This window comes from Knoellia aerolata DSM 18566, from assembly GCF_000768695.1.
GTDB lineage: Bacteria > Actinomycetota > Actinomycetes > Actinomycetales > Dermatophilaceae > Knoellia > Knoellia aerolata.
The window spans coordinates 1-45,876 of the sequence record NZ_AVPL01000027.1; the positions used below are offsets into that span (position 1 = coordinate 1).

The following is a 45,876-nucleotide window of genomic DNA, read 5'->3' on the forward strand; positions in this document are numbered from 1 at the left end:
GGCCCACCCCGCCCCGCCTCCGTTCTGACTCGCCGCCCGGGGCCACCACCCGCTCAGCGGCCGGGCAGCTCTGGCCCGTCGATGTCGTAACCGCCGAGCAGCTTGGCCATCGCGAGGTGCGGCTTGGCCTCCTCATGGCGACTCTGGCGCTGCAGGGTCCGCCCGAGGAGCAGCAGGGCGTAGTGGTCGTCCGGGTTGTCGACGAGCATCGCCCGGAGGATCTCCTCGCTCCGGCCGAGCTGCGCCGAGTGGTAGTACGACCGGGCGAGGTACAACCGCAGCTCGGTCGTCCCGTGCAGAGGCGGCTCCAGGGCGCTGCGGTCGACGAGCTCCAGGAACAGGGCACCGGCCTCGCGGTACTCCCCCTTGTCGAACCGCTCCCGCGCCGCGTCGTAGTCGCTGGCGAACGAGCTCTCCGTCATGACTCTCCCTCGATGTGTCCTGCTAGGCCTGTCTAGGCCAAACCTGATAATCCACTATCCGGCCGGATCATTCCCTCAGCGGAACGCCGGCAGGCCGGTGAGCGCCTGGCCGATGACGAGCTGGTGCACCTCGGAGGTGCCCTCGTAGGTGAGCACCGACTCGAGGTTGTTGGCGTGGCGCAGCGGCGAGTACTCCAGGGCGATCCCGTTGGCGCCGAGCAGCGTCCGGCACTCCCGCGCGATGGCGATCGCCTCCCGGCACGAGTTGAGCTTGCCCAGGCTCACCTGCTCGGGCCGCAGCGTCCCGGCGTCCTTGAGCGCGCCGAGGTGCAGGGCGAGCAGCATGCCCTTGCCCAGCTCGAGGGTCATGTCGGCGAGCTTGGTCTGGGTGATCTGGTAGCCGGCGAGCGGCTTGTCGAAGATCTCGCGGTCCTGCGTGTAGGCGATGGCCACCTCGAGCGAGTCCCGCGCCGCCCCCAGGGCACCGAAGATGATCCCGAAGCGCGCCTCCGACAGGCACGACAGCGGCCCGGACAGCCCCCGCGCCTCTGGCAGCATCGCCGACGAGGGCAGCCGCACCCCCTCGAGCACGAGCTCCGAGGTCACCGAGGCCCGCAGCGACAGCTTCCCGGTGATCTCCGGCGCCGAGAACCCGGCCGAGTCGGTCGGCACGACGAACCCGCGGATGGTCGAGCCGTCGGTGTCGTCGGTGCGCGCCCACACGACGGCGACGTCGGCGACGGACCCGTTGGTGATCCACATCTTCGTGCCGTCGAGCACCCAGTCGTCACCGTCGCGACGGGCGCGCGTCTGCATGCCCGCGGGGTTCGACCCGAAGTCCGGCTCGGTCAGGCCGAAGCACCCGATCGCCTCCCCCGCCGCCATCCGCGGCAGCCACTCCTGCTTCTGCTCCTCGCTGCCGTGCTTCCAGATCGCGAACATCGCGAGCGAGCCCTGCACCGACACGAGGCTGCGCACCCCGGAGTCGACCGCCTCCAGCTCCGCACAGGCCAGTCCGTATGCCGTGGCGCTCGTCCCCGCGCACCCGTACCCCTCGAGGTGCATGCCGAGCAGGCCGAGCCCACCGAACTGCCGCGCGAGCTCCCGCACCGGCACGGAACCAGCCTCGAACCACCCCGATACGTGGGGGCGAACCTCCGCGGCGAGGAAGGACCGCACGACGTCCCTCAGATCCCGGTCCTCGGCGCTGATGAGGGCGTCGATGCCGAACAGGTCGAGCGGGTGCTGCGTGTCCGTGGCCATGGCGCCAACCTACCTGCGGGGATCGAGGCCGCGGCCGTCCGGAAATCGCGTGACGGCGCGACCTGCGACGGGGGAGACTCGACTCCCGTGGCACATCTCGAGGTTAACCAGGTCGGGTTCACGCTCCCCGACGGACGCCCCCTGCTCGACGGCGTCCAGTTCCGCGTCGGCGACGGGCAGCGGGTCGCGCTGATCGGCCCCAACGGCACGGGCAAGACCACGCTGACCCGGATCGTCTCCGGAGGCCTCACGGCGCACGAGGGGGCGATCACCCTCTCCGGGACCCTGGCCGTGATGAACCAGTTCATCGGCAAGGTGCGCGACGACTCCACCGTCCGCGACCTGCTCGTCTCCGTCGCGCCCGAGCGGATCCGCACGGCGGCACGTGCCGTCGACGCCGCCGAGCTGCGGATCATGGAGGTCGACGACGAGCCGTCGCAGATGGCCTACGCGCAGGCGCTGGCCGACTGGGGCGACGCCGGTGGCTACGAGTTCGAGACGACCGTCTGGGACACGGTGACGATCCAAGCGCTGGGTATGCCGTTCGAGCGGGCCCAGTGGCGCCCCGTCACCTCCCTCTCGGGCGGGGAGCAGAAGCGCGTGGTGCTCGAGGCGTTGCTGGGCGGGCCCGCGGACCTGCTGCTGCTCGACGAGCCGGACAACTACCTCGACGTGCCGGCCAAGCGGTGGCTCGAGGACCGGCTCATCGCCTCGAACAAGACGGTCCTCTTCATCAGCCACGACCGGGAGCTGCTGTCGCGGGTCGCGACGGCCGTCGTCACCCTCGAGCCGGGCGCCAACGGTGCGACCGCGTGGACCCACCCCGGGTCGTTCGCGACGTGGCACCAGGCGAGGGTCGACCGCAACGACCGCCTCGAGGAGCAGCTCCGCCGCTGGGACGAGGAGCACGCCAAGCTCAAGGCGCTCGTCATCATGTACCGGCAGAAGGCGGCCTACAACTCGGACATGGCCTCCCGCCTCCAGGCGGCCGTCACCAAGCTCGACCGGTTCGAGAAGGCCGGCCCGCCCGAGAAGGTCGCGATCAGCCAGAACGTCCGGATGCGCCTCACGGGCGGCCGGACGGCCAAGCGGGCCGTCGTCTGCACAGGCCTCGAGCTGCTCGCACCTGACCCGACCTCGGGTGCCGCGGATCTCATGCGGCCGTTCGACCTCGAGGTCTGGTTCGGCGAACGCGTCGCGGTTCTGGGGTCGAACGGTTCCGGCAAGTCGCACTTCCTCCGGCTCCTGGCCGCGGGCGGGAGCGACCCGGACGTCGAGCACCAGCCGGTGGGCGACATCGCCCCGGAGCCGGTGCGCCACCGCGGCAACGCCAGGCTCGGCTCACGCGTCCGACCCGGCTGGTTCGCGCAGACGCACGACTCACCCGCCCTGGGCGGGCGCACGCTGCTCGACATCCTGCACCGCGGCGACGACCACCGGACCGGCCGCGGGCGCGAGGAGGCGTCACGAGTCCTCGACCGCTACGAGCTGGCCCGGCAGGGCGAGCAGACCTTCGACTCGCTCTCGGGTGGACAGCAGGCGCGCTTCCAGATCCTCCTGCTCGAGCTGAGCGGGGCGACGCTGCTGCTGCTCGACGAGCCCACCGACAACCTGGACCTGCACTCGGCCGAGGCACTCGAACAGGCGCTCACCGCGTTCGAGGGCACGGTGCTCGCCGTGACCCACGACCGGTGGTTCGCGCGCAGCTTCGAGCGCTTCCTCGTCTTCGGCAGCGACGGCCGCGTCGTCGAGACGCCGGAGCCGGTGTGGGACGAGGCCCGGGTCAGCCGCGCCCGCTGACTCACCCCTCCCCGGGTGCCGGGACCTCGTCGAACGGCTTCGACGTCATGAGCGAGAACTCCTCGCCGTCCAGTCCCTTGACGGTGGCGACGCGCCCGTACTCGAAGTCCCACGGCTCGGTGGGTGCGGCGCCACCGGCGTCGACGACGCGCTGCCGGGCCGCGTCGACGTCGTCCACCTCGAAGGTCACGCACCAACGAGGCCCCAGCGCGTCGTCGGGCTGGGCCAGGCCCATGCCACCCGCCGGCCGGTCCGCCCCCGGCGGGGTGAACATCGTGTACTCGAAGCCCTCCACGGGAGTGTCCTCGTAGGTGAAGCCGAAGACCGTGCCGTAGAACGACTTCGAGTCCTCCAGGGCACCGGAGACGAGGTCGATCCAGGCGACGGCCCCGTGCTCGTTGTGCGCGTCGAAACCGGTGTGCTCGCGCGACTCCCACGCCCCGAACGGGACACCGCCCGCGTCGGTCCACATCGCCATCCGCCCGAACGCGCCGACGTCCATGGGCGCGAAGATCTGCTGCGCCCCGGCCCCCGTCGCCGCCGCGGCGGTCGCCTCCACGTCGTCGGTCGCGAAGTAGGTCGACCACACCGTTGGCCAGTCCATCCCCTCCATCGGGGGCGACATCCCGGCGACCCTGCGACCGCCGAGGTGGGCGTTGGTGTAGCCGCCGTACTCGGCGCTGCTCTCCTCGAACTCCCAGCCGAGCACGGAGGTGTAGAACGCCTGGCTGCTGGCCAGGTCGCTCACGCTGACGTCCACCCAGCAGGGCGTCCCTGCCGGCCACTTCTCCTCGTGAGTTGCCATGGACCGACGCTAGACCCGGCCGGTGACGGCCAGGCCCGAAACGGCGTGCGGGGGTCAGGAAGGATGGCGTCATGACGCCCCGCCCACCGGTGCTGGTGCGCGACGCGACGAGCGCCGACGCCGCGCCCTGCGCCGCCATCTACGCGCACTACGTCGAGCACTCGACGGCGACCTTCGAGGAGGTCGCGCCCACGGTCGCAGCGATCGCCGGGCGGATCGCCGCCGCCCAGGAGCGCCACGCCTGGCTCGTCGCCGAGCGGGACGGTGTCGTGGTCGGCTACGCCTACGGCGGACCGTTCAAGGCGCGGGCGGCATACCGCTTCTCGTGCGAGGTCAGCGTCTACGTCGACACCACCGAGCGCGGCGGCGGGACCGGACTCACCCTGTACGCCGCCCTGCTCGACCGCATGGAGGAGCTCGGCATGCGGATGGCGTGCGGCGGCATCACCCTGCCCAACGACGCGAGCCTCGCGCTGCCCGCGCGCTCGGGTTCGAGACGGTCGGGACGTACCGCCGGATCGGCTGGAAGCACGGCCGGTGGCGTGACGTCACGTGGGTGCAGAAGCCGCTCGGCGGCGACGGGCCACCCACGGCCGAGAGCCAGGGCCAGGGCCAGGGCCTGGGCTAGGGCTCGACCTCCCCGTCCGGGGCGACGTGCACGAGCGACCGGTAGTCGGGGTGGCGCGCGATCCAGGCCTTAATGAACGGGCAGAGCGGCAGCACCTCCCGCTCGCCGGTGTCGCGCACGTCGTCGAGGGCGAACCTCGCGAGCGCCGACCCCACGCCGCGGCCCTCGAAGCGGTCCTCGACCTCGGTGTGCGTGAACGCGATGAGCCCGGACGACAGCCGGTAGGCCGCGAAGCCGGCCACCTCGTCACCGAGGCGGGCCTCGTAGCGGTTCCGGTCCGGGTTGTTCGTCACGACGACGTCATCAGCCATGCTGGTCATGAGACCACGACACCACACCACCGAGGAACGCCATGACCGAGGTCCACGTCCTGACTCCGCGAGAGGTGCCGCTGGGGGGCCCCCGCTCGATGACGGTGCGGCGCACCCTCCCCCACCGGGACCGCTCCTTCGTCGGTGCGTGGTGCTTCGTCGACCACTACGGCCCCGACGACGTCGCGACGACGAGCGGCATGGACGTCCCGCCGCACCCGCACACCGGGCTCCAGACGGTGAGCTGGCTGTTCGAGGGCGAGGTCGAGCACCGTGACAGCGGCGGTGTGCACGCCATGGTCCGGCCGGGCGAGGTGAACCTCATGACGAGCGGCCACGGCATCGCCCACTCGGAGGTGTCGACGCCCGACACGACGACCCTGCACGGCGTCCAGCTGTGGGTGGTCCTGCCCGAGGCCGACCGTGACCTCGAGCGCGAGTTCCAGCACCACGCCGCCCCGGTCGTCTCCGTGGCCGAGGGTGTCGACGCCCGCGTGTTCATCGGCACCCTCGGCGGCCACGGCTCCCCCGTCCGGACGCGAACCCCGCTCCTCGGGGCCGAGGTGACCCTCGCGGCGGGTGCGTCGTGGACGGTTCCGGCGGATCCGGCATACGAGCACGCCCTGCTCGTCGACACCGGAAGTGCCACGTTCTTCGGGACCTGGCTCGGGCACGGCGACCTCGGCGTCGTCGACGCCGGTCCCACCGAGCTCACCCTCGTCGCCGAGGAGCCCACCCGCGCGGTGCTGCTCGGCGGCACGCCCTACGACGAGCCGATCGTCATGTGGTGGAACTTCATCGGGCGCGACCACGACGAGATCGTCGCGTTCCGGGAGCAGTGGCAGGCGCGGGCCGGACGCTTCGGCGAGGTCGAGGGGTATGCCGGCCGGCTGGCCTGGCTGCCCGCGCCCGAGCTCCCGGCCGGTCGCCTGCGCAGCCGGGACCGCCACGGGCGGCGCTGACGCCCCCACCCCCTTGTCCGGCATACCCAAGGGGGGTATAGTATGGTGACATGACGGAGCAGGACGGCCACGAGCACGGCTACATCGCCCACCACCACAAGGACGACTACCTCAAACGGCTGCGCCGCATCGAGGGCCAGGCGCGCGGGATCCAGAAGATGGTCGACGAGGAGAAGTACTGCATCGACATCCTCACCCAGATCTCGGCGATGACGAAGGCCCTCCAGTCCGTCGCGCTCGGCCTGCTCGACGAGCACATGAGCCACTGCGTCGCCGACGCGGCGCGCCAGGGCGGGCCCGAGGCCGACGCCAAGCTCAAGGAGGCGAGCGACGCGATCGCCCGCCTCGTCCGGTCCTGAACCACCCCACCCCGACGAGAGTGAGACACCCATGAGCAGCACGAACACCTGGACCGTCACCGGCATGACCTGCGGCCACTGCGTCGCGTCGGTCACCGAGGAGGTCAGCGAGATCGCCGGCGTCGAGTCGGTCGACGTCGACCTCGCCACCGGGGCCGTCACCGTCACGAGCACGACGCCGCTCGAGGACGACGCCGTGCGCGCCGCCGTCGAGGAAGCCGGCTACCAGCTGGCATGAGCACCCCCGTGCGCGTCGTCGCGTTCCTCGCCGCCCTCGCGGCCGTCTTCGGCATCACGCTCGCGGCCGGCCGGGTCATCGGGCCGGTCGGCTCGGCGTCGGCGAGCGCCAGCGACGACCGCCACGGCCACGCCGGCGAGCCGCAGCCCGAGCCCGAGCCCACCCGGGCCGGCTCGCTCCCCCGCGGGCTGCAGGTGTCCCAGGACGGGTACGCCCTTCGGCTGGACCCCGACGCCTTCGCCGCCGCCCCCCGGGGTGAGCTCGAGCTCGTCATCGAGGGTCCCGACGGGAAGCCGGTCACGGAGTTCACGACGCAGCACGAGAAGGAGCTCCACCTCATCGTCGTGCGCCGGGACTTTTCCGGCTTCCGGCACGTCCACCCGACCCGCGCCGACGACGGCACGTGGAGCACCCCGCTCGACCTCGCGCCCGGGGCGTGGCGCGTCTTCGCCGACATGGCGCCCGCCGGCGCGGAGCCGATGACCCTCGGCGCCGACCTCTTCGTCCACGGCAGCTACACACCGATGACGGCGCCGCAGAAGGACGTCCGCACGGCCACGGTCGACGGCTACACGGTGACGCTCGAGGGCGACCTCGTCCCCGGCACCGACTCCGACGTCACCCTCTCGGTGAGCCGGGACGGCGCACCGGTCACCGACCTCCAGCCCTACCTCGGCGCGTACGGGCACCTCGTCGCGCTCCGTGGCGGCGACCTCGCCTACCTCCACGTCCACCCGGAGGGTGAGCCCGGCGACGGCAGCACCGCCCCCGGTCCGGACATCACCTTCGGCACGAGCGTCCCGACCTCGGGCACGTACCGGCTCTTCCTCGACTTCCGGCACGGCGGGGTCGTGCGGACGGCGGCGTTCACCGTCACCGCCGGCACCCCCCTCGAACCGTGGAAGGAGGACCGGTTCCAGTGACGAACACCGTCGACCTCGACATCACCGGGATGACCTGCGCCTCGTGCGCCAACCGGATCGAGCGCAAGCTCAACAAGCTCGACGGTGTCACCGCGACCGTCAACTACTCCACGGAGAAGGCGCGGGTCGAGTTCCCCGAGACCATCTCGCCCGCCGACCTGCTCACCACCGTCGAACAGGCCGGGTATGCCGCGACCCTGCCTCCCGCGCCCGACGCACCGCGCGGCTCGGCGGACGACACGGCCACCGCGGACCCGACCCGGCCCCTGCGCGACCGGCTGCTCATCTCGACCGCCCTCTCGGTGCCGGTCGTCGCGATGGCGATGGTCCCCGCCCTGCAGGTCACCTACTGGCAGTGGCTCTCGCTCGTGCTCGCCGCGCCCGTCGTCGTCTGGGGCGCCCTGCCCTTCCACCGGGCCGCGTGGGTCAACCTGCGGCACGGCGCGACGACGATGGACACCCTCATCTCGGTCGGGACCCTGGCCGCGTTCGGGTGGTCGCTCTACGCGCTCTTCCTCGGCACGGCCGGGACGCCGGGGATGACCCACCCCTTCGAGATCACCATCGAGCGCACCGACGGCGCCGGCAACATCTACCTCGAGGCCGCGGCGGGCGTGACGACCTTCCTCCTCGCCGGGCGCTACGCCGAGGCCCGGGCCAAGCGCCGCTCGGGGGCGGCCCTGCGCGCCCTCCTCGAGATGGGCGCCAAGGACGTCGCCGTCCTGCGCGACGGCCGGGAGCAGCGCATCCCCGTCGAGCAGCTCGCTGTCGGTGACGAGTTCGTCGTCCGGCCCGGCGAGAAGGTCGCTACCGACGGCACCGTGACCGACGGCGCCTCGGCGCTCGACACCTCGATGCTCACCGGCGAGTCCGTCCCCGTCGAGGTCGGGGTCGGTGACGCCGTCGTGGGCGCCACCGTCAACTCGGGCGGCCGCCTCGTCGTGCGCGCGACCCGCGTTGGCGGCGACACCCAGCTCGCCCAGATGGCCCGGCTCGTCGAGGACGCCCAGAACGGCAAGGCCGAGGTGCAGCGCCTCGCCGACCGCATCTCCGGGGTCTTCGTCCCGGTGGTCATCGCCCTGGCCGTCGGCACCCTCGGCTTCTGGCTCGGCACCGGGGGTGGGTGGACGCCCGCGTTCACCGCCGCCGTCGCGGTGCTTATCATCGCCTGCCCCTGCGCGCTGGGGCTGGCGACGCCGACCGCCCTCATGGTCGGCACCGGCCGGGGCGCGCAGCTCGGCATCCTCATCAAGGGTCCCGAGGTCCTCGAGTCCACCCGCCGGGTCGACACCGTCATCCTCGACAAGACCGGCACGGTGACCACGGGGAGAATGACCCTGCGCGACGTCGTCGCCGCTCCCGGGGAGGACCGCGACGAGGTCCTCGGGGTCGCCGCCTCGATCGAGCACGGCTCGGAGCACCCGATCGCCCGCGCGATCGTCGACGCCGGTGACGCCGCCGGGCTGGACCGCTCACCCGTCGAGGGGTTCACGAGCACCGACGGTCTCGGCGTCCACGGGGTCGTCGACGGCCGGGCGGTCGTCGTCGGCCGCCCGCAGCTCCTCGCGGACTGGTCGATCGAGCTCGGGCCCGAGCTCGAGTCGGCCCTGTCCGGCGCCCGCAGCACCGGCGCGACCCCGGTCGTCATCGGCTGGGACGGGCAGGCGCGCGGCGTCCTCACCGTCGCCGATACCGTGAAACCGACGTCGGCAGAAGCGATCTCGCGGCTGCGCGACCTCGGACTGACACCCCACCTCGTCACCGGTGACAATGCCCAGGCGGCGCGTGCGGTCGCCGCGGAGGTCGGGATCCACCCGGAGCACGTCGTCGCCGACGTGCTGCCCGCCGACAAGGTCGAGGTCGTGCGACGGCTCCAGCGCGAGGGGCGGGTCGTCGCCATGGTCGGGGACGGCGTCAACGACGCGGCCGCGCTCGCCGCCGCGGACCTCGGCATGGCGATGGGCACGGGCACCGACGTCGCCATCGAGGCGAGCGACCTCACCCTCGTGCGCGGCGACCTGCGCGTCGCCCCCGACGCGATCCGCCTGGCCCGGCGCACCCTGTCGACGATCAAGGGGAACCTGTTCTGGGCGTTCGGCTACAACGTCGCCGCCATCCCGCTGGCCGCCGCCGGACTGCTCAACCCGATGCTCGCCGGGGCGGCGATGGCGCTCTCGTCGGTGTTCGTCGTGACCAACAGCCTGCGGCTCAGGAGTTTTCGCCCGACCGGCTGATTCCTCGCACGCGGCGGCCCCGAGCGGGCAGGATCGGGGCATGAACCCGTCGGAGCCGGACATGCGCGTTGTCCTGCGCACGCACCTGACCCGCGCCATCAAGCACCGTGACGCGCTCGCTGCCGGCGCGCTTCGGTCGACCCTCGGCGCCATCGACAACGCCGAGGCCCTGACGGCGCAGGAGGTTACCCCGACCGCCGGCGACGGGCCCATCGCCGGTGCCACGACCGGCCTGGGCTCGAGCGAGACGCAGCGTCGCGTCCTCAGCCCGCAGGACGTCGTGGCGCTGGTCGAGGCCGAGATCGCGGAACGCCGTGCCGCCTCCGAGGAGATCGAGGAGGCGGGCCGCCCGGACCGCGCTGCGGACCTGCGTCGCGAGGCGGACGTCATCGAGGCGGCGCTCCGCTTCCCCTGACCCGGGTCGAGGTCCGCGCTTTCGTGGGGTCACAGCCGGCCCTCCACCGGGCAACACTCCAGTGGGGCCGGCCAGGTGGCCGGACATCGACGAACTCGGGGAGACCTTTCCATGCGCACACGACTCATCGCCGCAGCAGCAGCAGCCGCCATCTCGGCCGGCATCGCGGTGACCTCCGCAGCACCCGCCCACGCCGCCGGCTGGGGCACCATCTCGTCGTCCGCCGTCGGCACGTACCTCTCGAAGAGCTCATGGACCTACTTGGGCCGGTCGTTCTCGACGGCGAGCAACGTCAGCTACCGCTACTGCGTCGTCGGACGCGGCAGCGGGTCGGCGAACCTCCAGCCCACCGCGTTCGGCACCACCGTCTCCTTCTCCCACTACGGCTACGACGTCACGCGTTGCACCAAGAGCTTCTCGGGCGCCGCCAACACGTTCCAGCCGGTCGCGCTCCTCGGCTCCGGCACGGTCCTCATCACCAAGGTCTACGTCCAGCGCTACTACACCGGTCCCATCCCCGTCTGAGGTGACACGATCGAGGCGTGACCTCGATCCTCTGGCTGCGCCGCGACCTGCGCCGCAGCGACCACCCCGCCCTGCTCGCGGCGCTTGACGCCTGCGGCGACGACCTCGTCGTCGCCTACGTCATCGACCCGGTCCTGTGGTCCGGCGGCGGGCCGGCACGTCGTGCCTGGCTCGCCGCCACCCTCGAGTGGGCCCGCGCGGAGTTCGACGACGCCCTGACCCTGCTCTGGGGGGACCCGCGCACCGTCGTGCCGGAGCTCGCCGAGCGGGTCGGGGCGTCGTCGGTCCACGTCACCCGCGAGAGCACCCCCTTCGGGCGCCGCCGGGACGAGGCGGTCGCCACGGCGCTGTCGACCGCCGGTGTCGAGTGGGTCGAGACCGGGACGCCGTATGCCGTCGGGCCCGGTCTCGTGACCAACGGGAGTGGGACGGCATACAAGGTCTTCACGCCGTTCGCGAAGGCGTGGCGCGCCCACGGGTGGCCGGACCCGGCGCCTCGCCCGGCGAGCCTTCCGCTGCGGACGGTGCGGGGCGACGCCGAGGCGACCAAGGCGGTCGCCGACGCCCTCGCCGAGCCGGACCTGCCCGACCTGCCCGTCCCCGGCGAGCAGGGCGCGTCGGCGCGGTGGCGGGCGTTCCTCGACGACGCGCTCACGGCATACGCCCACGACCGGGACCGCCCGGCGACGGACGGGACGTCCCGGATGTCGCCGTACCTCAAGCTCGGGGTGGTGCACCCGCGCACGCTGCTCGCCGACCTGGCCAGCCGGCGCGGGGAGGGCAAGGAGACGTTCGTCGACGAGCTGGGATGGCGCGAGTTCTACGCGGACGTGCTGTGGCACAACCCGACCAGCGCGTGGACCGACCTGCGCGACTCGCTCGCCGGGATGACCTACGACGAGCCGGCGGACGCGATCGAGGCGTGGCGCACCGGGACGACCGGCTACCCGATCGTCGACGCCGGGATGCGCCAGCTGCTCGCCGAGGGCTGGATGCACAACCGGGTGCGGATGATCACCGCGAGCTTCCTCACCAAGGACCTGCACGTGTGGTGGCCCGTCGGCGCGCGCCACTTCCTCGACCACCTCGTCGACGGTGACATCGCCTCCAACAACCACGGGTGGCAGTGGGTGGCGGGCACGGGGACGGACGCCTCGCCCTACTTCCGCGTCTTCAACCCGGTGACGCAGGGCGAGAAGTTCGACCCCGACGGCGAGTACGTGCGGCGCTGGGTGCCGGAGCTGGCGCACCTGCGGGGCAAGGCCGCGCACCAGCCGTGGGAGCACGAGGACGGGTACGTCCACGACTACCCGCGGCGGATCGTCGACCACGCCGAGGAGCGGCGCGAGGCGCTGCGCCGGCTGGAGGCCACGAAACGCTGACCCGTTTCCCGCCTTCCCCGGAAAAGAGGTCCCGAGCAACGGAACTGTTCCCTTGCTCGGGCACTGCTTCCCATGCCCGGACAACGGCGGGTGCGATGACGCGCTGACGTGCCCGGCTCATCGCCTCACGCCAAGGCGCGGAGGAACGACTCGAGCAGCGGGCCAGCCGTGGTCGCGCCGCCCTCGCTCTCCTCGACGAAGACCGCGACGGCGAGGTCGCCCCGGATGGCGATCATCCAGGCGTGCTCCTTGAGCGCGTTCGCGTCGCCGAACTCGGCGGTGCCGGACTTGGCGAGGACCGACTCCCCGGGGACGTCGGCGAGGAAGGAGCCACTGCCCTGCTCGACGACACCGCGCATGAGCTCGCGCAGGGTCGCGGCCTCGGCTGCCGTCACGGGTGCCTGCGGCGGAGGGGGCGGAGGGCTCGAGGCGGTCGGACGAAAGGTGGGCGTGGCCGACGCGGACGGGCTCGCCGTGGCGTCGTCACCATCGTCCTCCGCCACGACCAGCTGCGGGGTGACCGGCTCGCCCGCCGCGATCGAGGCGGCCACCGTCGCCATGCCGAGCGGCGAGGCGAGCACCTTGGACTGCCCGATCATCGAGGCCGCCTCGTCCGTTCCGGGCTTCGGCTCGGGAACCGACCCGAGGAACGACGGCACGCCGAGGGGGGGCGCTGCGGTCAGGCCCAGGCCGGCGGCGGCCGCCGGCAGTGCGTCCGGGTCGAGGGTCTCTCCGCCCCTGATGAAGGCGGTGTTGCACGAGTTGGCGAACGCCGAGCGGAACGGCACCGTCCCGAGCGCCGAGGCCGGGTAGCCGTCGACGTTCTTGAAGGAGCGCCCGTCGACGGTGACCGTGGGCGTGCACTCGACGGGGGAGTCAGGAGTCGTCCCGGCCCGCAGCAGGGCGAGCGTCGACACCGTCTTGAAGGTCGACCCCGGCGCGTAGCGGCCCTGGGTCGCGGTCGACACACCCTTGCTCCCCGGCCCGCTGGCCGCGGCGACCACGGCGCCGGTCGACGGGCGGATGGCGACGACCGCCGAGGCAGGGGCGACGCCAGCGAGGACCTTCTCGGCGGCCTCCTGCGCGGCGATGTCGAGGGTCACGGTGACGGGCGCCCACGCCTTCGGAGTCGTCTCGAACAGCACGCGCGGGTCCGCGCCGGCCTTGACGGCGGACACCGTGACCCCGGGCTGACCGGCGAGCCGGTCGTTGAGGCTCTCCTGGAGCCCGCCGATGCCCACCTGGTCGCCGGCTGCGACGGTGCCCAGGGAGTTCTCGATGATCTCCGCGGTCGCCTCGCCGACGATGCCGAGGATCGGCCGGGCGAAGGTGGCGGTCGGAGCGAGCGCCTGCTTCGCCGGGACGATGAGGATCCCCGGCGCCGAGGACTGCCGGGCGGCATCGGCCTGCGGGCTGCCGGTGCGCACGGTGAGGGCCGGGACGAACGCCCGGGCCCCGGCGTTCCTCACCGCCGCGACGTAGTTGGCACCGTCGATGTCGAGGGCCTCGGCCAGGGCCGCGGCGGAGGTGAGTGCCTCCTGCGCGCTCACCTTCGTCTTGTCGATGCCGATCCGCTCGACGTCGCGCAGGGTGACGATCGGGGTGCCGTCCTCGGCGAGGATGTCGGCCCGCTCGGCCTGCACGCGGGTCAGGCGCAGGGCCTCGTCGGCCCCGAGCCCGGGGGCGAGCACGCCCGGCTCCCAGACGCCCGCCCACTCGCCGTCGGTCTCGCGCAGGTCGAGCCGGGTCTCGTAGGTCCACGGCGCATCGGTCCCGGTCAGGGTCCACTCGTGAGTCAGGGTCGCCGTGGCCCGACCGCCCTCCGGCTCGGTCACGGAGGCGACCCGCACGGTGTGCGTGGCGGCGCCCAACCCCCTGACGAGCGGCTCGAGGTCGGGCACCCGGCCGGCCGCGTCCACGGCGACCGGGTCACCGGCGAACCCACCCTGCGACAGCCCTTCTGCCACCCTCCCGGCGGCAGTGCGGGCCGCGTCACCGTCACGGCCGAGGAGCCGCAGCCCGCCCCAGACGCCGAGTCCCAGCACCGCCGCCACCACCACGGCGACGGCGACCTTCACACCCCACCCACGCGAATCCACGACTACCCCTCGGCTCGATCGAATCGACGCAGCAACCGTGCCACAGGGTCAGCTGTCGGCGAGGCACCGCAGCGCCCAGGGTCGGACCTCGAGGCGCTCCGCCCCGATCGGCTCCCCGCACACCTCGCAGGTGCCGTACGACCCGTCCTCCGTCTTCGCGAGCGCCACCCGGACCTGGGCCAGCGTGGCGAGCAGCCCCTCCTGCACCGTGACGGAGGTCAGCCGGTCGACGGCGAGCGACGTGCCCTCGCCGATGCGCTTGCCGAACGAGATCGACCCCGCGTCCCCCAGGGGCCGCGTGACCATCGCGAGCTCGTCGAGCAGGTCCTGCTCCTTGGCGCGCAACACGGCGGCCGCTTCGGTGGTGTCCATCGACCGACCATACGGGGGTTGACCGACAGGTCAGCGGTCGATGACGGCGAGACCGAGACCGAGCGGGGTCGCCGCGGTCAGCCGACGAACAGGCAGAAGGGGTGCCCGGCGGGGTCGGCGAGGACGTACAGCGGTTCGTCCTCGTCGTCGGTGCGGTCGAGCCGCAGCTCGGCGCCCAGGCGCAGCGCCGTGTCCTTGTGCCGTTCGAGCTCCTCGACGTCGTCGACCACGTAGTCGACGTGGAGCTGCTGCGGCACCGTCTGGTCGGGCCACGTCGTTCGGGCCTGCTCGACCACCTGCTGGAAGGCGAGCTGACGGGTGCCGTCCGGTCGCGTGAGGACGAGCCAGTCGGCGTCGTCGGGGGTGCCGTCCGCCGGCGGCTCGTCACCGGCCCGGTAGACCAGTCCGAGGAGCTGCCGGTAGAACTCGGCGAGCTCGCGCGGACGCTCGCAGTCGAGGACGGTGTGGACGTATGCCGGGTGCTCAGCCATCGTGCTCACCTCTCGGTCGTGGATCAGGCCTCCCCACCAGCATCGGGCACCAGCCGGAACATGGGGGGCACCTTGCCGAGACGGCGCTCGTACTTGGCGTAGTCCGGCGCGGTGCGGAGCACGACCTCGCGCCACCGGCGATCGCGCTCCTCCTCGGGGACGAGCTCGGCCACGAGACGGTGCCGCACCCCGTCGACCTCGCCGACGACGTGCGGGTGCGCGAGGAGGTTGAAGTACCAGCCGGGGTGGTTCGCGAGGCCGCTGTTGGCCGCGACGACGAAGAGGTCCGGCCCGTCCCGGAAGACCTGGACCAGGACCGTCCTCGGCCGGCCGGAGCGCCGCCCCGTCGTCGTGAGCACGATGACGCGGCGGTGCCACAGCCGCGTGGCGCGCCCTCTCGTCCGACGCACCAGCCAGACACCGAAGCCCACCGACCTCGTGTCGATCGCGTGCTCGATCCGTGTCTTCGTCGTCTCGTTGAGCATCAGGACTGCCTTCTCGTGAGGGCCCTTCCGTGGTCCAGTTCACTCCAGGCCCCGGCGCAGCGTCAGGGCCCTTCGTCCCGCCGGGGCGCAGCAGGTCCCCGCTTGTCCCAACCCGCGTGACCGTCGGTGCGGATGGGTAGCGTCGGTCCATGGACATGCTCACGAACCAGGAGATCGCGGACGCCGGTCTGCCCGACTGGCGCAAGCTCGCCCAAGGCCTCCACGCACGCTTCGCCGTGGACTCCTTCGCGCAAGGGGCCGCTGTCGTCGCGGCCGTCGCCGAGGTGGGTGAGGCGGTCGGCCACCATCCCCGCGTGACCCTCGGTGAGCGGTCCGTCGACCTCGCGCTGATCAGCGGCGACGCGGTGTACCGCGACACGGAGGGCGACGTGCACGTCGTCGAGTGGGTCACGCAGCGCGACGTCGACCTCGCCCGCCGGATCTCCGCGCTCGCCGCGGAGCGGGGTCTCGTCGCCGACCCCGGCGGGATCACGACGATCGAGCTCGCGCTCGACACCGCCCACTCCGCCACGATCGCACCGGTGTGGGCGGCGCTGCTCACCGGGACCACCGAGGCCAGCGGTCACGGCAACATCAGCGACGACGTGAGCGACCCGCTCCGGCGGGTGCCGCTCCTCTGGTTCCAGGAGACCGACGAGCACGAGACGCCCCGACAGCGTTTCCACGTGGACGTCTGGGTCGCACCGGAGGTAGGCGAGCAGCGCATCGCGTCCGCCGTCGCCGCGGGCGCCGTCGTCGTCGACGACTCCCAGGCGCCCGCCTTCACGGTGCTCGCCGACCAGGACGGCAACCGGGCCTGCGTCTGCACCTCATTGGGCCGGACGGTCGGCTGAGCTCAGTCGTCGAAGACGTCCCAGCAGATGGCGCTGCGGCGACGCTGGTCGTCGAGGACGAGCTCACGCACCTCGTCCGGGAGCCGGTCGCGCTGCCACTGCCGTTCCCGCGCGCGGCCCGATGCCGCGTCCTCGGGTGGGAGGCTCGCTCCCACCGCCCGGATGGCGTATGCCGCAGCGCCGAGGTCGTGCGCCGCGACGTGTGCCACCGCCACCGCCTGACCCGCGGACAGCGCAGCGAACTTCGCCGCGTCGGGAAGGCCGCGGGCCGCGGCGTTCGCCCGAAAGGCCGACTGGTGCGCGACCTTCATCGGCACCTCGCCACGGATCCAGGCGCGGCCGACCTCGATGGACTCGCGGGGCCGGGCATCACCCGGCACGTGGTCCTCGAACAGGGGCAGCACGTGCTCGGCGCACTGCAGGGCCCATTCGGCCAGCAGCCGGTGGTCGTCGTCGGACAGCGTTCCGCCGCGGCGCACAGTGACCAGCCGAGGGTCGCGCTCCTTCGGGAGGATCGGCACGCGTCCTTTCCTACCAGTCGGCCGGTTGACATGATGACGCGCATGGCGAGCCTCGAAGACCACGACAGCACGCGCTGACGCCCTGATGCCCCCACCCCGCCCGGCTGACGAGGACCACGCCACGCAGACCCGCGCCCTCCTCGCCCACCTCGGCACCGCCATGATCGCGACCGGGCAGCCGGTGCAGGAGATCGAGGAGGAGCTCACCGAGGTCGGCGTCCACCTCGGCTACCCCGACGTCCAGACCGCGGTGGGTCCCACCGGTCTCATCGTCACCCTGACCGAGGGAGGTCCCGCCACGCAGCGGTCGGCACCGCGCGGTCTGCGGCTGCACCAGTCGGCCAGTGTCCGCCGGATCCGCCACCAGCTGGTCCACGGCGACCTCGCGCCCGCCGCCGCCAGGGAACAGCTCGCCGCGGTCGCACGGCGTCCGGTCCGCTCCCCGCTGTGGATGGTCGCGCTGGCCTGGCCGGTGCTCGCCGTCGGGATCGGCCTGATCCTGCAACCCGGGTGGGCCAACCTCATCGCGGCCGCCGTCGGCGGGGTCGTCGTCTTCGGGCTCGTCCAGCTGGCCGAGCGGTACCAGGTGGTGAACGCGCTGCTGCCCACCCTGGCCGCCTTCGTCGTGTCCTCGGCCGTGTTCGCGGCCGCGGACGCGGGCCTGCTCGAGGGACCGCTGCGCACCGTCCTGCCACCCCTGGCGGTCCTCCTGCCCGGCGCGCTGCTCGTCAACGGCGTGTCGGAGCTGGCCGCCGGCCACATGCAGGCCGGGTCGGCGCGGCTCACCTACGGCCTGGTGCAGCTGGGGTTGTTCGCGCTGGGCCTGCTCATGGCCACCGCCCTGCTCCGCGTGCCGGCCTCGACGCTGGCCAACCTCCGCGTCGACGACATCGGGTGGGTCGGCGCTCCGGTCGGCCTGCTGCTCATCGGGGTGAGCATCTGCCTCATGGAGGGGGTGCCGCTGCGGATGCAGGGGTGGGTGCTGCTCGTGCTGAGCCTGGCGTTCGGCGCCCAGGTCGCAGGGCAGCAGCTCGGCTCGATCGGCCTCGGGGGCTTCCTCGGTGCGATCGCGGCCAGTCTCGGAGCGAGCGTGGTCGAGCTCCGGCGGCCCGAGCTTCCCCGTCTCGTACTCTTCCTGCCGGCCTTCTGGCTGCTCGTGCCCGGGAGCCTGGGCCTCGTCGGGGTGAGCGAGCTCGCGGCGGGCCGGGCGTCGGCGACCGACGTGACCCTGGGAGCGCTCGGGGTCGCCATCGCGATCTCGCTCGGCCTGCTGGTGGGCTCCGCCCTGGGGCGCTCCGTTCGCGGACGGCTGGCCGCGCCACCCCCGTGAGACACCGGCCCTCGCGGACGGCTCCTGCGACCGCTAGAAGGTTTCGACCCACTGGGCCCGCCACGCGGGCGCCTCGAAGGGCTCGCTCCAGTAGGCCGTCTCCTTGCGGATCCTGCCGTCGCTGAGCTCGAAGATGAAGACGGTCTCGTAGACGGGTCCGCCGTAGTCCAGGGTGGCCTCCGCCACGACGAGGTCACCGGCGCTCGTCAGGCGCCTCGGCGTGATCGTCGGCAGCTGGGGGAAGGCGCCATAGATGGCCCGCCGGTTGGCTGCGCCGTTGACCCGCTCCCGCGACTGCGGCCAGTCCATCGTCGCGTCGTCGTGGAACAACTCGTCCATGACCTCGATCTGCCGGTCGTTGATGCAGGCGATGAGACGTTCGATCACTGCTTTGTTGGGCTGTGACATGTGCACCCCTCTCGACCCTCCCAGAGTAGGCCCGTCGTGGTGATCAGGAAGCGCCGACCGAGCGCCAGTAGTCGTTGAGCGCCCCGTTGGTCTTGACGAACCAGACGATGCCGCCGACGAAGGGAAGGAGGATCCAGCACCCGGTCGCGGCGCTGACCGGCGACTGCTGGCCCCGTGCCGTGTACAGGCCACCGACCTCGGACGGGGTGATGAACAGCAGGGTGAACGGGAGGAAGAAGCCCAGGAGCAGCGCCACGCCACCGCCGACACCCGAGCCCCGGTGACGCTGCATCTCCGAGTGCGTCCCGTGGTACCAGAACAGCGAGTAGAACCCGAGGGTGAGGACCATGAGGAGGACGCACGTCCCCGTCGAGCGCACCTTCCCCACCTGGTGCACCGGCGGTCGGGTCGGCACGACGTGGGTCGGCGGCGCGGGGACGAGGTGCTGGCCGTAGGTCGGATGGGCTGCAGGGACTGCCGGGTGGGCCACCCGAGCGTCATGGTTGTGGGTCATGCGCGGACGGTATGCGGTCGAACCCTCGCGCGTCCGCCCGTTGGCCGAAGTCGTCACGGCGTCGCCCGACGCCGACCTCGTGACCGGTCAGGCCGTCTGCTCGCGCAGGTAGCGCCCGAAGTGCGGGACCGTGAAGGCGATGCGACCACGCTCGCCGGAGTAGATGAGCCCCTTCTTGAGCAGGGCGTCGCGCGCCGGCGAGAGCGACTGCGTCTTGCGTCCGAGGTGGGCGGCGACGTCCGAGGTCGGCACCGACTCGATGTCGTCGAGCTCCTCGTGGCCACCCTCGCTGATCGCGAGCGCGACGTCCGCCATGGCCCGCAAGTACTCCCGCTCCCCCGGCGTCGCCCGCTCGAAGCGGGACCCGAAGAAGCCCACGGCCAGCTCGGACTCCGCCTCCGGCGCGGCCACCCGCACGTCGTCGGCGGTCACCGGCGACGAGGGCGCCCGGTCCCAGGCCGCCTTGCCGTAGGCCTGGATGAAGTACGGGTACCCGCCCGTCGCGGCATACATCGCCTCGAGGGCGGCCGGCTCGTAGGCCGCGTTCTCCTCACGCGCGGGCACGACGAGCGCCGCGTCCGCCGCCGCGCGAGGCAGCCGGTCGATGCGGGAGTAGCGAAACAGCCTCTCCGAGTACGACTTCGACGCCGACAGCACCGCCGGCAGGTGCGGGAGCCCCGCACCGACGACGATGACCGGCAGGCCGGACTGCGAGATCTCGTGGCAGGCCGCGCACAGCGCCGAGACGTCATCGGACCCGAGGTCCTGCATCTCGTCGATGAACACGGCGATGCCGCGTCCGGTGTCGGAGGCGAGGCCCCCGACGTCGGTGAGGAGCTCGACGAGGTCGATCTCGATGTCGCCGGAGTCCGCGCGACCCGACGCCGCCGGGGCGTCGATCCCCGGGTTCCACTTCTCGCGGAGCTTCGCGCCGGCCGGCGCGTCCCGCTGCGCGAACGCCTTGATGACGCCGAGCACGTGCTGCACCTCGTCGTCGCTGGGGTGCCCGAGCTCGCGCACCGCCTGGTGCAGCGCCGACGACAGCGGCCGCCGCAGCGACTGGTCCGGGCGGGCCTCGAGCTTGCCGGTCCCCCACCGGGCGCGCACCGCCGCCGACCGCAGGGCGTTGAGCAGCACCGTCTTGCCCACCCCGCGCAGGCCGGTGAGGACGATCGAGCGTTCCGGGCGTCCGCGCGAGACCCGTTCGAGGACGACCTCGAAGGCGTCGAGCTGCTCGTCCCGGCCGGCGAGCTCGGGAGGGCGCTGGCCGGCGCCGGGGGCGTAGGGGTTACGGATGGGGTCCACGATCGCACCGTATCCGCTCGTCTAGGGCGGACGGCATACATCCTGATAAGGGCGTATGCCGTGTCGCGCGCCGCCGTGGAACCGCCGGGGGGTCCCGGCGCGTCCAATCCGCGAAGGAGGCGCCATGCGCATCGTCTCGACCCTCACCCTGGGGCTGCTCGCCACGCTCGCAGCCGGCTGCGGGACGTCCGCACCCCGCCCCCCGGTGGGCACACCGGCGAGCCCCTCGGTGAGCACGACCGTCGTCCGCGCCGACGACGAGGTCGTCGCCCACGGGATGCTCATGCAGGACAGCCCGACCGCCGACGTCGAGCTGTGCCTGGGCGGGGTGGCGGAGTCCTACCCGCCCCAGTGCGGCGGTCCGACGTTCGTCGGCGAGGTCGACTGGGACGCGGTCCGGCCCGAGCGGGCGAACGGTGTGACGTGGAGCAGTGGCGAGGTGTGGGTGGTCGGCCGGTACGACCGGGGCACCGGGAGCTCCGGCGCCCTCACCCTCACCCGGCCGGTGAGCCCGACACCACCGCCCGGGGTGGACGTGCCGACCGAGGCACCGGCGACGTTCCCCCAGCTGTGCGACGACCCGTACGCGGACGGCGGGCGCCGGGGCGCGGGGTCGGAGGACGAGAGGAACGCCCTGGGCGAGCTGCTGCCGACGCTCGACGGATACGTCGGGTCATGGGTCTCCGACGGGTCCTCGCTGTTCAACGTGCTCGTCAACGATGACCCCGAGGCGGCGCGGGCGCGGCTGCGCGAGGCCTGGCCCGGCGGGTTGTGCGTCGAGCAGCGCGACCTGCCCACGGAGCGGGACGTCCTCGCCGCCCAGTCCGCGCTCGGCTCCCGGTTCGGGCTCCTCACCAGCAGTGGTCAGGCGATGACCGGCGGGCTGGACGTCCACGTGACGATGCTCGACCAGGCCACGCTGGACGGCATCCTCGCTGCGGTGCGGCCCTGGCTGGCCCCTGAGCACGTTCGCGTGACGAGCGCCTTCCAGCCGCTGTCCCGGTGACGGCGGTGAGTGCCCGGCTCGGTCAGGGGACCTGCGCCGCACCTCCGTCGGCGGTCTCCAGCGGCTTGCCCGCGAAGTGCCACGCCCGCATCCCGCCGTCGAGGTTGGCGACCTCGTAGCCCTGCTGCTCGAGCCACGGCAGCACCCGGGTCACCCGCCCGCCGCTGCGGCAGGCGACGACCAGCGGCTCGTCGCGGTCGAGGAACGGCGCGAGCTCGTCGACCCGCGCGGGCAGGTCGCCCATGGGGATGTGCACGGCGCCCGGGGCGTGTCCGCGGTCCCACTCGTCCTGCTCGCGGATGTCGAGGATCGCCGCGTCGTCGGCGAGGTCGGCCACCTGGACCTGGGGGAAGTCGCTCATGGCCTCGAGCGTAACCTCCGCGGCTCCGGCGTCTACTTGAGGAACTTGCTCGTGCGGCGGTCGGCGAGCGGCTTGCCGCCGGTCTGGCACGTCGCGCAGTACTGCAGGGACGAGTCGGCGAACGACACCTCGCGCACCGTGTCGCCGCACTCGGGGCAGACCTCACCGGTGCGCCCGTGGACCCGCATCCCTGAGCGCTTGGCGTCCTTGAGCTCGGCGGCGGGCTTGCCCGACGCGGCGAGGACCGCCGCCGACAGCGTCTCGCGCAGCGCGGCATACAGGCGTTCGGTCTCGTCGTCGTCGAGCTTCGCGGCGATCGCGAACGGGGACAGCTTCGCGACGTGGAGGATCTCGTCGGAGTACGCGTTGCCGACCCCGGCGATGATCGACTGGTCGCGCAGGACGCCCTTGAGCTGGTGCTTGCGTTCGCCGAGGATCTCGCGGAACGCGCTGAGCGAGAACGCGTCCGCGAGCGGGTCCGGACCCAGCCGCGCGATGCCGGGGACGTCGCCGGGCGAGGAGACGATGTATGCCGCGAGCGACTTCTTCGTGCCCGCCTCGGTGAGGTCGAAGCCGGACCCGTCGGACAGCCGGACGCGCAGGGCGATGGGCGACTTGCCCGGGCGCAGCAGGTTCGGTGTCATCGTCTCCGACCAGCGCAGCCAGCCCGCTCGCGCGAGGTGGAAGACGAGGTGCGTGCCGCCGCAGTCGAGGTCGAGGAACTTGCCGTGCCGCGACACCGACTCCACCGGGGCCCCGACGAGCGCCTCGGGTGGGGGGGTGAAGGTCTTGAGCACCGAGATCGACCCGAGCTCGACACCGGTGACGGCGAGGTCGGCGGTGCGCTTCGCGAGGAAGTCGACCAGGGCCTGCACCTCGGGCAGCTCCGGCATCCGCTCACACTCCCCACATGTCGGACGCCTCGAGCGCGCGCGCGCCGGCCTCGGGGTCGACGACGTCACCCTCGACGATCGGCGCGACGAGCCGTGCCAGCGCGTAGCCGTCGGGGGCCCGCACGACCGGGGCCTTGATGTCCTGGGTCGGTGCCGGGGCGAGGTCGTCGTTGGCGACCGGGATGCCGTGGGAGAGGACCTGCTCGCCGACGCTGAGCTGGCGGATCGCGATGGCCCGCACCGCGTCCGGACGTCGCGTCGCGAACTCGGTGTAGAGCTTGGGGTCGTTCTGGCCGTCGTCCCCAACGAGCAGCCAGGTGACGTGCGGCAGCTCACGGGCCAGCCGGGCGAGGGCGGAGCGCTTGTGGTCCTGGCCCGACCGGAACCAGCCGGTGTGGGTGGGACCCCAGTCGGTGAGCAGCATCGGCCCCGGCGGGTAGCCGTTGCGGCGCAGGAAACGGGTCAGCGAGGGCGCGGTGTTCCACGCGCCCGTCGAGAGGTAGATGACCGGCATGCCGGGGTGCGAGTCGAGGAGCTCGCGGTAGAACGTCGCCATCCCCGGGACGGGCCGGCGGGTGCCCTCGGCCTTGATGAAGGTGTTCCATCCAGCGATGAACGGCCGCGGCAGCGACGTCGACAGCACCGTGTCGTCGATGTCGCTCACCATTCCGAACGTCTGCCGCGCCCCGATGACGAGGACCGACGCCGTGCTGGGCCGGGCGTGGGGTGAGGTGAGCTCGACCTGGTGCCAGCCGGGACCGAGTCCGTGCCCGTGGATGACGAGGTCGAGCAGGCCGGAGCGGTCGGTGCGCGCGTCGATCTCGCGCTCACCGATGCGCACGGTCACGGGGACGTCGATCGCGGGGGTCGTGACGAACGCCCGCCACCCGCGCGCCTCGTCCTCCGCCGACTTCAGCGACTGCACGCTCCCGGCCGCGTCCCCGGAGGCCTGGCGCATCGGGTCCCGCGACATGAGCACGCGCGCGAGGACCCGGATGAAGCCGGCGCTGCCGTAGCCGGTGTGCGGCACGATCTTGGTCCCCCAGCCGCGCTCGCGCAGGACGTCGCCCTTGCGACGGTTCCACGCGTCCTCCATGAGCGCGGCGAGGTGCGGGCGGGCCATGACCCGACTCTAGTGCGCGGCGTCCCGCCAGCCGGTGGAAGAGCCGTCGTGGGAGGCGCCGAGGCCGCCGGTGACACCGGCGACGACCTGCTCGGCGAGCGAGCGCAGCTTGACGTTGCGGTTCTGCGAGGTCATCCGGAGCCAGTCGAACGCCTCGTGCTCGTCGATGCCGCGCACCGCCATGAGCACCCCCTTCGCCTGTTCGATGACGGCCCGGCTGGCCATGGCCTGCTCGAGCTGGCCGGCGAGCCGCAGGGCACCCTCGAGCCTGATGACGGCGACGACCGCGTCGGCGACCCGGGCTGCGGCGACGCGGGCGAGCCCGGCCTCGAACGCGTCGAAGGCGTGGGGTTCGCGACCGTAGAGGTTGAGGGCGCCGACGCACTCGTCACCGCTGATGAGTGGCAGCGCCATGACGGAGCGCACCCCGTCGGCGCGGGCCGCCCGGGAGAACCGCGGCCACCGCTCGTCCGGGACGCCGAGGTCGGCGACGACCTCGGCCCGCAGGCGGGAGGCGTCGAGGCAGGGGCCCTCGTCGAGCTGGTACTGCAGGGCATCCACCTCGAGGGTGGCGACGGTCGAGTAGGCCGCCGTCCGTGGCCGGGCGTCGACGAGCAGGGTGATCCCGACCTCGTCGCACCCGGTGACGTGCCGACGGACCGCCTCGACGACCCGGTCGAGGTAGGGCTGCAGCTCGTCGACGGACCCGAGCACCCCGCCGATGGCCGCGAGGAGCGCCGTGTGGGAGGCGTCGTCCAGGGAGGGGTCGGTGTCGGTGTCGGTGTCGGTGTCGGTCATGGCAGGCTCCTCGGCTCGCGGTCGCGCCCTCCAGTATGACCCCCCGCCGGGGCCCACCTGCCACGATGTGCGCTGTGACCGAGGACTGGGTGATCGACGCGTTCGGGGCTCGGTGGAGCCTCGACACCCGTGCGCTCCCCCGTCCCGAGCGCGACCGGCTCCACGTGCTCTGGGGCCGCTGCCGCGTCCCGGGCGCCGCGGCCGGCGACGAGGGTGTCCTCCCGTTCCCCGTCTCCACTTCAGACCCGTATGCCGTCTCACGCGCGGTGACGCTGGCGTCCCTGCGCCGTCGGCGGGGGTCGGCCCTGCTGCTCCACGCCGTCGGGCTCAGCGAGCGCGAGCGGGCCGTCGCCCTCGTCGGCGCCTCGGGCGCGGGCAAGTCGACGGCGGCGATGGTCCTCGGTCGTCACTTCGGCTACCTCAGCGACGAGACGGTCGCGGTCGAGGCCGACGGTCGCGTGACGCCCTACCCGAAGCCGGTGTCGGTCGTCACCGACCCGGCGACGCCGTGGGAGAAGCACGAGCTGAGCCCGGACGAGCTGGGGCTGCGCGAGGTGACGGGGACGGCACACCTCCACGGTCTGGTCGTCCTCGAGCGCGACCCGGCCCACGAGGCGCCCGAGCTCGTCGAGCTGCCGCTCGTCGACGCCCTCCTCGCGACCATCGCCCAGTCCTCGTCGCTGCCGCTCCTCGAGCGACCGCTGCACCGCCTGGCCGGGCTCGCGAGCGCGTCGGGTGGCCCGTACGTCCTGCGCTACCGCGAGATCGGCGACTGCGTCGAGCTCGTGCGCGGCCTGCTCGACGGGACGACGGAGCGTCAGCGGGGCCGCCCCCGCGCGCCATGGACGAGCACCCCCGGCACCCCCTGCACCTCCCCCGTCCCCAACTCACCAATTCCCCCGTTGCGCACGGACACGCCGGTTCCCAACTCACCAATTCCCCCGTTGCGCACGGACACGCCGGTCATGCGGGCCCCGTGGGTCGACGCGGTCCACGGGGAGGGCGGAACCCTCGTGCTCGTCGGGGACACGCAGGTCCGGCTCGGCCCGGTCGGGGAGGTCGTGTGGCGGCTCGCGGACCGGCGGGTGACGGTGTCGGAGGCGACGGCGGCCGTCGTGCGCGCCCTCGGGGCGCACCCGGAGGCGGACCGCCTCGTCGCCGAGGGCGTCGACGCGATGATCGGCTCCGGGGTGCTGCAGCCGGGCTGAACCCCTCACCGGTCGAGGGGGTGTCGCGAGCGCGAACCCGTGCCACCGTGGAGGGATGTTCCGCCTCATCGGTCTGCTCGGCGGGCTGTCGGGCGCGATGGACCTCGGCACCGGCGCCCCGCTCGACGAGTCGCTCGAGCGCTGTGTCGTCGCGGCACGGGTCGCCCGCGCTGCCGGCTGCTCCCCCGACGAGGTGCGGGACGCGATGTACGTGTCCCTGCTCGAGCACGTCGGGTGCACCGCCTGGTCGGCCGAGGGCGCCGGCACCTTCGGGGACGACATCTCCGTCGTGCGCGCCAGCGTCCTGGCCGACCCCGCCAGACCGTCCGACCTCGTGCGCACCTTCGTCCCCCTGGTGAGCAGCGCGTCGGGACGCAGTCGACTCGCGGTGCTCGCGACGGCCCTGCGCACCGCCCGGGACCCCACGCCGATGGTGGCGACCTGCGAGGTGGCGGTCGCGGCCGCGGGGCGGCTCGGCCTCGGCCCGGCGGTCACCCACGGCCTCGGCCACGTGCTCGCGTCCTGGGACGGCTCCGGACACCCCGCCGTCCGCGGGACGGACCTCCCCCTGGCGACCCGGATCGCTCAGGTGGCGGGGACGGCGGCGCTCTTCACCGGCCTCGCGGGTCCGGCGGCTGCCGTGTCCGAGGTGCGACGACGCGCCGGCACCCAGCTCGACCCGGACCTCGCCGCCCTCGTCTCCACCGACCTCCTCTCGTTCCGCGGCGATGACGCCCCAAGCACGAGGGACCCGTTGGAGCAGGTGCTCGACCTCGAGCCCGACCCGGTGCGCCTCGTGGACGCCGCCACCCTGGCCTCGGTGGCGCGCACGTTCGGTGACCTCGCCGACCTCAAGAGCATGTGGCTGCCCGGGCACTCCGCGGCCGTTGCCGCGCTCGCCGTGGCCGCGGCCCGCGCCGCCGGCCTGGCCGATCCGGAGCGGCTCGGTCTCGCGGGGCACCTCCATGACGTGGGCCGGGTGGCGGTCTCCAGCCGCATCTGGTCCAAGCCCGGTCCGCTGTCGGCCAGCGAGCGCGACCAGGCCCGGCTGCACGCCCACCACTCCGAACGGATCGTGTCCCGGGTGCCCGCGCTCGCCGACGTCGCCGAGGTGATCGGCCGCCACCACGAGCGCTGCGACGGCAGCGGATACCACCGTGGGCTGCGCGCGCCCGACCTGTCGATCGCGGCGCGGGTCCTCGCCTGCGCTGACGCGTACCGCTCCCTCGTCGAGGAGGCACCGCACCGCGGACCGGTCAGCGCGACGGACGCGGCGAGAAGGCTCACCGCGGACGCGCGGTCGGGACGCCTCGACCCGGACGGTGTGGCAGCGGTGCTGCGCGCGGTCGGGGAGGCAGCCCCCGGCAGGGCCTCTGCGGTCGCCGGCCTCACCGCTCGGCAGCTCGACGTGCTGCGCCTCCTCGCCCGCGGCCTGTCCAACCGCGAGATCGGGACCCGTCTGGGCATCTCGCCGCGGACGGCCGAGCACCACGTCCAGGCGATCTACGAACGCATCGGGGCGAGCACCCGCCCGGCCGCTGCCCTGTTCGCGATGGAGCACGGGCTCCTCGAGCGGAATGGGTAGGTCCACCCATGCGGGCCCGACCCCGCTCCCCGACGCTGGCCCCATGTCCACGACACTCGCGCCTCGCACCCCGCTCGTCACCCGCCCCTTCGCGCTGCTCGGGTGTGCCGAGCTCGCGTACTTCACGGCCGAGGGGGTGGCGATCTACACGCTGCCGCTGCACGTCACCGGCCCGCTCGGGTCGGACACGGCGGGCGCGGGAGTGGCGTTCGGCGCCTTCGCGGTCGCTGCCCTCGTCCTGCGACCCTTCGCCGGACGGCTCTGCGACACCATCGGCCGCCGGCCGCTCCTCGTCACCGGGGCCGTCCTCGCCGCGCTCACTCTCGCCCTGACCCCGTATGCCGTCGGGCTGGCCCACGTCGTGGCCCTGCGGCTCGTGCTCGGGGTCGCGGATGCCGCCTTCTTCGTGGCCGCCATCGCCGCCCTGGTCGACCTCGCACCACCGGACCGGCTGGGCGAGGCGCAGAGCTACAACTCGCTGGGCCTCTACCTCGGCCTGACCCTCGGTCCCCTGCTCGGGGAGGCCACGGTGCGGTCCTGGGGCTTCGACGGCGCCTGGCTGGTCGCCGCCGCCCTCGCCGGGCTCGCCGGCGCGCTCGTCACCGGTGTCGGGGAGACACTGGCGCCGGCTCCCGGCCCGGACGCGCACGCCGCTCACGGCCCGACGCGGTCCGGGGCGTCGCCGCGCGGCCGGCTCATCCACCGCCCCTCCGTCCCGATCGGCCTCGCCTTCCTCACCTCGATCGTCGCGATGGGCGGCTTCCTCGCCTTCGCCGCCCTGCGGGCCACCGAGGTCGGGCTCGCCAACGCCTCCCTTCCGGTCGTCGTCTACGGGGCCGTCGTCGTCCTGTGTCGCCTCACCTTCGCCCGCCTGGTCGACCGGGTGACGCCGCTGCTTCTCGGTGCCGCCGCACTCGCCACCATGGCCGCGGGCCTGCTCGTCATCGTGACGACCGGCACCGCGACCGGCCTCGTCGTCGGTGCGGTCGTCCTGGGCGTCGGGATCTCGTTCAGCACCCCCGCCTTCTTCACGGCGATCTTCGCTGCCGCGGACCCGGCCGACCGCGGGGCCGCCTCCGGGACGGCAACGGCGTGCATCGACCTCGGCGTGGGGATCGGCCCGGTCGTCCTCGGGTTCGTGGCGCAGTCGGCCGGCATCCCGACCGCGTTCGCGATCTCGGCGCTCGTCGCCGGGGCGGGCGCAGCGTGGTCGCTCGTCCTCCTCCGGCGGCCAGCCGTTCCCGTGCTGCGGCAGCGGCAGCGGCAGGCGGCGACCTGAGTCACCGGGCCGGAAGGATGCAGAGCGCGTTGCCGGAGGGGTCGGTGTAGACCCGCCACGGCAGGTCGCCCCAGTCGTGCTCGAGGACGGCCCCACCGAGGTCGAGCAGCCGGGCCGCCGCCTCGTCGGGGTCGTCGCCGGCCTCGAGCCGGAGGTCGAGGTGCACCCGGTTCTTCTCCCCGGCCACCGCGGGCCGGCGCTCGGGGCACAGCTCGAGCAGCGGTCCTCGCCCGCTCGGGTGACGCAGCGCGCCCGGCATCGCGCTGTCGGTCGGGACCCACCCGGACAGCTCGGACCAGAAGCGGACGTCGCGCTCGACGTCGGAGCTGTCGAGCGGGAGTGACGAGAGCGGCCCGGACACGGCGTACTCGGGCCGGTCCTCCATGACGCAGAACGGGTTGCCCTCAGGGTCGGCGAGGACGACCCACGGGACGTCACGCTGCCCGATGTCGAGGTGGCGGGCACCGAGCGCGAGGGCCCGCTGCACGACCGCGTCCTGGGACTGCGGGTCCCCGCCCTGGACCTCGAGGTGCAGACGCGGGCTCGGCGTGGGCGACGACCCGACGCGCTGGAAGCACACGTCGAGGGTCGGCCCGTCGGGCACCGACAGCCGCGTCTCGAACGCGTCCGGCTCGTCGACGAGGGTCGCGCACCCGAGCAGCCGCTCCCAGAACCGGCCGAGCCGCTGGGGCTGCTGCGCGTCCACGACGACGTTCTCGAGGTACATGCCCCCTGCCTACCACCGACCGGTGTCAGCGGGCAGGCCTCAGGAGGAGGGTCAGCCGGCGGCGTCGTAGGCCGTGGCGAGCCAGTCGCGGACCGCCCCGTCCACCTCCTCCGGGGCGTTCAGCTCGAGGTGGTGCATCCACGCGTGCGGGCTCGGCTGGACGACCTCCTTCCACCGGGGCGAGCCGTCGCGCTGCGGGAGCGAGAGGGAGAGGACGACCGGGACCGTGCTGCGCACGTACTGTCCGGGTCGCCACAGCCACGCGAAGGCGCGTCGGCGACGGAAGGCGACCTGGCTCCTCGACACGCGCACGGTGTGTGGCCCGAGCTCCTCGACGACCTCGGCGACCGCCGCCGCGATGGACCTCGCCTCCGGGTGCCCCGCGAAGAAGGCGTCCAGCGCCTCCGCACCGGAGCCATCGCCCGCGCCTGCGCCTGCGGTCATGCCTCCAGCGTCCCACCCCGCCGAGCGGGGCCGAAGGCGTCGACCAGGCGTCATCCGCCGTTCACCGGCGCGACCGCGTCCGGCACCCGACGGTGCCTAGCGTCCCTCTCGGTCTGCTTCCCCGCCCCTGACGCCCGACGAAGGACCCGACGTGACTGCTCCAGCCCGACTGCTCCCGCTGTTCACCCGCTCGCACGAGGGTGGCCGCAGCTCGATGACCTGCCAGTACCGCTGCGGCAACGCGTGCGACATGGACGTCCCCAACACCTCCGACAACGAGTACTTCGGCGACCTCGTCGCCGCCGGGTTCTCCCGCCGGGCGGCCCTGCGCGCAGGCGGTGTCGGCGCCGCTCTCGTCGGGCTCACGGCGTGGAGTATGCCGTCCGCTGCCGCCGCCGCTCCGGCCGCCGGCACGCCCGGCAGCCCCGGCACAGGCAGCGCGCTCGGCTTCACCGGGATCGCCCCCACCCCGGCCACGACCGACGCGGTCGTCGTGCCCGAGGGTTTCGCGTGGGCTCCGGTCATCTCGTGGGGCGACCCGCTGTTCGCGGACACCCCGGCCTTCGACTTCGACCACCAGACCCCCGCGGCGCAGCGCGAGCAGGCCGGCTACAACGCCGACTACGTGCAGTTCAGCCAGGGCGGCGCCGGCGACAACGGCGCCCACCGCGGCCTGCTCTCCTTCAACAACGAGTACACCAACGACGAGCTGATGTTCCGCGGCGTGCGGTCGTCGGCCGACCTCAGCGACGAGCAGCTCGAGATCGTCCTCGCCGCCCACGGCATCACCATCACCGAGGTCGCCCGCCGCGACGCGAGCTCGCCGTGGCGCTGGGTGCAGGGCGGCAGGCGCAACCGCCGCATCCACACCGACACCCCGTTCGCCGTCGACGGCCCCGCCGCCGGCTCGCCCCACCTCCGCACGTCGGCCGACCCGACCGGCACGCGGGTCCTCGGCACCCTCAACAACTGCGCCGGCGGCGAGACCCCGTGGGGCACCTACCTCTCCGGCGAGGAGAACTTCAACCAGTACTTCCGTGCCACCGGAGCCCCGGACCCCGAGGGCCGCCTTCGGCGCTACGGCATCACCTCGGGCGGCCGCGGCTGGGAGCGCGTCCGGGACCGCTTCTCCGTCGTCGACGAGCCGAACGAGGTCAACCGCTTCGGCTGGATCGTCGAGGTCGACCCCGAGGACCCCACCTCCACCCCGGTCAAGCACACCGCCCTCGGCCGCTTCAAGCACGAGGGGGCCACGGTCGCGCTGACCGCGGACGGGCGCGTCGCGGCATACATGGGAGACGACGAGCGGTTCGACTACCTCTACAAGTTCGTCTCCGCGAACACCTACCGCGAGGGCGACCGGGCGCACAACCTCACGCTCCTCTCCGAGGGAGACCTCTACGTCGCGAAGCTCAACGGCGACGGGGCCGCGGACGGTGAGTACGACGGTGGCGGCGAGTGGATCCCGCTCGTCGTCGACGGCGTCTCGCAGGTGCCCGGGTACACCGTCGAGGAGGTCCTCATCTGGACGCGCCTCGCCGCGGACAAGGTGGGCCCGACGAAGATGGACCGCCCCGAGGACGTCCAGCCCAACCCGGTCAACGGCCGCATCTACGCGGCGATGACGAACAACACTGCACGGACGCCCGCGCAGATCGACGAGGCCAACCCGCGTGCGGCCAACAAGCACGGCCACGTCACCGAGCTCACCGAGACCGGCGGCGACCACGGCGCGCTGACCTTCACCTGGAGGATCGTCCTCGTCGCGGGCGTCCCCAGCGACCCGCAGACGTACTTCAACGGCTACGACAAGTCCGAGGTCAGCCCGATCAGCTGCCCCGACAACATCGCCTTCGACCAGGCCGGCAACCTGTGGATCTCCACGGACGGGATGCCGGGCACGCTCAACCACTGCGACGCGCTCTACATCATGCCGCTCGAGGGCGTGGAGAAGGGGAGGCTGCAGCAGTTCCTCTCGGTGCCGGTCGGGGCGGAGACGTGTGGCCCGGTCATCCTCGGTCCCGACTCGGTCCTCGTGGCCGTGCAGCACCCGGGGGAGGTGTCCGGCGCGTCCCCGGAGAACGTCGTCTCGCAGTTCCCCTACCGCGGCGACGGCCAGCCGCGCCCGTCGGTGATCCACGCCTACCGCCGCCACGGCCGCTGACCCACCACCGACTGATTGCGCATTCCGACCGGCGAGCTCCAGCGAGCTGGTCGGAATGCGCCATCAGTCGGGCCCAAAAGTCGGGCACCTGTCGGCGGGCAGGGCTAGCGTCGGAGCCATGGCAATGACACTCAACCCCTACCTCCAGTTCCGCGACGAGGCCCGCGAGGCCATCGCGTTCTACGCGAGCGTCTTCGGCGGCGAGCCGGAGATCTCGACGTTCGGCCAGTACGGCGACCCGGGCGATGCCGACCCCGACGGCGTCATGCACGCGGGCCTCCGGACGCCCGCCGGGTTCACCCTCATGGCGGCGGACACCCCGCCCGGCATGGAGCTCTCCTCCGGGTCGCAGATCACCGTGAGCCTCTCCGGCGACGACGACGAGCTGCGCACCTACTGGGAGCGCCTCGCCGAGGGCGCCCGGGTGACGGTCCCCCTCGAGAAGCAGATGTGGGGTGACGAGTTCGGCCAGCTCGTCGACCGCTTCGGGATCGCGTGGATGGTCAACATCGCCGGCTCCGGCGACGACCAGCCGCCGACCGAGTGAGCGACCCCGCTCCCGCACCGGGGGGTATGCCGTTCGCTCGCCTCGTCGAGGCCGCCGACGCCCTCGCGGCGACGCGTTCCCGCACCGCGAAGACCGAGGTGCTCGCGGGGCTGCTGCGCGCCCTGTCGCCGGAGGAGTCCGAGGCCGCCGTGGGACTGCTGCTCGGCAGCATCCGCCAGGGCTCGATCGGTCTGGGGTACCGCACCGTCCTCGGGGCACGTGACGCCGCGACCCCGGCCGACGCCCCGACCCTGACGGTCGGTGACGTCGACGCCGTGCTCGACGAGATCGCCGGGCTCTCGGGCTCCGGTTCGGTCGGGACCCGCCACGCCGCCCTCGTGTCACTCTTCGAGCGGGCCACCGAGGCCGAGCAGGAACACCTCGTGCGCGCTCTCACCGGCGAGATGCGCACGGGCGCGCTCGAGGGGGTGCTCACCGACGGGTTGGCCAAGGCCGTGGGACTGCCCCTCGCCGACGTCCGCCGGGCGGTGATGCTCAGCGGATCGCTGTCGGGGACGGTGCGGCTCGCCCTCTCCTCCCCCGAGGCGCTCGAGGGCGTCGGCCTCGGGGTGCTCACCCCCGTGCAGCCGATGCTCGCCTCGACGGCCGCCGACGTCACCGCCGCCCTGCTCGTCACCGGAGAGGCGTCGGTCGAGCACAAGCTCGACGGTGCACGCATCCAGGTGCACCGCAGCGGGTCCGAGGTCCGGGTCTACACGCGCTCGCTCGCCGACGTCACCTCCCGGGTGCCCGAGATCGTCGAGGTCGCGCGGGCCCTCCCGGTCGAGTCGGTCATCCTCGACGGCGAGACGCTCATGCTCGACGACGACGGCTCCCCGCGGCCGTTCCAGGACACCATGAGCCGGTTCGGCGCCGACGAGTCACGTGAGCAGGTGCTCGCCCCGCGCTTCTTCGACGTCCTCCACGTCGACGGCGAGGACCTCATCGACCGGCCGCTCGCGGAACGGCTCGCGGTGCTGGAACGGATCGGGCCGGCATACCGGATCGCCGGTGAGGTGACCGCGGACCCCGAGGTCGCGCTGCGCGTCTCGCAGGACGCGCTGGCCGCGGGCCACGAGGGGGTCATGGTCAAGGCGATCGACTCGACCTACGCCGCGGGCCGCCGCGGCAAGCACTGGGTCAAGGTCAAGCCGGTCCACACCTACGACCTCGTCGTGCTCGGGGTCGAGCGCGGGTCCGGCCGGCGCAAGGGCTGGCTGTCGAACCTGCACCTCGGCGCCCGCGACCCCGAGGGGGAGTTCGGTCCCGAAGGTGGCTTCGTCATGGTGGGCAAGACGTTCAAGGGTCTGACCGACGAGCTCCTGCGCTGGCAGAGCGAGACCTTCCCCGAGTACGAGGTGTCAGACAACGGCTGGGCCCTGATGATGCGGCCGGAGGTCGTCGTCGAGGTCGCCATCGACGGCGTCCAGCGCAGCTCGCGCTACCCGGGGGGCGTGGCACTGCGGTTCGCGCGGGTCAAGCGCTACCGCGTCGGCGCCGACGCCAAGCCCGCCGCCGAGGCCGACACCATCCAGTCCCTGCGCACGATGCTCCGCTGAGCCATCCGGCGACCGCTCCGCTCCGAAGACCATCCGTGGCAGCCACACCCTCACTGACCAGACTCGACGCGCCGGGAACCCCGGGCGCGGTCATCCTCATGCTCCACGGCGGCAAGCCCCGCTCCGCGGACGTCGTCGGCGACCGCAGCGCGTCCTGGCAGCGGACGGCGTGGATGGCCCGCTCGGTCGCCGGCCGAGCCCACGACGGTGGAGCGAGCGTGTGGGTCCTGCGCTACGGCGCCCGCGGCTGGAACGGCGGCGCCGACCGCGTCGCCGACGCGCGGTGGGCGCTCGACGAGGTCCGCATCGCCCACGGGCACGCGCCGGTCATCCTGCTCGGGCACTCGATGGGGGCGCGGGTCGCCGTCCACGCGGCCGACGACCCGTCGGTGGTCGGCGTCGTCGGTCTCGCGCCGTGGTGGCACGACAGCGACCCGGTGCACACCCTCGCCGGGCGGTCCCTCGTCGCGGCGCACGGGCGACGGGACCGGCTGACCTCCTTCGCCGGGACCCGCCGGTTCGTCGAGCGCGCCCGCCCGGTCGCCGCACACGCCGAGCTGGTCGACATGGGCCCGCTCGGGCACTACATGGTCAAGGGTGCCGGCGCGTGGGACGACGTCGCGGTCGAGTCCTCGCTTCGCCTGCTCACCCCTGCTGGTTGAGCCGCCAGCCGGCCCTCAGGGGCGGAGGATGCCGGCCGGGGTGGTCGAAGCGGCGGTGAGCGCGTCGGCCTCCGGGACGCCCGCGACCTCGACCGCCCAGCGGACGCACTGCGCCAGGGTCGACGTCGAGCCGGCGATCGAGCCGCGGCCCGACCCGCCGTCGGCCAGGCGGGCCACCCCGCCGGAGACCTCGACCTCGAGCGTGCCGATCTCGTAGGCGCCGTCTCCCAGCCCGGTCGCCGCCATCGCGTCGGAGACCAGCGCGACGTGCTCCGGGCCGACCGTCTCGAAGACCATCCGCACGACCTCGGCGGCGACGTGCACCCCGTCGGCGATGAGCTCGACGACGCAGTCGCCCCGGGCGGCTGCCGCCAGCGCCGCCGCGACCGGCCCTCCGGAGCGGTGGTGGAAGGGCGGCATCCCGTTGAAGAGGTGAGTGACGAGCGGCGGGCGACCGCAGGCGTCCGCGATGGCGACCAGCGAGGCGGCGACCACGGCCGCGGACGCGTCGGTGTGACCGACCGCGGGGAGTATGCCGTGTCGCGCCAGGGCCGCGACGAGGTCACCGGAGCCGGCCCGCTCGGGCGCGAAGGTCCACTGCACGAGCGCGTTCGGCGCACCGGCCTCGGCGCAGGTCGAGACGAGCGACTCGACGAGGGCGAGGTCCGGGTCGGTGAGGACGGACGGGTCGTGGGCACCCCGACGCTCCTCGGACAGGAACGGTCCCTCGAGGTGGATCCCGGCCAGCTCCCCGCGGGCGACGAGCGGCGCCAACGTGGCGACCTGCCCGACGAGCGTGTCCGGGCGGGCCGAGACGAGCGAGGCGACGACCGACCCGACACCGGCCGCCCGGTGGTGCGCGACGGCGGCGGCGGACCCGCCGGACTCGTGCCCGAACTCGTGCCCGAGGGCGCCGTGGCAGTGCAGGTCGACGAGTGCGCTCACGCCCTCAGCCTGTCACTTCACCGAGCCGGCCGTGAGGCCTCCGACGAGGTGCTTCTCGATGAGCGCGAAGAGGATGACGACGGGCACGACCGCGATGACCGAGGCGGCGAACAGCTGGTCCCAGTTCTGCTCGTAGCCGGTGACGTAGGACCGGAAGCCCACGGTGAGCGGTTTCTTCGAGTCGTCGATGATGAGCGTCAGAGCCACGACGTACTCGTTCCACGCCGCGATGAACGTGAAGATCGTCGCGGTCACCAGCCCGGGCAGGATGAGCGGCAACATGATCCGGCGCAGCGACTGCCACCTCGTGACCCCGTCGAGCTGCGCCGCCTCCTCGATCTCGGTTGGGATCGACGAGAAGAAACCGTGCAGGATCCACACCGCGAAGGCGAGGTTGAACGCCGCGTTGGTGAGGATGAGGGCGCCGTACGTGTTGATGAGGTTGAGCTCGAAGAACTCGCGGTAGAGGCCCACGACGAGCGCGGTCGGCGAGAACATCTGGGTGATGAGCACGAGCAGGAGGAACGGCGTGCGACCGGGGAACGTGTAGCGGGCGGTCATGTACGCGGCCGGCACCGCCACGAGGATGACGATCACCGTCGAGGCCAGCCCCACGAGCAGGGAGGTGCGCAGCCAGGCGAGGAAGCGCTCGTCACCCAGCACGTCGGCATACGTCGACCACTGCCACACCTTCGGGAGGAACGAGGGCGGGGTGGCCTTGTTGTCCGAGGACGAGCGCAGCGAGCCGAGGAGCATGACGACGTAGGGCGCGAGGAAGGCGAGCGCGAGCAGCGCCCCGCCGACCGTCAGCCCCCAGCGGGGGCGGCTCGACCGGGTGACCGTGCTCATCGGGTCTCCTCGCGCCAGTTGACGATCCTGAGGTAGACCGCGACGACGAGCAGGATGAGCAGGACGTTGATGACGCCCGCAGCAGCCGACATGCCCACGTCCTTCTCCTGGCTCTTGAAGGCCAGCTTGTACATGAACGTGATCGTCGTGTCGTGCAGGTAGCCCGGGTTGCGGTCGTTGAGCGTGTAGACGATCGGGAAGCTGTTGAAGACGTAGATGACGTTGAGGACGGTCGCGACGAGCAGCGCCGGGCGCAGCAGGGGCAGGGTCACCTGGCGCCAGCGCTGCCAGGGGGAGGCGCCGTCGACGACGGCCGCCTCGTGCACGTCGTCGGGGATCGCGTTGATGCCGGCGATGAAGACGAAGATCGTGAACGGCAGCGAGACGAAGACCCCGACGAGCACCATCGAGGCCATCGTCCAGGAGTCGTTGCCGAGGAAGTCGATCGAGGTCTCGATGAGCCCGACCGACTTGAGGGCGTGGTTGATCAGCCCGTAGTTGAAGTCGTAGAGCAGGACGAACAGCTGCGCCGTGATGACGAGCGAGGCCGCCCACGGCACGATGATCGCCCAGCGCACGAAGCGCCGACCGGGGAAGTTCTTGACGAGGAACTGGGCGAGGCCGAGCGAGATGACGATCGTCAGCGCGACGACGGACACGACCCAGATCACCGTGTTGGTGAGGACGGTGCCGAGGTCGGGGTGCTCGAGCACCTTGGTGTAGTTGGCCCACCCGGCATCGCCCTTGCGCAGCCCGGTGATCGAGTACTCGCCGCGCGAGGCCTGGAAGAGCATGACCGCGGGGAAGAGGACGACGCCGAAGATCAGCGCGAGCGCCGGCGCGAGCCACGCGAGGGCGACGAGGGGACGGACGCGCCCCACGGCATACCCGCTGGAGGTATGCCGTGGGGTGCGCGTGGTCGTCCGGCTCACTTGCTCGCTTCGGCGGTCTTCTGCAGACCGTCGAGGACGGCCTTCGGGTCGCCGGTCATGGCGCCACCGAGGTTCTGCTGGACCGCGAGCTTGACCTTGTCCCAGGCGGGGTCGTCGGTCGGGGTGAGCTGCGCGTTGGGCAGGGTGTCGAGGTAGACCTTGAGCTTGGCGTTGCTCTGGAACTTCTCCACGCCGGTCTTGGTCACCGGGAGGAAGCCCTCCTTCTCGATGAAGGTGTTGATCTGGTCGGGCTGGTAGTAGAGCTCGTAGAACGCCTTGACGGCCTTCTCGTTGCCCGGCTTCTTGAACGCCATGAGGTAGTCCGTGACGCCGAACGTCTTGCTCTCGGACCCGTCGTTGCTCGGGAACGGCGCGACGACGTAGTTGACCTTCTTGTCCTTGTCGAGGTCACCGGCGAGCGGGCTGAAGCCGACGACCATGCCGGCCTTGCCGGACTTGAAGAGGTCGAACGCGTCGGCGCGGTTGGTGCGGGCCGGGTTGTTCTGGGTGAGCTTGGCGTCGGTGAGCTTCTTGAGGAAGGTGAGCGTCTCGACGTTCTTGGCCGAGTTGATCACCCAGGAGTCGCCGTCCTTCCACGCGCCCCCGTTGTTGAACAGCCACATGGAGAACTCGCCCTGGCTCTCCTCCGGGCCGAGCGGGAGGGCGTAGCCGGCGTTGCCGCCCGGGAGGGCCGCGACCTTCTTGGCGCTGTCCTCGAGCTCGGCCCACGTCTTCGGTGGGGCGGCGATGCCGGCCTGCTTGAAGAGGTCGGCGTTGTAGAAGAGGGCCCGCGCGCTGGAGAGGTCGGGGAAGCCGTAGAACTTGTCCTGGTACGTGCCGTACTTGACGAACGTCTCGAGGATGTCGGACTTGACGTTGTCCGGGAGGACCGCGTCGGAGTCGTGGAGCAGGCCGTCCTTGGCGTAGCTCGCGTAGGCGTTGAGGTTGAGGATGTCCGGCGCCTGGTTGTTCTGGATCATCGTCGAGGACTGCTGGTCGATGGTGTCCCAGCTGACGACCTGCACCTCGAGGGTGTAGCCGGTCTTGTCCTTGTAGGTCTTCGCGAACGCGTCCCAGAAGGCCTTGGTGTTGTCCTTGGAGTACTCGGCCGCGACGAGCTTGATCGTCTTGGCCTCCTCCCCACCGCTCGCGCTGTCGCCGCTCGCGTCGCCGGCGCCCGAACCGCCGCCGCACGCCCCCGCGAAGAGCACCGCGAACGCGGCACCAGCGATCAGGGCGGACTTTCGTGTCGTCCTCATGACTCTCCCATCAGCTCCCGGTCGTGCTCCGGCGCTTCGGTGCGCCCGGACCGGCTGGGAGCCAACGTAAGGCGTGATCGGGCTCCGCGCAATGACAAACATGAGCGAGATGTGGGACTTTCGATCACATTCGCGCATACGTCCGGCGTGGGTGCCGGTCGCTCCACCGGTCGGTCAGCCCGCGGCGAGCGCCTTCTCGATGTCGTCGGTGAGCGACTCGGGGGTGTCGGTCGGGGCGTAGCGGGCGAGGACCCGGCCGTCGCGACCGACGAGGAACTTGGTGAAGTTCCACTTGATCCTCGAGCCGAGCAGGCCGCCCTTCTCCTGCTTGAGCCACTCGTAGAGCGGGTGCGCGTCGTCGCCGTTGACCTCGATCTTGTCGAACATCGGGAACGTCACGCCGTAGTTGCGCTGGCAGACCGCACCGATCTCCTCGGCGCCGCCGGGCTCCTGGCCGCCGAACTGGTTGCACGGGAAGCCCAGCACGACGAGGCCCTGGTCCTCGTAGCCCTTCCACAGCTCCTCGAGGCCGGTGAACTGCGGGGTGAAGCCGCACTCGGAGGCGGTGTTGACGACGAGGGCGACCTTGCCGGCATACGCGCCGAGGTCCTGCTCCTCCCCGGTGAGGGTCGTCGCGGAGAAGTCGGACAGCGTCGTTTCGGGCATGGGAGGAGCCTAGGTGGTGGCCCTGTCAGACGCAGTGCACGGTCGCGCCGCTGTCGCGCAGCCCGCGCACCTGCTCGTGCGTCTCGGGGGCGGTGGTGACGACGTGGGTGATCTCGGTGGCGGCGCAGATCTGGGTGAAGGCGCGCTGACCGAGCTTGCTCTCCGCGGCGACGACGACGACGTCGCGGGCGCGCTCGACCATGAGCCGCGAGACGGCGGCCTCGTCCTCGTACGTGCACGTGGCGCCCTCGCGAACGGCCAGGCCGTTGACCCCGAGGATCGCGACGTCGATCCAGAGCTGGCTCAGGCCGGCGGTGGCCAGGGGGCCGGTGACCTCGTAGGACTCCGGCCGCGGGATCCCGCCCAGGCTGACGCAGCGGACGTGGGGGCGCAGGACGGCCTCGACCGCGATGTTGAGCGCGCTCGTGACGAGGGTGAGGCCGGTCGTGCGCAGGTCCTCGCGGGAGGTGAGCCGACGCGCGACCGTGGTGGTCGTCGTGCCGCCGTTCATGGCGACGACGGCGCCGGGGGTGACGAGAGCGGCCGCGGCCTTCGCGATGCGGTCGAGGTCGGTGTCGTGCTGGCTGGAGCGGTAGCGGTAGGGCAGCTCGTAGGCCACCGACGTCGCGACGACCCCGCCGTGGTTGCGGGTGACGAGCTGGCGGCGGCTCAGCTCGGCGAAGTCGCGCCGGATCGTCGCCTCGGAGACGTCGAGCTCGTCCGCGGCGGCGCTCACGCTCAGCCCGCCCCGGGTCGCGAGCAGGTCGAGGATCGCCGACAGCCGCGAGGCGCGGTGGCGCGGACCGTCCTGGGCCGCCTCGCTGGTGGGGAGCATGCGGGGACTCTACGCGCGCACCCACGCACCCGCGAGGGGTTGTGGTGCATGACTCTGCCCACTTAGGCTGTCTGTCGATCAGCTTCGCGCATCCCGTCGACATGGTGAGGACGTTCCGTGACCTATCTCGAGCAGGAGATCGCCACCCAGCCCGACGACTGGGCGGCCGTCGTGGCCCGCCTCCCCCTCGTCGCCGACCTCCTCCCCCGACGGGGTGAGCGGGTCGCGACCATCGGCTGCGGCACCTCGTGGTTCATGGGCCAGGCGTATGCCGTCCTGCGCGAGTCCCTGGGCCAGGGCGTCACCGACGCCTTCGCGGCGAGCGAGCACCAGCTCGCCCGGGGCTACGACCGGGTCGTCGTCATCACCCGCTCCGGGACGACCTCCGAGGTCATCGAGGTCGTCGAGGCGCTCAACGCCGCCGGCACCCCCCACGTCGCGATCGTGGCCACCGCCGGGACGGCCGTCGCCCGGTCCGCCACGTCCACGATCCTCCTGCCCGAGGTCGACGAGCAGTCGGTCGTCCAGACCCGCTTCGCCACCACGGTCCTCGCGCTGCTCCGCGCCTCGCTCGGGGAGTCGCTGGACGCGGCGATCGCGGACGCCCGTGCGGTGCTCGCGGAGGGTGACGACACGGCATACGCCGGGCTCCTCGACGTCGAGCAGGTGAGCTTCCTCGGGCGCGGCTGGACCGTCGGGCTCGCCAACGAGGCCGCGCTCAAGCTGCGCGAGTCGGTGCAGTTCTGGGCCGAGGCCTACCCGGCGATGGAGTACCGGCACGGACCGATCAGCATCGCCGCGCCGGGTCGCGCGACGTGGGCGATCGGCGACGTGCCTGAAGGGCTGGCCGAGCAGGTGCGGGCGACCGGCGCGCACTTCGAGCACCGCGACATCGACCCCATGGCCGAGCTCGTGCGGCTGCACCGCTACTGCGTCGCCCGCGCGAAGGCCGCGGGGATCAACCCCGACGAGCCGCGCAACCTCACCCGGTCGATCATCCTCGACGACGCGACCTGATGGGACTGTCCGCGCTCGCCCCGGTGCTCGCCGATGCTCGAGCCGCCGGTCGGGCTGTCGCCGCGTTCAACGTCATCCAGATCGAGCATGCCGAGGCGTATGCCGTTGCCGCAGAACGCTGCTCGCTGCCGGTGGTCATGCAGATCAGTGAGAACTGCGTGCGCTACCACGGGTCACTCCGCCCGATCGCGGCCGCGACCCTGGCGATCGCGGACGCCTGCTCGCAGCCGGTCGTCGTGCACCTCGACCACGCGGAGTCGCTCGAGCTCGTCGACGAGGCGGTGCGGCTCGGGCTGACGTCGGTGATGTTCGACGGGTCGAGGCTGCCCGACGACGCCAACCGCGAGACGACGCGACGGGTGGTGCACCAGTGCCACGCCGCCGGCATCAGCGTCGAGGCCGAGCTCGGTGAGGTCGGCGGCAAGGACGGCGTCCACGCACCGGGCGCGCGCACCGACCCGGGTGACGCGGCCCGGTTCGTCGCGGACACGGGCGTGGACGCCCTCGCCGTCGCCGTGGGCAGCTCGCACGCGATGACCGAGCGGGTGGCCGTGCTCGACACCGACCTCATCGCGGCCCTGGCCGCGGCCGTGCCGGCGCCGCTCGTCCTGCACGGCTCGAGCGGGGTGCCCGACGACGGGCTCGCGTCCGCGGTCCGGGCGGGGATGACCAAGGTCAACATCGCGACTCACCTCAACCGGGTGTGGACCGAGGCGATGGTCGCGCGGCTCGAGTCGTCGCCGACCGTCGACACGAGGAAGTACCTCGGCGCCGCCCGCGACGCCGTCGCCGTGGAGGCCGAGCGCCTCCTCCGCCTCCTCGCCCGTCCTTAACTCGCCAATTCCCCCGTTGGGCACACGGCGTGTCGGTGCGCAACGGGGGAATTGGCGAGTTGGGCACTGGGGGGCCGGGGTGGTCAGGAGAGGTCGGTGACCTCGACGTCGTCGAGGAGGGCCACGACGTCGGTGCGGTCGATGACCCCGGCGACGGTCTGACGGACCGCCGCCGCCGACCAGGCGATGCCGACCCGCAGCACCTCGGGCCAGTCGACCGCGTCACGAGGGGTGCCGTCGAGCCCAGCGGCGATCGCGGCGGTGAGCGCGTCGCCGGCGCCGGTGGCGTTGCCCTCGGACGGGGTCAGGGGTCGGGCCTCGATGACCCGGCCGGTCGCGGTGACGAGGACGAGCCCGTCGGCTCCCTGCGAGACGACCGCCGCCCAGGCACCCATCTCGACGAGCGCCCGGGCTGACTCCCTCGGGTCGGTGGCGCCGGTCATCGACGCCGCCTCGGACGCGTTGGGCTTGACGAGGGCAGGCGTGGTCCGCAGCACCTCGCGCACCCAGTTGCCCCGCCCGTCGACGACGAGCTCGGCACCGGCGTCGACCGCGGTCCGGCAGAGGTCGACGAGGACGTCCTCCGACGTGAACGGCGGGACGCTGCCGGAGACCGTGAGGACGTCGCCCGGGGTGCAGCTCGTCCGCACCATCGCGATCATCTCGTCCCAGACCTCCTGCGGCTGGACGTCACCCTGCTCGTTGAGGACGGTGGCCTTGCCGTCCGCGCCGAAGACGCTCACCGACCGGCGCGTGCCCGCCGGGGACTCCACGAGCCGCAGGCGCAGCCCGCGCTGGGCGGCGTCCTCGACGAAGAAGTCGCGCTGCCGCTCGCCGACCGGCGCGATGGCGACGTGGTCGACGCCCATGCAGGCGAGGACCCCGGCGACGTTGAGGCCCTTGCCGCCGGCGTGCACGCCGGTGACGGACACGCGGTGGCTCTCGCCGACGTGCAGCCGGGGCACGGCATACGTGATGTCGAGAGCCGGGTTGGGGGTCAGGGTGAAGATCACGCGGTGGCCTCCATGGCGAGAAGTGTTGCTCCGAGCGCTCCGGCACGGTCGCCGAGCGCGGCGCGGGTGACGATGATGCGGTCGTGTCCGAGGACGCTGACGAGCCTGTCGCGCAACGGTTCCAGCAGGACGGCCCCCGACAGCGCCAGCCCGCCGCCGATGAGGACGACCCGGGTGCCCGCTGCGGCGCAGACCGGGCCGATGACCCGGACGAGGGCGTCGATGGCGTCCTCCCAGAGGCGGATCGCCTCGGGGTCGCCGTCGGCCACGGCCAGGCTGAGCGTCTCGGCGTCCCCGTCGCGACCCAGCTCGCGCCACGCCCGCCCGAGGGCGGACGCGCTCGCGACCGCCTCGAGGCAGCCCCGGCGCCCGCACCCGCACACCGGCCCGCCCGGCTGCACCGTGACGTGGCCGATCTCGCCGGTCCACTCGGTGCCGGCGACGACGCGACCCGAGGCGAGCAGGGCGCTGGCGATGCCGGTGCCGAGCGGCACGAAGAGCGCGTCGGGCACGCCCTTCGCCGCCCCGAGGTGGAACTCGGCGAGCAGGCCGGCGCGCACGTCGTGGCCCACGGCGACCGGGACGTCGAACCGGGACCGGAGCAGGTCGCGCAGCGGGAGGTCGCGCCACCCGAGGTTGGCCGACCAGGCCGCGGACCCGGTCGCCTCGTCGACGAGTCCGGGGACGACGGCGCCGACCGCGGCCAGCCGACCGTCGATGCCGTCCGCGCGGGCCAGGTCGAGCAGCGTCGTGACGGCGTCGACGATGACGTCGACGACGCCGGCACCGGGACGCTCGGGCGTGGAGGCGGTGTGCGAGAACAGGACTGAGCCGTCGTCGTCGGCGAGGACCGACTTGACCCGGGTCCCCCCGACGTCGACTCCCGCCATCAGCCTCGTCGCCACCGCGCCAGTCTAGGGATCGACGATGCGGGGAATGTGGCTGCCTACCAGTAGGGTTGTCGCCAGCGGTCCTGTTCGTTCTGCCACGGACCGCTTCTTCTTTTCTCACTGTCGATGCCGATGCGCCGCGACCGAGAGACCACGACGACGACAACACTGATGTTGATCGCTGCGTCGCGACTCGGAACGTGCCGGGCAGAACCGACTGCATCAGAACTCTCTGGAGTACCTCTTCGTGTCCACTGACACCATCCTCACCCGTCCCACGACTGCCTCGGGCTTCGCCGCCCTCGGCGTCCCCGAGTCCCTCGTCCGCGTCCTCGCCGACCGCGACATCACGTCGCCGACGCCCATCCAGGCCGCGACCCTGCCCGACAGCCTCGCCGGCCGCGACGTCCTCGGCCGTGGCCGCACCGGCTCCGGCAAGACCTACGCGTTCGTCCTCCCGGTGCTCGCCCGCCTCGCCGCCGACGGCCGTCGCCGGCAGCCGAAGCGTCCCCGCGCCCTCATCCTCGCCCCGACCCGCGAGCTCGCCATCCAGCTCGACGAGGCGCTCGCCCCGCTCGCCCAGGCCCTCGGGCTGACGTCCAAGACCGTCTTCGGCGGCGTCGGCCAGGGCCCGCAGGTCTCGGCCATCGCCCGCGGCGTCGACGTCGTCGTCGCCTGCCCGGGTCGCCTCGAGGACCTCATCGGTCAGGGCCACGTCAGCCTCGACGCCGTCGAGGTCACCGTGCTCGACGAGGCCGACCACATGGCCGACCTCGGCTTCCTCCCCGTCGTCAAGCGCATCCTCGACCGGACGCCGCGCGACGGGCAGCGGATGCTCTTCTCGGCCACGCTCGACGCCGGCGTCAACACCCTCGTCAAGCGCTACCTCAACTCGCCGGTGACCCACGAGGCCGACTCGGCCCAGTCGCCGATCTCGACGATGAGCCACCACGTCCTGCACGTGACCGCGGACGGCCACCTGCCGGTGCTCGTCGACCTCGTCGCCGCCCCCGGCCGCACCGTCGTCTTCACCCGCACCAAGCACCGCGCCAAGAAGATCGCCCGCCAGCTCAACGCCGAGGGCATCCCCGCGGTCGAGCTGCACGGCAACCTCAGCCAGAACGCCCGCACCCGGACCATGGACGCCTTCCACGCCGGCACCGCGCAGACGCTCGTCGCCACCGACATCGCCGCGCGTGGCATCCACGTCGACGACGTCGGCCTGGTCATCCACGCCGACCCGCCGGTCGAGCACAAGGCCTACCTGCACCGCTCCGGCCGCACCGCCCGCGCGGGCGCCTCGGGCACGGTCGTCACGCTGATGATGGACGACCAGATCCGCGACGTGCGCGACCTCACCCGCAAGGCCGGCATCAAGCCGACCACGACGAAGGTCAACGCGACGCACCCGCTCCTCACCGAGCTGGCCCCGGGCGAGCGCAGCTTCCCCGGCGGCTTCGTCAACCCCGCGGGCTCCTCGCAGGGCGACGGCCAGCGTTCCGGAGGTGGCCGCTCCGGTGGTCAGCGTTCCGGTGGTGGCGCCCGCTCCGGCGGTGGCGGCCAGCGCTCCGGCTCCCCGGCCCGCGCCGGTGGCTCCGGCTCCGGTGGCGGCCAGCGCAGCAGCGGTGGCGGCCA

49 protein-coding genes are annotated in these 45,876 nt (G+C 72.7%); 23 read left to right on the top strand and 26 right to left on the bottom strand.

From position 1 onward, the window contains the following. Positions 1-53: 53 nt before the first annotated feature. Together N801_RS10905 and N801_RS10910 are read right to left on the bottom strand one after the other, a co-directional pair. Positions 54-422: a tetratricopeptide repeat protein gene (locus N801_RS10905; protein WP_035937607.1), complete on the bottom strand. Its 369-nt coding sequence runs from the start codon at positions 420-422 to the stop codon at positions 54-56. Positions 423-497: 75 nt separating this feature from the next. Beyond that, complete coding sequence (locus tag N801_RS10910; RefSeq protein WP_035937609.1) at positions 498-1,685, bottom strand: acyl-CoA dehydrogenase family protein; 1,188 nt, start codon at positions 1,683-1,685, stop codon at positions 498-500. Between the two features lie 87 nt (positions 1,686-1,772). Here N801_RS10910 and N801_RS10915 point away from each other — a divergent pair, with 87 nt between their 5' ends. Further along, positions 1,773-3,485 carry an ABC-F family ATP-binding cassette domain-containing protein gene (locus N801_RS10915; protein WP_035937611.1) on the top strand — a complete coding sequence of 571 codons (1,713 nt, stop codon included), beginning with the start codon at positions 1,773-1,775 and terminating at the stop codon, positions 3,483-3,485. 1 nt (position 3,486) lies between these two features. Here N801_RS10915 and N801_RS10920 read toward each other — a convergent pair whose 3' ends face one another. Further along, positions 3,487-4,290, bottom strand: coding sequence for a VOC family protein (locus N801_RS10920; RefSeq protein ID WP_035937614.1), 804 nt, complete (start codon positions 4,288-4,290; stop codon positions 3,487-3,489). Between the two features lie 71 nt (positions 4,291-4,361). On the opposite strand from N801_RS10920, the gene N801_RS10925 reads away from it, so the two are divergent. Then, positions 4,362-4,991, top strand: a complete 630-nt coding sequence (locus tag N801_RS10925) for a GNAT family N-acetyltransferase (RefSeq protein WP_245618392.1) — start codon at positions 4,362-4,364, stop codon at positions 4,989-4,991. Here the strand turns inward: N801_RS10925 and N801_RS10930 are convergent. Further along, a complete protein-coding gene (locus N801_RS10930; RefSeq protein WP_035937689.1) occupies positions 4,915-5,229 on the bottom strand; it encodes a GNAT family N-acetyltransferase in 315 nt (104 codons plus the stop codon). The two genes, N801_RS10925 and N801_RS10930, sit on opposite strands and share 77 nt — an antisense overlap. A 41-nt stretch (positions 5,230-5,270) precedes the next feature. Here N801_RS10930 and N801_RS10935 point away from each other — a divergent pair, with 41 nt between their 5' ends. The 8 genes from N801_RS10935 to N801_RS10970 all read left to right on the top strand — a co-directional run bounded on the left by N801_RS10935 (position 5,271) and on the right by N801_RS10970 (position 12,267). Next, positions 5,271-6,191 carry a pirin family protein gene (locus N801_RS10935; RefSeq protein ID WP_052112866.1) on the top strand — a complete coding sequence of 307 codons (921 nt, stop codon included), beginning with the start codon at positions 5,271-5,273 and terminating at the stop codon, positions 6,189-6,191. A 50-nt stretch (positions 6,192-6,241) separates the two neighbouring features. Further along, positions 6,242-6,550: a metal-sensitive transcriptional regulator gene (locus N801_RS10940; RefSeq protein ID WP_035937616.1), complete on the top strand. Its 309-nt coding sequence runs from the start codon at positions 6,242-6,244 to the stop codon at positions 6,548-6,550. Between the two features lie 31 nt (positions 6,551-6,581). Further along, positions 6,582-6,788: a heavy-metal-associated domain-containing protein gene (locus N801_RS10945; RefSeq protein ID WP_035937617.1), complete on the top strand. Its 207-nt coding sequence runs from the start codon at positions 6,582-6,584 to the stop codon at positions 6,786-6,788. Beyond that, the gene (locus tag N801_RS10950) at positions 6,785-7,711 is read left to right on the top strand and encodes a DUF8832 domain-containing protein (protein WP_035937618.1); all 927 of its coding nucleotides are present in this window, start codon (positions 6,785-6,787) and stop codon (positions 7,709-7,711) included. Before N801_RS10945 ends, N801_RS10950 begins: the two co-directional genes overlap by 4 nt. Positions 7,712-7,740: 29 nt before the next feature. Further along, complete coding sequence (locus tag N801_RS10955; protein WP_052112873.1) at positions 7,741-9,945, top strand: heavy metal translocating P-type ATPase; 2,205 nt, start codon at positions 7,741-7,743, stop codon at positions 9,943-9,945. 40 nt (positions 9,946-9,985) lie between these two features. Beyond that, positions 9,986-10,360: a GatB/YqeY domain-containing protein gene (locus tag N801_RS10960; RefSeq protein ID WP_035937624.1), complete on the top strand. Its 375-nt coding sequence runs from the start codon at positions 9,986-9,988 to the stop codon at positions 10,358-10,360. A 111-nt stretch (positions 10,361-10,471) separates the two neighbouring features. Then, complete coding sequence (locus N801_RS10965; protein WP_035937626.1) at positions 10,472-10,885, top strand: hypothetical protein; 414 nt, start codon at positions 10,472-10,474, stop codon at positions 10,883-10,885. Between the two features lie 17 nt (positions 10,886-10,902). Further along, positions 10,903-12,267 carry a cryptochrome/photolyase family protein gene (locus N801_RS10970; protein WP_035937629.1) on the top strand — a complete coding sequence of 455 codons (1,365 nt, stop codon included), beginning with the start codon at positions 10,903-10,905 and terminating at the stop codon, positions 12,265-12,267. Positions 12,268-12,392: 125 nt separating this feature from the next. Here the strand turns inward: N801_RS10970 and N801_RS10975 are convergent, their stop codons facing one another. From N801_RS10975 to N801_RS10990, 4 genes are all read right to left on the bottom strand, one after another. Continuing rightward, the gene (locus tag N801_RS10975) at positions 12,393-14,345 is read right to left on the bottom strand and encodes a penicillin-binding transpeptidase domain-containing protein (RefSeq protein ID WP_035937630.1); all 1,953 of its coding nucleotides are present in this window, start codon (positions 14,343-14,345) and stop codon (positions 12,393-12,395) included. A gap of 69 nt (positions 14,346-14,414) precedes the next feature. After that, complete coding sequence (locus N801_RS19755; protein ID WP_052112867.1) at positions 14,415-14,738, bottom strand: TraR/DksA family transcriptional regulator; 324 nt, start codon at positions 14,736-14,738, stop codon at positions 14,415-14,417. A 77-nt stretch (positions 14,739-14,815) separates the two neighbouring features. Further along, complete coding sequence (locus tag N801_RS10985) at positions 14,816-15,229, bottom strand: VOC family protein (protein ID WP_035937631.1); 414 nt, start codon at positions 15,227-15,229, stop codon at positions 14,816-14,818. 23 nt (positions 15,230-15,252) lie between these two features. Next, positions 15,253-15,714, bottom strand: coding sequence for a nitroreductase/quinone reductase family protein (locus tag N801_RS10990; protein WP_035937632.1), 462 nt, complete (start codon positions 15,712-15,714; stop codon positions 15,253-15,255). A gap of 149 nt (positions 15,715-15,863) precedes the next feature. Between N801_RS10990 and N801_RS10995 the strand changes: the two genes are divergently transcribed. Next, positions 15,864-16,568, top strand: a complete 705-nt coding sequence (locus tag N801_RS10995) for a 4a-hydroxytetrahydrobiopterin dehydratase (RefSeq protein WP_035937633.1) — start codon at positions 15,864-15,866, stop codon at positions 16,566-16,568. 2 nt (positions 16,569-16,570) lie between these two features. Here N801_RS10995 and N801_RS11000 read toward each other — a convergent pair whose 3' ends face one another. Beyond that, the gene (locus N801_RS11000; protein ID WP_035937635.1) at positions 16,571-17,089 is read right to left on the bottom strand and encodes a putative immunity protein; all 519 of its coding nucleotides are present in this window, start codon (positions 17,087-17,089) and stop codon (positions 16,571-16,573) included. Between the two features lie 85 nt (positions 17,090-17,174). Here N801_RS11000 and N801_RS11005 point away from each other — a divergent pair, with 85 nt between their 5' ends. Continuing rightward, on the top strand, positions 17,175-18,419 hold the full coding sequence (locus N801_RS11005; RefSeq protein ID WP_035937638.1) for a threonine/serine exporter family protein: 1,245 nt from the start codon (positions 17,175-17,177) through the stop codon (positions 18,417-18,419). A gap of 33 nt (positions 18,420-18,452) precedes the next feature. Here N801_RS11005 and N801_RS11010 read toward each other — a convergent pair whose 3' ends face one another. The 3 genes from N801_RS11010 to N801_RS11020 form a co-directional block, all read right to left on the bottom strand. Then, complete coding sequence (locus N801_RS11010) at positions 18,453-18,827, bottom strand: nuclear transport factor 2 family protein (protein ID WP_035937641.1); 375 nt, start codon at positions 18,825-18,827, stop codon at positions 18,453-18,455. A 43-nt stretch (positions 18,828-18,870) separates the two neighbouring features. Continuing rightward, positions 18,871-19,341 carry a DUF4234 domain-containing protein gene (locus tag N801_RS11015; protein ID WP_084108733.1) on the bottom strand — a complete coding sequence of 157 codons (471 nt, stop codon included), beginning with the start codon at positions 19,339-19,341 and terminating at the stop codon, positions 18,871-18,873. Between the two features lie 87 nt (positions 19,342-19,428). Next, positions 19,429-20,646 (bottom strand): ATP-binding protein, encoded by a 1,218-nt coding sequence (locus N801_RS11020; protein ID WP_035937643.1) that lies wholly within the window; start codon positions 20,644-20,646, stop codon positions 19,429-19,431. A gap of 124 nt (positions 20,647-20,770) precedes the next feature. Between N801_RS11020 and N801_RS11025 the strand changes: the two genes are divergently transcribed. After that, positions 20,771-21,652, top strand: coding sequence for a hypothetical protein (locus N801_RS11025; RefSeq protein WP_035937646.1), 882 nt, complete (start codon positions 20,771-20,773; stop codon positions 21,650-21,652). Positions 21,653-21,674: 22 nt separating this feature from the next. On the opposite strand, the gene N801_RS11030 is transcribed toward N801_RS11025, so the two are convergent. Genes N801_RS11030 through N801_RS11045 form a run of 4 tightly spaced genes read right to left on the bottom strand, consistent with a single transcriptional unit; the run spans position 21,675 to position 24,827 of the window. Beyond that, entirely contained in the window at positions 21,675-22,013 is a 339-nt protein-coding gene (locus tag N801_RS11030; protein WP_035937648.1) for a rhodanese-like domain-containing protein, read from the bottom strand. Between the two features lie 32 nt (positions 22,014-22,045). Further along, complete coding sequence (locus N801_RS11035) at positions 22,046-22,906, bottom strand: Fpg/Nei family DNA glycosylase (RefSeq protein WP_035937650.1); 861 nt, start codon at positions 22,904-22,906, stop codon at positions 22,046-22,048. Positions 22,907-22,910: 4 nt separating this feature from the next. Then, positions 22,911-24,029 (bottom strand): App1 family protein phosphatidate phosphatase, encoded by a 1,119-nt coding sequence (locus N801_RS11040; protein ID WP_035937652.1) that lies wholly within the window; start codon positions 24,027-24,029, stop codon positions 22,911-22,913. 9 nt (positions 24,030-24,038) lie between these two features. Continuing rightward, positions 24,039-24,827, bottom strand: coding sequence for a GAF and ANTAR domain-containing protein (locus N801_RS11045; protein WP_052112868.1), 789 nt, complete (start codon positions 24,825-24,827; stop codon positions 24,039-24,041). A 74-nt stretch (positions 24,828-24,901) separates the two neighbouring features. On the opposite strand from N801_RS11045, the gene N801_RS19760 reads away from it, so the two are divergent. Genes N801_RS19760 through N801_RS11060 form a run of 3 tightly spaced genes read left to right on the top strand, consistent with a single transcriptional unit; the run spans position 24,902 to position 28,899 of the window. Next, on the top strand, positions 24,902-26,035 hold the full coding sequence (locus N801_RS19760) for a hypothetical protein (RefSeq protein WP_052112869.1): 1,134 nt from the start codon (positions 24,902-24,904) through the stop codon (positions 26,033-26,035). A 55-nt stretch (positions 26,036-26,090) separates the two neighbouring features. Next, positions 26,091-27,620, top strand: a complete 1,530-nt coding sequence (locus N801_RS11055; protein ID WP_035937654.1) for an HD domain-containing phosphohydrolase — start codon at positions 26,091-26,093, stop codon at positions 27,618-27,620. A 43-nt stretch (positions 27,621-27,663) separates the two neighbouring features. Continuing rightward, entirely contained in the window at positions 27,664-28,899 is a 1,236-nt protein-coding gene (locus tag N801_RS11060) for an MFS transporter (protein ID WP_035937656.1), read from the top strand. Between the two features lies 1 nt (position 28,900). Here N801_RS11060 and N801_RS11065 read toward each other — a convergent pair whose 3' ends face one another. Together N801_RS11065 and N801_RS11070 are read right to left on the bottom strand one after the other, a co-directional pair. Next, positions 28,901-29,626: a VOC family protein gene (locus N801_RS11065; RefSeq protein ID WP_035937659.1), complete on the bottom strand. Its 726-nt coding sequence runs from the start codon at positions 29,624-29,626 to the stop codon at positions 28,901-28,903. Between the two features lie 51 nt (positions 29,627-29,677). After that, positions 29,678-30,070, bottom strand: a complete 393-nt coding sequence (locus N801_RS11070; protein ID WP_052112870.1) for a DUF5655 domain-containing protein — start codon at positions 30,068-30,070, stop codon at positions 29,678-29,680. Between the two features lie 151 nt (positions 30,071-30,221). Between N801_RS11070 and N801_RS11075 the strand changes: the two genes are divergently transcribed. The 4 genes from N801_RS11075 (at position 30,222) to N801_RS11090 (ending at position 35,002) form a co-directional block, all read left to right on the top strand. Next, entirely contained in the window at positions 30,222-32,234 is a 2,013-nt protein-coding gene (locus N801_RS11075; RefSeq protein ID WP_035937661.1) for a PhoX family protein, read from the top strand. A 118-nt stretch (positions 32,235-32,352) separates the two neighbouring features. After that, positions 32,353-32,781 carry a VOC family protein gene (locus tag N801_RS11080; protein WP_035937663.1) on the top strand — a complete coding sequence of 143 codons (429 nt, stop codon included), beginning with the start codon at positions 32,353-32,355 and terminating at the stop codon, positions 32,779-32,781. A gap of 26 nt (positions 32,782-32,807) precedes the next feature. After that, the gene (locus tag N801_RS11085; RefSeq protein WP_035937666.1) at positions 32,808-34,340 is read left to right on the top strand and encodes an ATP-dependent DNA ligase; all 1,533 of its coding nucleotides are present in this window, start codon (positions 32,808-32,810) and stop codon (positions 34,338-34,340) included. 35 nt (positions 34,341-34,375) lie between these two features. Further along, the gene (locus tag N801_RS11090) at positions 34,376-35,002 is read left to right on the top strand and encodes an alpha/beta hydrolase (RefSeq protein ID WP_035937668.1); all 627 of its coding nucleotides are present in this window, start codon (positions 34,376-34,378) and stop codon (positions 35,000-35,002) included. Positions 35,003-35,017: 15 nt separating this feature from the next. Here the strand turns inward: N801_RS11090 and N801_RS11095 are convergent, their stop codons facing one another. The 6 genes from N801_RS11095 to N801_RS11120 form a co-directional block, all read right to left on the bottom strand. Continuing rightward, the gene (locus N801_RS11095; protein WP_035937671.1) at positions 35,018-35,947 is read right to left on the bottom strand and encodes an N-acetylglucosamine-6-phosphate deacetylase; all 930 of its coding nucleotides are present in this window, start codon (positions 35,945-35,947) and stop codon (positions 35,018-35,020) included. A gap of 12 nt (positions 35,948-35,959) precedes the next feature. After that, on the bottom strand, positions 35,960-36,796 hold the full coding sequence (locus tag N801_RS11100) for a carbohydrate ABC transporter permease (RefSeq protein ID WP_035937673.1): 837 nt from the start codon (positions 36,794-36,796) through the stop codon (positions 35,960-35,962). Next, positions 36,793-37,728 carry a carbohydrate ABC transporter permease gene (locus N801_RS11105; protein ID WP_035937676.1) on the bottom strand — a complete coding sequence of 312 codons (936 nt, stop codon included), beginning with the start codon at positions 37,726-37,728 and terminating at the stop codon, positions 36,793-36,795. The genes N801_RS11100 and N801_RS11105 overlap by 4 nt, the downstream gene beginning before the upstream one ends. Beyond that, positions 37,725-38,987, bottom strand: a complete 1,263-nt coding sequence (locus N801_RS11110; RefSeq protein WP_035937679.1) for an extracellular solute-binding protein — start codon at positions 38,985-38,987, stop codon at positions 37,725-37,727. Before N801_RS11110 ends, N801_RS11105 begins: the two co-directional genes overlap by 4 nt. A 174-nt stretch (positions 38,988-39,161) precedes the next feature. Further along, complete coding sequence (locus tag N801_RS11115; RefSeq protein WP_035937682.1) at positions 39,162-39,653, bottom strand: glutathione peroxidase; 492 nt, start codon at positions 39,651-39,653, stop codon at positions 39,162-39,164. Between the two features lie 25 nt (positions 39,654-39,678). Next, positions 39,679-40,488, bottom strand: coding sequence for a DeoR/GlpR family DNA-binding transcription regulator (locus tag N801_RS11120; RefSeq protein ID WP_052112871.1), 810 nt, complete (start codon positions 40,486-40,488; stop codon positions 39,679-39,681). 117 nt (positions 40,489-40,605) lie between these two features. On the opposite strand from N801_RS11120, the gene N801_RS11125 reads away from it, so the two are divergent. Next, positions 40,606-41,505, top strand: a complete 900-nt coding sequence (locus N801_RS11125) for an SIS domain-containing protein (RefSeq protein WP_035937684.1) — start codon at positions 40,606-40,608, stop codon at positions 41,503-41,505. Then, positions 41,505-42,338: a class II fructose-bisphosphate aldolase gene (locus N801_RS11130; RefSeq protein ID WP_035937687.1), complete on the top strand. Its 834-nt coding sequence runs from the start codon at positions 41,505-41,507 to the stop codon at positions 42,336-42,338. Before N801_RS11125 ends, N801_RS11130 begins: the two co-directional genes overlap by 1 nt. 83 nt (positions 42,339-42,421) lie before the next feature. Here the strand turns inward: N801_RS11130 and N801_RS11135 are convergent, their stop codons facing one another. Beyond that, positions 42,422-43,351: a 1-phosphofructokinase family hexose kinase gene (locus tag N801_RS11135; RefSeq protein ID WP_052112872.1), complete on the bottom strand. Its 930-nt coding sequence runs from the start codon at positions 43,349-43,351 to the stop codon at positions 42,422-42,424. Continuing rightward, a complete protein-coding gene (locus N801_RS11140; RefSeq protein WP_245618395.1) occupies positions 43,348-44,256 on the bottom strand; it encodes an ROK family protein in 909 nt (302 codons plus the stop codon). The genes N801_RS11135 and N801_RS11140 overlap by 4 nt, the downstream gene beginning before the upstream one ends. 232 nt (positions 44,257-44,488) lie before the next feature. Here N801_RS11140 and N801_RS11145 point away from each other — a divergent pair. Then, a partial coding sequence (locus N801_RS11145; protein ID WP_084108724.1) for a DEAD/DEAH box helicase occupies positions 44,489-45,876 on the top strand: 1,388 nt, incomplete at its 3' end.

Coding starts and splice junctions, on each gene's coding strand:
- N801_RS11120 (WP_052112871.1), bottom strand. CDS start 40,488: ATGCTCCCCACCAGCGAGGCGGCCCAGGACGGTCCGCGCCACCGCGCC.
- N801_RS10940 (WP_035937616.1), top strand. CDS start 6,242: ATGACGGAGCAGGACGGCCACGAGCACGGCTACATCGCCCACCACCAC.
- N801_RS11035 (WP_035937650.1), bottom strand. CDS start 22,906: ATGCCGGAGCTGCCCGAGGTGCAGGCCCTGGTCGACTTCCTCGCGAAG.
- N801_RS10955 (WP_052112873.1), top strand. CDS start 7,741: ATGACCTGCGCCTCGTGCGCCAACCGGATCGAGCGCAAGCTCAACAAG.
- N801_RS11015 (WP_084108733.1), bottom strand. CDS start 19,341: ATGACCCACAACCATGACGCTCGGGTGGCCCACCCGGCAGTCCCTGCA.
- N801_RS10950 (WP_035937618.1), top strand. CDS start 6,785: ATGAGCACCCCCGTGCGCGTCGTCGCGTTCCTCGCCGCCCTCGCGGCC.
- N801_RS10995 (WP_035937633.1), top strand. CDS start 15,864: ATGGACATGCTCACGAACCAGGAGATCGCGGACGCCGGTCTGCCCGAC.
- N801_RS11115 (WP_035937682.1), bottom strand. CDS start 39,653: ATGCCCGAAACGACGCTGTCCGACTTCTCCGCGACGACCCTCACCGGG.
- N801_RS11030 (WP_035937648.1), bottom strand. CDS start 22,013: ATGAGCGACTTCCCCCAGGTCCAGGTGGCCGACCTCGCCGACGACGCG.
- N801_RS11045 (WP_052112868.1), bottom strand. CDS start 24,827: ATGACCGACACCGACACCGACACCGACACCGACCCCTCCCTGGACGAC.
- N801_RS11025 (WP_035937646.1), top strand. CDS start 20,771: ATGCGCATCGTCTCGACCCTCACCCTGGGGCTGCTCGCCACGCTCGCA.
- N801_RS19755 (WP_052112867.1), bottom strand. CDS start 14,738: ATGGACACCACCGAAGCGGCCGCCGTGTTGCGCGCCAAGGAGCAGGAC.
- N801_RS10990 (WP_035937632.1), bottom strand. CDS start 15,714: ATGCTCAACGAGACGACGAAGACACGGATCGAGCACGCGATCGACACG.
- N801_RS10945 (WP_035937617.1), top strand. CDS start 6,582: ATGAGCAGCACGAACACCTGGACCGTCACCGGCATGACCTGCGGCCAC.
- N801_RS10965 (WP_035937626.1), top strand. CDS start 10,472: ATGCGCACACGACTCATCGCCGCAGCAGCAGCAGCCGCCATCTCGGCC.
- N801_RS11040 (WP_035937652.1), bottom strand. CDS start 24,029: ATGGCCCGCCCGCACCTCGCCGCGCTCATGGAGGACGCGTGGAACCGT.
- N801_RS10930 (WP_035937689.1), bottom strand. CDS start 5,229: ATGGCTGATGACGTCGTCGTGACGAACAACCCGGACCGGAACCGCTAC.
- N801_RS10985 (WP_035937631.1), bottom strand. CDS start 15,229: ATGGCTGAGCACCCGGCATACGTCCACACCGTCCTCGACTGCGAGCGT.
- N801_RS10905 (WP_035937607.1), bottom strand. CDS start 422: ATGACGGAGAGCTCGTTCGCCAGCGACTACGACGCGGCGCGGGAGCGG.
- N801_RS11130 (WP_035937687.1), top strand. CDS start 41,505: ATGGGACTGTCCGCGCTCGCCCCGGTGCTCGCCGATGCTCGAGCCGCC.
- N801_RS10935 (WP_052112866.1), top strand. CDS start 5,271: ATGACCGAGGTCCACGTCCTGACTCCGCGAGAGGTGCCGCTGGGGGGC.
- N801_RS10920 (WP_035937614.1), bottom strand. CDS start 4,290: ATGGCAACTCACGAGGAGAAGTGGCCGGCAGGGACGCCCTGCTGGGTG.
- N801_RS10910 (WP_035937609.1), bottom strand. CDS start 1,685: ATGGCCACGGACACGCAGCACCCGCTCGACCTGTTCGGCATCGACGCC.
- N801_RS11070 (WP_052112870.1), bottom strand. CDS start 30,070: ATGACCGCAGGCGCAGGCGCGGGCGATGGCTCCGGTGCGGAGGCGCTG.
- N801_RS11100 (WP_035937673.1), bottom strand. CDS start 36,796: ATGAGCACGGTCACCCGGTCGAGCCGCCCCCGCTGGGGGCTGACGGTC.
- N801_RS11005 (WP_035937638.1), top strand. CDS start 17,175: ATGCCCCCACCCCGCCCGGCTGACGAGGACCACGCCACGCAGACCCGC.
- N801_RS11080 (WP_035937663.1), top strand. CDS start 32,353: ATGGCAATGACACTCAACCCCTACCTCCAGTTCCGCGACGAGGCCCGC.
- N801_RS11010 (WP_035937641.1), bottom strand. CDS start 18,827: ATGTCACAGCCCAACAAAGCAGTGATCGAACGTCTCATCGCCTGCATC.
- N801_RS11085 (WP_035937666.1), top strand. CDS start 32,808: ATGCCGTTCGCTCGCCTCGTCGAGGCCGCCGACGCCCTCGCGGCGACG.
- N801_RS10960 (WP_035937624.1), top strand. CDS start 9,986: ATGAACCCGTCGGAGCCGGACATGCGCGTTGTCCTGCGCACGCACCTG.
- N801_RS11055 (WP_035937654.1), top strand. CDS start 26,091: ATGTTCCGCCTCATCGGTCTGCTCGGCGGGCTGTCGGGCGCGATGGAC.
- N801_RS11060 (WP_035937656.1), top strand. CDS start 27,664: ATGTCCACGACACTCGCGCCTCGCACCCCGCTCGTCACCCGCCCCTTC.
- N801_RS11065 (WP_035937659.1), bottom strand. CDS start 29,626: ATGTACCTCGAGAACGTCGTCGTGGACGCGCAGCAGCCCCAGCGGCTC.
- N801_RS11110 (WP_035937679.1), bottom strand. CDS start 38,987: ATGAGGACGACACGAAAGTCCGCCCTGATCGCTGGTGCCGCGTTCGCG.
- N801_RS10925 (WP_245618392.1), top strand. CDS start 4,362: ATGACGCCCCGCCCACCGGTGCTGGTGCGCGACGCGACGAGCGCCGAC.